At 73.6% G+C, this 57,147-nt stretch carries 50 protein-coding genes and 1 other RNA gene (1 of these 51 only partly in view); 25 read left to right on the plus strand and 26 right to left on the minus strand.

Features of this window, described 5'->3' with window-relative positions; translation table 11 throughout:
* Positions 1–102: 102 nt before the first annotated feature.
* Positions 103–1,287, minus strand: a complete 1,185-nt coding sequence (locus tag I6A60_RS10295) for an amidohydrolase family protein (RefSeq protein ID WP_203021819.1) — start codon at positions 1,285–1,287, stop codon at positions 103–105.
* A gap of 580 nt (positions 1,288–1,867) precedes the next feature.
* On the opposite strand from I6A60_RS10295, the gene I6A60_RS10300 reads away from it, so the two are divergent.
* Positions 1,868–3,847 carry an ATP-binding protein gene (locus tag I6A60_RS10300; RefSeq protein WP_203021818.1) on the plus strand — a complete coding sequence of 660 codons (1,980 nt, stop codon included), beginning with the start codon at positions 1,868–1,870 and terminating at the stop codon, positions 3,845–3,847.
* Positions 3,848–3,914: 67 nt separating this feature from the next.
* Here the strand turns inward: I6A60_RS10300 and shc are convergent, their stop codons facing one another.
* The 3 genes from shc to I6A60_RS10320 all read right to left on the minus strand — a co-directional run bounded on the left by shc (position 3,915) and on the right by I6A60_RS10320 (position 8,866).
* Positions 3,915–6,248, minus strand: coding sequence for a squalene--hopene cyclase (gene shc / locus I6A60_RS43435; RefSeq protein ID WP_307873622.1), 2,334 nt, complete (start codon positions 6,246–6,248; stop codon positions 3,915–3,917).
* A gap of 262 nt (positions 6,249–6,510) precedes the next feature.
* Complete coding sequence (locus tag I6A60_RS10315; RefSeq protein WP_203021817.1) at positions 6,511–7,431, minus strand: TetR/AcrR family transcriptional regulator; 921 nt, start codon at positions 7,429–7,431, stop codon at positions 6,511–6,513.
* 262 nt (positions 7,432–7,693) lie between these two features.
* Positions 7,694–8,866 carry a galactose oxidase gene (locus tag I6A60_RS10320; protein WP_203021816.1) on the minus strand — a complete coding sequence of 391 codons (1,173 nt, stop codon included), beginning with the start codon at positions 8,864–8,866 and terminating at the stop codon, positions 7,694–7,696.
* Positions 8,867–9,173: 307 nt separating this feature from the next.
* Between I6A60_RS10320 and I6A60_RS10325 the strand changes: the two genes are divergently transcribed.
* Complete coding sequence (locus I6A60_RS10325; protein ID WP_203021815.1) at positions 9,174–9,956, plus strand: DUF732 domain-containing protein; 783 nt, start codon at positions 9,174–9,176, stop codon at positions 9,954–9,956.
* 52 nt (positions 9,957–10,008) lie between these two features.
* On the opposite strand, the gene I6A60_RS10330 is transcribed toward I6A60_RS10325, so the two are convergent.
* A complete protein-coding gene (locus I6A60_RS10330; RefSeq protein ID WP_203021814.1) occupies positions 10,009–10,944 on the minus strand; it encodes a hypothetical protein in 936 nt (311 codons plus the stop codon).
* Positions 10,945–11,387: 443 nt separating this feature from the next.
* Here I6A60_RS10330 and I6A60_RS10335 point away from each other — a divergent pair, with 443 nt between their 5' ends.
* Together I6A60_RS10335 and I6A60_RS10340 are read left to right on the plus strand one after the other, a co-directional pair.
* Positions 11,388–12,695, plus strand: a complete 1,308-nt coding sequence (locus I6A60_RS10335) for a CoA transferase (RefSeq protein ID WP_203055600.1) — start codon at positions 11,388–11,390, stop codon at positions 12,693–12,695.
* Positions 12,692–13,723 carry a MaoC family dehydratase gene (locus tag I6A60_RS10340; protein ID WP_203042239.1) on the plus strand — a complete coding sequence of 344 codons (1,032 nt, stop codon included), beginning with the start codon at positions 12,692–12,694 and terminating at the stop codon, positions 13,721–13,723. Before I6A60_RS10335 ends, I6A60_RS10340 begins: the two co-directional genes overlap by 4 nt.
* A gap of 45 nt (positions 13,724–13,768) precedes the next feature.
* On the opposite strand, the gene I6A60_RS10345 is transcribed toward I6A60_RS10340, so the two are convergent.
* Entirely contained in the window at positions 13,769–14,344 is a 576-nt protein-coding gene (locus I6A60_RS10345) for a MarR family winged helix-turn-helix transcriptional regulator (protein ID WP_203013449.1), read from the minus strand.
* 484 nt (positions 14,345–14,828) lie between these two features.
* Here I6A60_RS10345 and I6A60_RS10350 point away from each other — a divergent pair, with 484 nt between their 5' ends.
* Positions 14,829–15,725 carry an undecaprenyl-diphosphate phosphatase gene (locus I6A60_RS10350; protein WP_203013435.1) on the plus strand — a complete coding sequence of 299 codons (897 nt, stop codon included), beginning with the start codon at positions 14,829–14,831 and terminating at the stop codon, positions 15,723–15,725.
* 158 nt (positions 15,726–15,883) lie between these two features.
* On the opposite strand, the gene I6A60_RS10355 is transcribed toward I6A60_RS10350, so the two are convergent.
* Both I6A60_RS10355 and I6A60_RS10360 read right to left on the minus strand, forming a co-directional pair.
* A complete protein-coding gene (locus I6A60_RS10355) occupies positions 15,884–16,021 on the minus strand; it encodes a hypothetical protein (protein WP_203013432.1) in 138 nt (45 codons plus the stop codon).
* A 120-nt stretch (positions 16,022–16,141) separates the two neighbouring features.
* The gene (locus I6A60_RS10360) at positions 16,142–17,365 is read right to left on the minus strand and encodes a serine/threonine-protein kinase (protein ID WP_203055601.1); all 1,224 of its coding nucleotides are present in this window, start codon (positions 17,363–17,365) and stop codon (positions 16,142–16,144) included.
* A 421-nt stretch (positions 17,366–17,786) separates the two neighbouring features.
* Here I6A60_RS10360 and I6A60_RS10365 point away from each other — a divergent pair, with 421 nt between their 5' ends.
* Positions 17,787–18,827: a YafY family protein gene (locus I6A60_RS10365; RefSeq protein ID WP_238435177.1), complete on the plus strand. Its 1,041-nt coding sequence runs from the start codon at positions 17,787–17,789 to the stop codon at positions 18,825–18,827.
* Here the strand turns inward: I6A60_RS10365 and I6A60_RS10370 are convergent.
* Positions 18,796–19,464 carry a helix-turn-helix domain-containing protein gene (locus tag I6A60_RS10370; RefSeq protein WP_307873623.1) on the minus strand — a complete coding sequence of 223 codons (669 nt, stop codon included), beginning with the start codon at positions 19,462–19,464 and terminating at the stop codon, positions 18,796–18,798. The two genes, I6A60_RS10365 and I6A60_RS10370, sit on opposite strands and share 32 nt — an antisense overlap.
* A 53-nt stretch (positions 19,465–19,517) precedes the next feature.
* Entirely contained in the window at positions 19,518–20,294 is a 777-nt protein-coding gene (locus tag I6A60_RS10375; protein WP_203023537.1) for a pirin-like bicupin family protein, read from the minus strand.
* A 106-nt stretch (positions 20,295–20,400) separates the two neighbouring features.
* Here I6A60_RS10375 and I6A60_RS10380 point away from each other — a divergent pair, with 106 nt between their 5' ends.
* The 3 genes from I6A60_RS10380 to I6A60_RS43960 all read left to right on the plus strand — a co-directional run bounded on the left by I6A60_RS10380 (position 20,401) and on the right by I6A60_RS43960 (position 24,962).
* A complete protein-coding gene (locus tag I6A60_RS10380; RefSeq protein ID WP_238435158.1) occupies positions 20,401–23,148 on the plus strand; it encodes a carbamoyltransferase HypF in 2,748 nt (915 codons plus the stop codon).
* Between the two features lie 124 nt (positions 23,149–23,272).
* On the plus strand, positions 23,273–23,668 hold the full coding sequence (locus I6A60_RS10385) for a toll/interleukin-1 receptor domain-containing protein (protein WP_203023536.1): 396 nt from the start codon (positions 23,273–23,275) through the stop codon (positions 23,666–23,668).
* Between the two features lie 172 nt (positions 23,669–23,840).
* Entirely contained in the window at positions 23,841–24,962 is a 1,122-nt protein-coding gene (locus I6A60_RS43960; RefSeq protein WP_374486941.1) for a HEAT repeat domain-containing protein, read from the plus strand.
* A gap of 17 nt (positions 24,963–24,979) precedes the next feature.
* Here the strand turns inward: I6A60_RS43960 and I6A60_RS10400 are convergent, their stop codons facing one another.
* From I6A60_RS10400 to I6A60_RS10460, 14 genes are all read right to left on the minus strand, one after another.
* Positions 24,980–25,363 (minus strand): hydrogenase maturation nickel metallochaperone HypA, encoded by a 384-nt coding sequence (locus I6A60_RS10400; protein WP_203023533.1) that lies wholly within the window; start codon positions 25,361–25,363, stop codon positions 24,980–24,982.
* 71 nt (positions 25,364–25,434) lie between these two features.
* Positions 25,435–26,664 carry a hydrogenase expression/formation protein HypE gene (locus I6A60_RS10405; RefSeq protein WP_238435159.1) on the minus strand — a complete coding sequence of 410 codons (1,230 nt, stop codon included), beginning with the start codon at positions 26,662–26,664 and terminating at the stop codon, positions 25,435–25,437.
* On the minus strand, positions 26,661–27,803 hold the full coding sequence (hypD, locus tag I6A60_RS10410; RefSeq protein WP_203023532.1) for a hydrogenase formation protein HypD: 1,143 nt from the start codon (positions 27,801–27,803) through the stop codon (positions 26,661–26,663). The genes I6A60_RS10405 and hypD overlap by 4 nt, the downstream gene beginning before the upstream one ends.
* A gap of 116 nt (positions 27,804–27,919) precedes the next feature.
* A complete protein-coding gene (locus I6A60_RS10415; RefSeq protein WP_203023531.1) occupies positions 27,920–28,192 on the minus strand; it encodes a HypC/HybG/HupF family hydrogenase formation chaperone in 273 nt (90 codons plus the stop codon).
* 33 nt (positions 28,193–28,225) lie between these two features.
* Positions 28,226–28,330: a hypothetical protein gene (locus I6A60_RS43965; RefSeq protein WP_374113346.1), complete on the minus strand. Its 105-nt coding sequence runs from the start codon at positions 28,328–28,330 to the stop codon at positions 28,226–28,228.
* Positions 28,330–28,968 (minus strand): hydrogenase maturation protease, encoded by a 639-nt coding sequence (locus I6A60_RS10420; RefSeq protein WP_203042235.1) that lies wholly within the window; start codon positions 28,966–28,968, stop codon positions 28,330–28,332. The genes I6A60_RS43965 and I6A60_RS10420 overlap by 1 nt, the downstream gene beginning before the upstream one ends.
* Positions 28,969–28,994: 26 nt before the next feature.
* On the minus strand, positions 28,995–30,581 hold the full coding sequence (locus tag I6A60_RS10425; RefSeq protein ID WP_203015092.1) for a hypothetical protein: 1,587 nt from the start codon (positions 30,579–30,581) through the stop codon (positions 28,995–28,997).
* The gene (locus I6A60_RS10430; RefSeq protein ID WP_203015094.1) at positions 30,578–31,285 is read right to left on the minus strand and encodes a DUF6084 family protein; all 708 of its coding nucleotides are present in this window, start codon (positions 31,283–31,285) and stop codon (positions 30,578–30,580) included. Before I6A60_RS10430 ends, I6A60_RS10425 begins: the two co-directional genes overlap by 4 nt.
* A 1-nt stretch (position 31,286) precedes the next feature.
* Entirely contained in the window at positions 31,287–32,039 is a 753-nt protein-coding gene (locus tag I6A60_RS10435; protein WP_203015096.1) for a DUF5947 family protein, read from the minus strand.
* The gene (locus I6A60_RS10440) at positions 32,036–32,455 is read right to left on the minus strand and encodes a hypothetical protein (protein WP_203015099.1); all 420 of its coding nucleotides are present in this window, start codon (positions 32,453–32,455) and stop codon (positions 32,036–32,038) included. The genes I6A60_RS10435 and I6A60_RS10440 overlap by 4 nt, the downstream gene beginning before the upstream one ends.
* A 29-nt stretch (positions 32,456–32,484) precedes the next feature.
* A complete protein-coding gene (locus I6A60_RS10445) occupies positions 32,485–34,275 on the minus strand; it encodes a nickel-dependent hydrogenase large subunit (protein WP_203015102.1) in 1,791 nt (596 codons plus the stop codon).
* A complete protein-coding gene (locus tag I6A60_RS10450) occupies positions 34,272–35,336 on the minus strand; it encodes a hydrogenase expression protein HypE (protein WP_307873627.1) in 1,065 nt (354 codons plus the stop codon). Before I6A60_RS10450 ends, I6A60_RS10445 begins: the two co-directional genes overlap by 4 nt.
* Before the next feature lie 266 nt (positions 35,337–35,602).
* Entirely contained in the window at positions 35,603–35,851 is a 249-nt protein-coding gene (locus tag I6A60_RS10455; protein ID WP_203015106.1) for a HypC/HybG/HupF family hydrogenase formation chaperone, read from the minus strand.
* 70 nt (positions 35,852–35,921) lie between these two features.
* The gene (locus tag I6A60_RS10460; protein ID WP_203015108.1) at positions 35,922–38,540 is read right to left on the minus strand and encodes a cation-translocating P-type ATPase; all 2,619 of its coding nucleotides are present in this window, start codon (positions 38,538–38,540) and stop codon (positions 35,922–35,924) included.
* Positions 38,541–38,800: 260 nt separating this feature from the next.
* On the opposite strand from I6A60_RS10460, the gene I6A60_RS10465 reads away from it, so the two are divergent.
* The 5 genes from I6A60_RS10465 to I6A60_RS10485 all read left to right on the plus strand — a co-directional run bounded on the left by I6A60_RS10465 (position 38,801) and on the right by I6A60_RS10485 (position 42,931).
* Positions 38,801–39,880: a Sir2 family NAD-dependent protein deacetylase gene (locus I6A60_RS10465; RefSeq protein WP_203042233.1), complete on the plus strand. Its 1,080-nt coding sequence runs from the start codon at positions 38,801–38,803 to the stop codon at positions 39,878–39,880.
* Positions 39,881–39,974: 94 nt separating this feature from the next.
* A complete protein-coding gene (locus I6A60_RS10470; protein ID WP_203015112.1) occupies positions 39,975–40,571 on the plus strand; it encodes a GNAT family N-acetyltransferase in 597 nt (198 codons plus the stop codon).
* Positions 40,572–40,688: 117 nt separating this feature from the next.
* Entirely contained in the window at positions 40,689–41,042 is a 354-nt protein-coding gene (locus I6A60_RS10475) for a hypothetical protein (protein WP_203015113.1), read from the plus strand.
* A gap of 353 nt (positions 41,043–41,395) precedes the next feature.
* Positions 41,396–41,821 (plus strand): hypothetical protein, encoded by a 426-nt coding sequence (locus tag I6A60_RS10480; RefSeq protein WP_374113349.1) that lies wholly within the window; start codon positions 41,396–41,398, stop codon positions 41,819–41,821.
* Between the two features lie 228 nt (positions 41,822–42,049).
* Positions 42,050–42,931, plus strand: a complete 882-nt coding sequence (locus tag I6A60_RS10485; protein ID WP_203015117.1) for a fumarylacetoacetate hydrolase family protein — start codon at positions 42,050–42,052, stop codon at positions 42,929–42,931.
* Positions 42,932–42,959: 28 nt separating this feature from the next.
* Here I6A60_RS10485 and I6A60_RS10490 read toward each other — a convergent pair whose 3' ends face one another.
* The gene (locus I6A60_RS10490) at positions 42,960–43,994 is read right to left on the minus strand and encodes a hypothetical protein (RefSeq protein ID WP_203015120.1); all 1,035 of its coding nucleotides are present in this window, start codon (positions 43,992–43,994) and stop codon (positions 42,960–42,962) included.
* A gap of 789 nt (positions 43,995–44,783) precedes the next feature.
* Here I6A60_RS10490 and I6A60_RS10495 point away from each other — a divergent pair.
* The 5 genes from I6A60_RS10495 to I6A60_RS10515 all read left to right on the plus strand — a co-directional run bounded on the left by I6A60_RS10495 (position 44,784) and on the right by I6A60_RS10515 (position 51,616).
* A complete protein-coding gene (locus I6A60_RS10495; RefSeq protein ID WP_203015123.1) occupies positions 44,784–45,077 on the plus strand; it encodes a hypothetical protein in 294 nt (97 codons plus the stop codon).
* A gap of 1,162 nt (positions 45,078–46,239) precedes the next feature.
* Positions 46,240–47,562, plus strand: a complete 1,323-nt coding sequence (locus I6A60_RS10500) for a thiamine pyrophosphate-dependent enzyme (protein WP_238435160.1) — start codon at positions 46,240–46,242, stop codon at positions 47,560–47,562.
* Complete coding sequence (locus I6A60_RS10505; protein WP_203015126.1) at positions 47,559–48,716, plus strand: alpha-ketoacid dehydrogenase subunit beta; 1,158 nt, start codon at positions 47,559–47,561, stop codon at positions 48,714–48,716. Before I6A60_RS10500 ends, I6A60_RS10505 begins: the two co-directional genes overlap by 4 nt.
* Positions 48,713–50,164, plus strand: a complete 1,452-nt coding sequence (locus I6A60_RS10510) for a dihydrolipoamide acetyltransferase family protein (RefSeq protein ID WP_203015128.1) — start codon at positions 48,713–48,715, stop codon at positions 50,162–50,164. Before I6A60_RS10505 ends, I6A60_RS10510 begins: the two co-directional genes overlap by 4 nt.
* 510 nt (positions 50,165–50,674) lie before the next feature.
* The gene (locus I6A60_RS10515; RefSeq protein WP_203015130.1) at positions 50,675–51,616 is read left to right on the plus strand and encodes a hypothetical protein; all 942 of its coding nucleotides are present in this window, start codon (positions 50,675–50,677) and stop codon (positions 51,614–51,616) included.
* Positions 51,617–51,687: 71 nt separating this feature from the next.
* On the opposite strand, the gene I6A60_RS10520 is transcribed toward I6A60_RS10515, so the two are convergent.
* Complete coding sequence (locus I6A60_RS10520; protein ID WP_203015132.1) at positions 51,688–52,125, minus strand: hypothetical protein; 438 nt, start codon at positions 52,123–52,125, stop codon at positions 51,688–51,690.
* 85 nt (positions 52,126–52,210) lie between these two features.
* Here I6A60_RS10520 and I6A60_RS10525 point away from each other — a divergent pair, with 85 nt between their 5' ends.
* The 6 genes from I6A60_RS10525 to I6A60_RS10545 form a co-directional block, all read left to right on the plus strand.
* The gene (locus tag I6A60_RS10525) at positions 52,211–52,795 is read left to right on the plus strand and encodes a TetR/AcrR family transcriptional regulator (RefSeq protein ID WP_203015134.1); all 585 of its coding nucleotides are present in this window, start codon (positions 52,211–52,213) and stop codon (positions 52,793–52,795) included.
* Positions 52,796–52,851: 56 nt separating this feature from the next.
* An RNA gene (rnpB, locus tag I6A60_RS10530) (RNase P RNA component class A) lies at positions 52,852–53,272 on the plus strand.
* 204 nt (positions 53,273–53,476) lie between these two features.
* Entirely contained in the window at positions 53,477–53,656 is a 180-nt protein-coding gene (locus tag I6A60_RS10535) for a hypothetical protein (RefSeq protein ID WP_203042751.1), read from the plus strand.
* Positions 53,657–54,554: 898 nt separating this feature from the next.
* Positions 54,555–54,809 carry a hypothetical protein gene (locus I6A60_RS10540; RefSeq protein ID WP_203015137.1) on the plus strand — a complete coding sequence of 85 codons (255 nt, stop codon included), beginning with the start codon at positions 54,555–54,557 and terminating at the stop codon, positions 54,807–54,809.
* A gap of 725 nt (positions 54,810–55,534) precedes the next feature.
* Positions 55,535–55,687: a hypothetical protein gene (locus I6A60_RS41475; RefSeq protein ID WP_238435161.1), complete on the plus strand. Its 153-nt coding sequence runs from the start codon at positions 55,535–55,537 to the stop codon at positions 55,685–55,687.
* Position 55,688: 1 nt separating this feature from the next.
* Positions 55,689–57,147, plus strand: partial view of an RHS repeat-associated core domain-containing protein gene (locus tag I6A60_RS10545; protein WP_307873624.1) — the 5' portion only. 857 nt of this gene lie beyond the right edge of the window; only the first 1,459 of its 2,316 coding nucleotides appear in the window; the start codon lies at positions 55,689–55,691; the stop codon falls past the right edge of the window.

A 57,147-nucleotide genomic window follows, 5' to 3' on the forward strand; every position in this document is an offset into this window, starting at 1 on the left:
CCGGGGGGGGGGGGGCCAGAAAACCCACCCCCCCGCCCGGGCCCCCCCCCCGGGGGGGCCCCCCCCCCCCCCCCGGGCCTGGGCCGCGGCGGGCGGGCGAGGTCACGCGGCGGCCTGGGAAGCGCCGAGCAGGTCGACGCAGTTGTCGCGCATGATCTTGCGAACGTCGCCCTCGGAGAACGCGCCGAGCTCCTTGCGGAAGTCCAGTGGCTGGGCGACGCCCTCGCCGTGCGGCCAGTCGGAGCCGAACAGGATCCGGTCGACGCCGATCAGCTCGGCGAGCGCCGAGAGGTCCTCTTCGAGGTAGGGCGTGACCCACAGGTGGTTGCGCAGGGTGTCGAGCGGGTCCTCGGCGAACGCCCACGGCCGCTGGTTGGCCTGCTTGCGCAGCCGCTTGACCAGCAGCTCGATCCAGTCGGAGCCGTTCTCGATGCTGGCGACCCGCAGCGACGGATGACGCGTGAAGACGCCGTCGACGAGCAGCGAGGCCACGGTGTCGTGGATGGCCCGGTCGGAGACCAGGACCCGGGTGAGGACGCTGATGTTGCCGTAGCCCTCGAACCGGGCGGTGCCGCCCCACGCGGTGGTCGACGCCTCGTAGCCCGAGTCGCCCAGGTGGAAGGCGACCGGCACCGACGCCTCCGCGAGCCGCGCCCACACCGGGTCGTAGCGCTTGTCGCCGAGCGAGCGGGACGTGCCGTGCTCGGCCGGCACCGGAGCCGGGCGGACGTGCACCATCCGCGCCCCCTGCGCGAGCAGCCACTCGATCTCGGCGACGGCGGCCACCGGGTCGGCGAGCGACAGCATCGGCACCCCGATCAGGCCGCGGTAGTCGAAGCCCCAGTCCTCGGCCAGCCAGCGGTTGAAGGCCGACAGGCTCGCCATCGTCGCGTCGATGTCGTCCTTGAGCCCCTGCTCGACGCCCACGCCCAGCGTCGGGAAGAGCAGCACCGAGTCCAGTCCCTGTGCCGGAAGCAGGTCGGCGCGTACCTCACGGTCGCGGTACTCGGGCCGCAGCGGCTCGACCTGCATCAGCGTCCGCGGGTCGACGCCCGCCGGGATCTGGCCGCGGAAGAGCGGGTCCAGGCAGCCCGCGACGACGATCGGGTCGAAGGTCGGGTTCGGAATGAAGCGGTTCACCTCACCGCCGACGAGCATCTTCACCCGGCGGCCCTGCTGGACCACCTGGACTCCGCGTTCGGTGAACTTCTTGGCCAGATGCCGGGTGAAGGCGTCCAGCGGCTCGTAGTAGTGGTTGTCGGCGTCGATGGAGCCGTAGTCGGCCATGAGATCCTCCTGCTGCCGGGCGGGCCGTGGGGCGGCCGGTGACGTCAGGACGCGCGAGCGGCGCCGGAGGCGGCAGCCGTCGGCCGCGCCCGTCAGCCGGGCCGGCCCGTGTGCCGACGCTACCCCATCGGTGTGAAGATATCTAGATATATTGCCGCCGCGAGCCGCCGCCCGCACTCGAGCCCACCCGAGCCGGCCGGGCCGGCCGAGCGTCCGCGCGCCGGTCCGACCCGCGGCGTCGACCCGTCAGGCGCTGGCCGTCGCGGCCGAAGGAATGCGGAGCTGTTCGTCTTTGTCCTGGTCCGGGTCACCCGGGCGGCCGGCCGCGAACAATGGTGACCGATACCTTCGCCGACGCCGCCGCGGTATTCCGGCGCGGCCTCATTTCGCGATTTGGCGCGTGTTACGGTGCTCGTCGCGCCGCCGTCCAGCTGGTCGCCTTCCGGGGGCCCGGCGGCGGACCTGCGGCTCGGCCGCGACGAGCACCCGCGTAAGCGCGGCGCCGCGGTTCCGTAAGTCGTTTTCCCCCCAAAATGACTGATGGAACGGAACGGGTTGCCATGCCGACAGAGCTCCCACGATGACGAACGTGGTCGCCAGCGTGGCGAACAGCGTCGTCGTCCTGACCTACCTGGCGATCTCGTTGACCATCGCGCGGGGGCTGTGGACCTCCGGCCAGTGGCGGACCAACAAGCTCGGCATGGCGACGTCGGCGATCTTCTTCACCTGCGCGCTCGGGCACGCGGCGCACGCGGTGGCCGCCATCGGGGCGCAGCTGCGCGGGCAGCCCGAGCACGACCATCTGGACGCGCCGGGGCTCGGCCCGGCGGGAGCGTTCTGGGACCTGGTCACCGCGGTCGTCGCCATCTGGTACTGGTCGCTGCGCAGCCGGTTCCCCGCCCTGGTCCGCGGCGCCGCGGTTTTCGAGGACCTGCGGCTGCGCCAGACCGCGGAGCGCCGGCTGCGGCTGTCCGAGCGCCGGTACCGCGGGATCGTCGAGACCACCAGCGAGGGCGTCGTGCTCATCGACGACGCAGGCCTGGTGGAGTACGCGAACGCGCAGTTCGCCGCCCTGGTCGGCTGCACGCCCCGTGAGGCCAGAGGGCGGGCCTTCACCGACCTGGTGGCGCCCCAGTACCGCGACCAGCTCGCCCAGGCGCTCGTCGGGGTCCGGGCGCAGGGCACCCAGCGGCTCGAGGCCGAGCTCGTGCCCGGCGGCGGCCGGACGGCGGACCGGTCCCCTGGCCAGCGGGTGCACGCGCAGATCGCGCTGACGGCCCGGGCCGAGTACGACGCGGCCTGGGCGGACGAGCCACCCCCTGGCGCCCACGCCGCCAGCGGCGGCGCGCTCGCGATGGTCGCGGACGTGACCGAGCGGCGCAACGCCGAGGCGCAGCTGCGCCAGTCGCAGCGCCTCGACGCGATCGGGCAGCTGGCCGGCGGCGTGGCCCACGACTTCAACAACCTGCTGACGGTGATCGACGGGTACGCGGCGATGCTGCTGGGCGAGGTCGAGGGCCCGGCGCGCCGGGACGTCACGGCCATCCAGGAGGCGGCGGCGCGGGCGTCGGCGCTGACCCGCCAGCTGCTGGCGTTCGCGCGGACCCAGCCGGTGCGGCCGGAGGCTGTCGACGTGGATGAGCTGGTGACCGGCATCGAGGACATGCTGCGGCGGCTGATCCGCGAGGACATCCAGATCACCGTCCGGGCGGCGGCCCGGGCGACCGTGTGGGCCGACCGGGGCCAGCTGGAGCAGGTGCTGATGAACCTGGCCGTCAACAGCCGGGACGCGATGCCCGACGGCGGCCGGCTCACCATCAGCACCGCGCGCACCCCGGCCGGAGGCGCCGACGGCGACCAGGTGACGATCACCGTGGCCGACACCGGCCACGGCATCCCCGAGGACATCCAGCCGATGATCTTCGAACCGTTCTTCACGACGAAGGAGCCGGGGCAGGGCACCGGCCTGGGCCTGTCCACGGTCTACGGCATCGTGCGGCAGGCCGGCGGCGACGTCGCCGTCGACTCCACCCCGGACCTCGGCACCGAGATCCAGGTCCGGCTGCCGGCGACGGCGACCGCCGCGGCGCCGCGCCAGGCCGGCCGGCGGCTCGTCGCCGACCGGCTCGCCGGCGGCCGGGGCACGATCCTGCTCGTCGAGGACGACGCCGAGATCCGCCGGCTGTCCGAGCGGATCCTGCTCGCCGCGGGCTATGACGTGCTCACGGCCGCCGACGGGCGCAGCGCGCTCGACGTCGCGGCGTCCGCCCGCGCGCTCGACCTGCTGGTCACCGACGTGATCATGCCGCGGATGAACGGGCGCCAGCTCGCCGACTGGCTGCGCGCCAGCCGGCCCGACCTGCCGGTCCTGTACGTCTCCGCCTACCCGCGTGGCCTGGTCAGCTCGAACCGGCCGGCCGGGCCCGACGGCGCCTACCTGGAGAAGCCGTACACGCCGTCGCTGCTCACCGCGAAGGTCAGCCTGCTGCTCGCCGCGGCCCGGACCGCCGGGTCCCGGCCGGGGGGTGGGTCCCCGACGGGCACCCCCGTCGGGGGCTGACCCCGCGCGGCCGGTCGGCCCGGAACGGACCGGCCGGCCACGGCGGGCTCGGCCGCGGCGGGCGGGCTCAGTGCCCCTTGCCCGCCAGGGCCGCCTGGTAGCGGCCGAGGGCCATGACCGGCCAGACCAGCCGGTACAGGTGGTAGTTGATGTAGAAGTAGCCGGCGAAGCCGGTCCCGGTGAAGTAGTCCTCGTCCCAGCTGCCCTCGGCCGTCTGGGTCTCGGCGAGCCAGGCGACGCCGCGGGCCGCCGCCTCGCCCTTCACGCCGTCGCCCACCCGGCCGGCCCCAATCAGCGCGAGCAGCGCCCACGCGGTCTGCGAGGCCGTGGAGACGCCGACTCCCGCGGTCGACATCTCGTCGTAGGAGTAGCAGGACTCGCCCCAGCCGCCGTCCGGGTTCTGCTTGGCGACCAGCCAGTCCGCGGCCCGCTGGATCGCCGGGTGCGACGCGGGCAGGCCCGCGGCGCGCAGCGCCGGGACGACCCCGCCGGTGCCGTACAGGTGGTTGACCCCCCAGCGGCCGTACCAGGAGCCGTCGGCCTCCTGCGAGTGCAGCAGCCACTCGACGCCCCGCTTCGTGCGCGGGTCGTCGCCCAGGCCCAGCTCGCCGAGCAGCTCGACGACGTGCGCGGTGACGTCCGCCGACGGCGGGTCGGTCAGCATCCCGAAGTCAGCGAACGGGATCTTGTAGACGAGCTCGCCGGCGTTGTCGACGTCGAACGCGCCCCAGCCGCCGTCGGCGCACTGCATGCCGAAGACCCACTGCAGGCCGCGGTAGGTGGCGGCGACGACCTTCTCGGGCCGCGGGTGGGCGACCCGCATGAGGGCCAGCATCACCTCGGCGGAGTCGTCGACGTCCGGGTAGGTGTCGTTGTCGAACTCGAACGACCAGCCGCCGGTCGGCACGTCCGGGATCGGCACCGACCAGTCACCGCGCCGCTCCCTGACCTCCTCGGCGAGCATCCAGTCGGCGGCCCTGACCAGGCTCGGGTCGTCGCGCGGGACGCCGGCGTCAGCGAGCGCGATCGTCGCCAGGCAGGTGTCCCAGACCGGGGACTGGCAGGCCTCCTGCATCCGGGCGCCGTCCGGGAGGGTCACGCTGTACTCGTCGAGTGAGCGCAGCGCGGCGGTCATCACCGGGTGGTCCACCGGGTAGCCGAGCACCCGCAACGCCATGATCGAGTAGACGGTCGGCGGCTGGATGCCGCCGAAGCAGCCGTCCGCCTCCTGGCGCACCACGATCCAGCGCTCCGCCAGACCCAGCGCGAGGGAGCGCACCGGCCTGATCGGGTGCCGGTGGTAGACGTGCAGGAAGCGGTCGATACCGCCGAACAGCAGGGCCCAGTTGACGTGGTCCAGGGCGGCCTGCCGCAGCACGCGGCGGGTCCGGAAGCCCACCCGGGCGACCAGGCGCGTGGGCAGCGGCAGGCCAGGGCCGCCGCCGTCCTTGGCCCGGCCCATGACGTCGGGCGCCGCGGGCCGGCCCTTGGCCTTGCGGCCGCCCTTCGCCGGCGCCGGCCTGGCGGGCCCGATGGCGAGCGCGGCCGGCTGCCGGAGGGTCTCGGTCCCGGGGGCCGGCTCGGAGAACATGTCGTCGATGGAGGCGTCGCGCCACGCGGTCGGCCCGTCGGCGGGGCCGGCCTTGCGCGCCTGCTTCCGCGCCGCGGCCGCCCGCTTCTTCTTGGTGGCCGGCGGGGGGAACAGCTCGGTGATCGGGAACGGCGGTGTCCCGGCCGGGCGGTGCGCCATCAGCACCATGATGGCCACGATGGTCTGCCGGCCCCAGGACGCGAACTTGTAGATCGACAGGGGCATCTTGGCCGGGACGAAGATCAGCTCCGGCGGCAGCACGGGAAGGTCCTCCCAGCGCCACCAGCCGAACAGCGCCAGCCAGATCCGGGTGAAGATCCGGGTCGCCGGCACGCCGCCGCGGGCCCGGGCCCAGGCGGCCGCCGCGCGCATGTGCGGGTCCTGCGGGCTGTCGCCGACCATCCGCAGCGCGACGTAGGACTCCACGGTGGCGTTCAGGTCGCCCGGACCGGCGTGGTAGATCGGCCACGAGCCGTCGGCGTACTGCTTGGACCGGATGAAACGCGCGGTGCGTTCGGCCTGCTCGGGGTTCCAGATGCCGAGCCAGTGGCGCAGCATCAGGTCCTCGGAGTCCATCGTCGTGTTGGTCTCGAGGTCGCCCTTCCACCAGCCGGCCTCGTCCTGCAGCGACTTCAGGTGGGCTACCGCCCGCCCGAGGGTGTCGTCGGAGGCCGGCGACGGCGCCGGGCTCGGCTGGACCTCGACCGCGACGGTGCGCGCGACGAGGTCGTCTGCGGCGCCGCGCGGCGCGGGGGCGAAGGCCGCTTTCGGAGTCCCGGCGGCGAGTGCCGTCTCGTCAGTGGTGGTCACGGGAATGCCCTTTCTCCGCGTGCGCGGCGTTGCGTACGGCGATGACGTGACATAGCGCGAAATAACGGGCGAGCAACGGCCGTCGGGTACCACGGGCCGGGTCGGGACGGGGACCAGCCGGGCTGTCCGCGCTGGAACGGCGGGGCGGGACGACGGTCGCGGGGACGCGGCGCCGCTGGGACTGCCAGCCGCTGGGCTGACACGTGGAATCTGGTGACGGCCGCGGGCCTGGGGCGTGCGGGCCCCGGCCGGACCGGGCGGCTCAGCCGCCAGCGGGGAGTGGTGGACCGGTTGGCTGGCCGGAGCGCGGCGCCGCCGGCGGCGGGCCCACCGTGCGGGCCGGTGCCGGGCTCGGGGCCGGACTCGGCACGCCGGGAGGACTGTCGGCGGGGACGAGCTGGTCGACGCAGTACTCGACGATCGCGAGCATCTCGTCAAGATCGTGGTCGCCGCGGGCGAACCAGGCCCGGATGCCCACCTGTACCGCGGCGAGGAAGGCGGCGGCGGTCAGCTGCGGGCGCAGGTCGACGCCACCGGGCGTCGGCCCGGCCGGCGCCGGGAAGCGGGGCCGGATGGCCGTGGCGAGCCGGTCACCGAGGCGCATCATCCGGGCCAGCATCGCGGCGCTGACCGCGGGCGCCGCGTCCTGGCTCAGCAGGTGCTCGACGTAGCCGCGGAACGCCGCCGGCCTGGGCGCCATGGCGACCCAGGCGTCGAGTGTGGCGGCGCGCAGCGCGGCGAGCGGTGGCTCGTCGCCCGGCCGGCGGCCGAGCGCGGCCAGCGCCAGCTCGCCGACCTCGTCGAGCGGGGCGAGCGCGACCTCCTCCTTGGTCGCGAAGTACCGGAAGAAGGTGCGCACCGACACGTCCGCGCCGGCGGCGATCGCCTCGATGGTGGTCGTGTCGTAGCCGTGCTCGGTGAACAGCGCGTGCGCCGTCTCGACGATCGTCTGCCGGGTGCGCAGCTTCTTGCGCTCCCGCAGCCCGCCGCCGGCGGCGTCGGCCTCGTCGGTCGGGTCGCCGCCGTCGGAAGTGGTGAGACCGGCGTCGTCCGCGGGCTGGAGGCGCTCGGTGCCGCCGTGCCGGCCGAGCGGCCGCAGCACCGGCGCGCCGACGGCCGCGGTGGCGCTCAGGCCGGCCAGCAGGCGGCGCGCGGCCGTTCCCTTCGCCGTGCCGGTCGTCATGGTCCCTCCCCGGGCGCGGGCGGTCGGGCCGTCCACGCGATCCGAGGAGATCGTATGACAAGGAATGGCAGATGGCACTAGCTGCCACTTTTTTGACAGTCGTGGTGGGCCGGGCGAATCGGACCGCTACCTGTGGTAACGCCCAGAGCCCGGGTGTGCCGAGCGCGCCGTCGCAGGGGCGTGCCGATCAGGCATGTGCCTGCCGCGCAGGAGTCGGCCCCCTTCCGCGCCAGTGCGGAAGGGGGCCGAGAGGCGTCGCCGGCTACTGCGGTGTGAGCTCGGTAACGCCGTCGGAGACCTTCTTCGAGACCTCGCCGCCCAGCAGATAGGCGTTGTTGCCCGTCGCCGCCGAGGCGGCGTTCTCCACGCCCTCCGGCAGGTCGCCGGCGTCGCTGACGCTGTTGGTGGCCGGGTCGAACTTGTAGATCTTCGGCTGAGCCTGGCCGCCGGACTGGCCGCCGGCCAGGTAGGTGGTGCCGCCGACGGTGAACGCCGAGGCGTCCTTCAGGGCCGCGGGCAGCTTGCCGACCGTCTGGGTCTTGCCGGTGGCCGGGTCGAACTGCTGGATCGCGTCCGTCGGGCCGTCGGACGCCTCGCCTCCGAAGATGGTGACCTTCTGGTCGCTGCCGGTGCCGGTCGTGGCGACGGCCGGGTTGCGCACCGGCTTGTCGAGCTTGCCGGCGGTCTGGAAGGTCTTGCCGTCCTCGGTGGACCAGATGTCGCCCTGCGTGGACTTGCCGTCGTCGCCGCCGACCAGGTACGTCTTGCCGTTCGCCGTGGTGGCGTTGAGGTTCTCCCGGGGCGCCGGCAGCTTGCCGACGTCCTGGCTGGTCCCGCCCGAGTAGGTCTGGACGGTGTCGGTCACGCCGCTGGCGTCGTCGGAGCCCTTGGTGTTGCCGCCGTAGACGGTCGCGGTGCCGTTGACGACCGAGCTCGCGGCGTTCGCGACCGGTGTGTGCAGGGTGCCGGCCGAGGTGGCCGTCTTCGCGATCGGGTCGATCGAGGTGACCTGGTCGGTCGCCTTGCCGCCCGAGTCCTGACCGCCCAGGGCGAGCACCTTGCCGTTGTCGGCGACCGCCGTGGCGCCGGTCACGCCGTTCGGCAGCTTGTACGGCGCGGCGACGGCGGTCAGGTTCTTGCCGGCGGCACCCGGGCTCGCGGACCCGGTCGCGCTGCCCGTCGCGCTGGGCGAGCCGCTGCCCTCGGTGCCGGTCGCGGTCGAGCCCGGCGAAGCTGTGCCACTCTCGGTCGCCAGCGTCGTCGTCGGGACGGTCGGGCCGGTCGTCAGGACCGTCTGGGCCGACGCGGGCGACTGGTCGCTGGAGCAGCCGGTCACCAGCGCGGCCGTCAGCAGGCAGCTGGCGGCGGCGGACGTCGCAAGGGCCGCCGGCCCGCGTCGGGGCCGCCGGGACGATGATCCATTGCGTGTGTTCACGTCAGCATACTCACTCAGCGTGACGACCGCGACGAGTCGACCATGGGATCGCCCGGCGTGGCGGCGTGACTTCGGGCCGCCACGTACCCGGACCACACCGGGAACCCCGTCCAACCGTCCCTCGGCGTTGTCCACCGTGTTGACGAGCCGCGGGCGAGGCGGATGATCAACTGACTTCGTCCGGCAGGCGACACCGCTGGCGGCGCCCGTGTGAACCGGGACGATGATGGCCAAATCCCATTCGTTCGTGGGCGGTGTGGGCGCGAGCCCGCATCCTCGCCGCCCGGAGTGCTCTGGAGGGGCGGCCATGCGGCCATGGAGGCTGGCGGCTCGGGCCGCCGTGGGGATGCTCGCCGGAGCGCTCGCGCTGGTCGTCGCCGGCTGCGGCCCGAACATCGAGAACGATCTGCCGCCCGCGACCGCCTCGCCGACCGGCACGACCAGCCCGGCCACCGTGACGCCGAGCGCGAGCCCGTCCTTGCCGCCTGGTGACCGGGCCTACCTGGCGCAGCTGGCCGCCACCCTGCCCGGCCTGAGCGCCGACGACGACTGGAAGATCGAGCAGGCGAGCTGGACCTGCCTGGAACTCGACGCGGGAATGACGCTGCGGGGCGCGGCGACCACCACCGCGCTGGTGTCGGACGACAAGCTCACCGTCGCCACCGCGACGACGCTGGCCCGCGCCGCGGTGCCCAACTACTGCCCGCGCCACGCCGCCGAGCTGGCCTTCGACGGCAACGCCCCGCTCGACCGCACCCTCGACGCGAACGGCCAGGGCGCCTGCTTCTGGCTCGACTACGCCCAGGAGCTGTCCAGCGGCGGGAAGCGGGTCGGCGACATAGACCTCGCCTACGCGGTGTTCGCCGCGGGCGCGAGCGCCAAGCGGGCGTTGCCCCCGGACTTCCGGGCCGCCTGGCTGGCCATGACCAGCGACATCAGCACCCCCCAGGGCATAGCCGACCGCGAGGCCCTGTGCGGGCAGCACGGCTGGCCGAGCGGGCTCGCCGGCACCGTCGGTGGCGGCGGCGGGAGCGGCGGCTCCGGCGGTGGGGGCACCGGCTCCACCGGCGGCGTCGGGCAGCCCGCCTGACGAGGCCCGCGCCCGGCCGGCCCGGGAGAACAGGACCCTGGAAGAGGGGTCCTCAGTCCAGCGGGGACGTCGAGAGGTCCTGCGACGTCGCCTGGAAGATCGGTGTCCCCACCGGGCCGCGCCGGCCGGTCGGCCCGGTGGCGACCGTCGCGTGGCCGGGGTCGAAGGTCGCGTACACCCGCGGCCAGCCGGCGGAGGTGAGCTCGATCAGCAGCCGCCGGGTCGCCGGCCGGTTCCACAGCGCCGCGATCCCGTCGCCGAGCTCGTCGAAGCTGTCCCGCTGCCAGGTCGCGTCCAGCAGCACGGAGAACGACGAGTAGAGCATCGCCTGCCGGGTCTCGGCCGCGGCGATCTCGGGTGGCACGCCGTCATGACCGCGGACGCCGCTGCTCGCCGTGGTCTGCTGGGCGTTGGCCGGGTCGAGCAGGGCGAGCCGGCGGGCCTCGTCGACGTAGGTCGGGACGGCGCCCAGCGACGTGCTCATCCAGCGGTAGCGCCCGATCGTCGCCCAGGTCAGCCCGCTGGTGAGGTCGTAGTCCGGCGACCGGGCCAGCCAGCCGCGGATCAGGTCCGCCCGGCGCGAGAACGAGCGGTTGAGGTTGTCGTGCTGGCTGTACTCGCGCAGCTGGCGGGTGACCCCGAGGAGCTCGTGGAACAGGGCGGCGTCCGTCGGCGCGGTCTCGGTGAGGTAGCGCAGCCGCCCCATCAGCGTCAGCAGCGTCTCGGCGTCGGCGCTGTCGGTCGAGCCGCGGCGGGCCTCCCGCCAGGCCTCGGTCACCCGGCGGTGCATCGCCTGGACGAGGCCGACGCTGGCGACCGGCGGCATGCCGACCCGCAGCTCGCTGTCGCGGCGACGCCAGGTGTCGAGGTCGATGCGGCCGTCGTACGCGGCGCGCTGCAGGCCGCCGATCTCGTCGAGCAGTGGGACGGGCCATCCGAACAAATAGGCCGGCGGGGCCTTGACGAGTTCGCGAATGTCGTCGTCCACGCGTCACAGGATGAACCTGACCGCTGGCAGGCGCGACGGGTGGTACCCGGCCGTAACAGCCTGCCAACACGAAGGTTCACCGCCGTCAGCGCGGCGGGGTCCTGATCCGGTTCGGGGCCGGTACCGGCGACCGTTGGTGACGGTAGGGCGCACCCGGCCGGCGGGACCGACGGCCACCGGGCAGCGTCGGGTGAACACGGGCGGCGTCGGGTGGGTCTCGGTCGGTCCTGAGCGGTCGGGCCGCCGACGGCGGCGCATACATTCGTCGCGGTAGCTGTTCCAGGAGGAGGTGGCGGGGCCGGCCGGCGCGGACCCGCGGCGGCCTCGACCTGACCTCGCGAAGGAGTTCACGTGCCCGCCCCCGCTCGCCGTCCGCACTGTCCGATGAGCCCGCTGCCGAGCCTCCCGCCTGGCCGTGCGGCCGGCGCGCCGGGACGGGCGGCATGACGCCGGCCGCGGCCGCCCGGCCGCTCGACGGGCTGCGCGTCATCGAGTGCGCGAGCTTCGTCGCCGGGCCGACCGGTGGCATGACGCTCGCCCAGCTCGGCGCCGACGTCGTCCGGATCGACCCGGTCGGCGGTGGCAGCGACTACCGGCGCTGGCCGGTAGCCCCCACCGGCGAGAGCTACTACTGGCACTCGCTCAACAAGGGCAAGCGCTCGATCGCGGTCGACATGCGTTCGACCGAGGGCCGTGAGCTGATCACCGCGCTGATCGCCGCCCCGGGGGATGACCGCGGCATCCTCATCGACAACGTCGTCGGCCGCCGCTGGATGGCGAACGACGTCCTCACCGCCCGCCGGCCCGACCTGATCCATGTCCGGGTCCAGGGCTACCCGGACGGCAAGCCGGCCGTCGACTACACCGTGAACGCGGAGGTCGGCCTGCCGGGCATCACCGGCACCGAGGAGGGCGGCGCCCCGGTCAACCACGTGCTGCCCGCCTGGGACCTGGTGACCGGCCTGTCGGTGTCCACCGCCGTGCTCGCCGCGCTGCACGCCCGCGGCCGCACCGGCAGGGGCGCCTACATCGAGATGGCGCTGTCCGACGTGGCGCTGGCCGGCGTCGCGAACATGGGCTGGCTGTCGGAGGCCGCCGCGAGCGGGCACGAGCGGCCCCGGCACGGCAACCACGTCTACGGCAGCTTCGGCGTCGACTTCGCCTGCCGCGACGGCCAGCGAGTCATGGTCGTGGCGCTGACCGAGGGCCAGTGGGCCGCGCTGTGCTCGGTCACCGGGACCGGCCCGGTCTTCGCCGCGCTGGAGACGGCGCTGGACGCCGACCTCACCCAGGAGGACGCGCGATACCGGCTGCGCGAGACGATCGCCGCCGTGCTGCGGCCCTGGTTCGCCGGCCGCGACTCCAAGCAGGTCGCGGACGAGCTGGACGCGGCCCGGGTGCTGTGGGGCCGCTACCGGGGGATGACGGACGTCGTCGCCGCGCACGCCCGCGGGGTGCACCCGGTGCTCGCGCACGTCCTGGTCCCGGCCGACGACGCGCCGCGCCGCGAGGTGCCGTCACAGGGCCTGCCGGCGATCACGGCCCGCTCCCCGCTGCGCTGGGACGGCGCGTACGGCGCGCCCGGCGAGGCGCCCCGGCTCGGCGCCGACACCGCCGCGGTCCTCGCCGAGGCCCTCGGCCTGTCCGACGCGGAGATCGGCAGGCTGGCCGGCGCGGGCGTCATCGCCGCCACCGACGGACCGTCCGCCACGGCCGCCCAGTCCGCTGCGGCCGGGCGGGGGACGCCGTGACGACGACCGGAACCGAGACCGAGGCCGTGGTCGCCGAGGGGCCGTACTTCGACGAGCTGGCCGTGGGCCAGGTCTTCCGCTCGGCCCCGGGCCTGACGCTGTCCAGCGGCCTCGCCGACGCGCACCGCGCCATCGTCGGCGGGCGCCTCCCGCTGGCCCTCGACGCGGCGCTCGCCGCGCGGGTGACCGGCGCTGACCGGCCGGTCGCGGCGCCGAACGTGGTCTGGGACGTGGCGATCGGCCAGTCGACCGTGGTCACCCACCATGTGAAGGCCAACCTGTTCTACCGGGGGCTGGTGTTCCGTCGCGCCCCGCTGATCGGCGACACGCTGCGCACCAGCACCGAGGTCGTCGCGCTGCGGCAGAACAAGGCCCGGCCGGGCCGGCGGCCGACCGGCCTGGCCGTCCTGCGGATCACCACCGTCGACCAGCAGGCCCGCCCGGTGCTCGACTTCTGGCGGTGCGCCATGCTGCCGCTGCGCGACCCGGACCGGGCCACCGGCCACGGCGACGACACCGACGCGGTCGGGGTGGCCCCGGCGCCGGCCCAGCTCGCCGCCGCGGTCGACGGCTGGGACCTGACGCCCGTCGCCGAGCTCGGCGCGGGCCCCCGGTTCGCCGACCTGGCGGTCGGCCAGCGCTGGGTCGTCGGCGGCGGTGACGTCGTCTCCAGCGCCCCCGAGCTGGCCCGGCTGACGCTGAACGTCGCCCAGGTCCACCATGACGCGGCCGCGGCGGGCGGGCGGCGCCTCGTCTACGGCGGCCACACCATCGGCCTCGCGTTCGCCCAGGTGACCCGGGCCCTGCCGTCGCTGGTCACCGTCGCCGGCTGGGCGGGCTGCGACCACACCGGGCCCGTCCACGAGGGCGACACGCTGCGCGGCGAGATCGTGGTCGAGGAGCTGTCGCCGCTGCCGGCGGGTGGCGGCCTCGCGCGGCTGCGCACGCTGGTGCGCGCCGATGCCGAGACGCCGGGTGGCCCGGCCCGCGACGTGCTCGACTGGCGTTTCTTCGCCGTCTTCCCCTGACCGGCGAACCGCGGGGGCCGAGGGATGCCTTGGCCCCCCGCGGTGTCAGGGGGTGGGGCCGGTCGCCTCGGTGAGGCCGGTGACGAGGCGGTGCAAGGCCGGCAGGGCGGCGCGGATGCGGCCCTGGTCGACGTCGGTAAGCCGGCCGAGGACGTCGACGACGGCGTCGTGCAGGCCGCGCTCGACGCCCTCGACCTCCTTGCGGGCCTCGTCGGAGAGATAGAGGCGGGCGATCCTGCGGTCGCGGGGGTCGCCGTGCCGCTCGACGAGGCCGGCGCCGACCAGGTCGGTCAGCAGGGTGGACAGGTTGTGCGGGCGCATCGAGAGGGCCTCGGCGGCGACCCGCACCGAGATCCCCGGCTGGCTCGCCAGCAGCCGCAGCACCTGGATGTGACGCGGGCGCAGCTTCTCGAACGCCGCCGGGGTGGCCGCCGGCTGTTGGGCTCCGACGGCCTGCCACAGTAGCCGGGCGGCGTCGACGACCTCGTCGGCGAGCCGCTCGGTGCGCCCGCCGCGGGTCGAGACGACGGTGGCGAGGTCGTTCGCGAGCCGCTCCGGGAAGACGGCCGCGCCGGTCGCCTGGCGGCGGGTGCCCGGCGCTGTCGGCGCGGGCGCGGTCATCTCGCCGGCCCGGCCGGCTGGCTGCGGGCGATGGCTCTGGTGGTGGCGACGGGCGGAGAGGTGGACCGCTCGCCCGGGAGAGTTTCCCTGAGTTGTCCGCACATCACACAGCCTGTTCTATCGGAGTTTCCTCCGCATTCGCCTGAGGTTTCCCGAACGTACCGGGAGTCAAGGCCCTCGCGCGCGGGGTGGACCGCGTGAGAAGGGTCTCCTGGCAGAGTCACTCTCGCGGGCGAGTAGCTTCCGGATTGGGCGGCTAGATCCCGGTTCACGCTTGATGGCCCCGATTCGCCCCCGCCGCCGCGGGATGGGCGCCGATGGCCTGCTTGCCGGCGCCGGGACGGCGTCGGCTAATCTCAGGCGCCGTGACCAGGTACGGAACGCGCTCCGGCGACTCGCCGCGTGAGCCCGCGGGCCGGCGCAGCCCAGCCAGCGCCGCCGCCGATGGCCCGGCGGTCCCTCTCACCAGCCCGGCTGCCGCCGCGTGAACTGGTTCCAGGGTGGTGCCCTCGGTCTGGTCCAGGGGCTGACCGAGTTCCTTCCCGTCTCCTCCAGCGCGCACCTGCGGATCGTGGCCGCGCTCGCCGGCTGGGAGGACCCTGGCGCGGCGTTCACCGCCGTGAGCCAGATCGGCACCGAGACGGCGGTCCTGCTCTACTTCCGCAAGGACATCGCCCGGATCGTGTCGGCCTGGGCCCGGTCGCTGCGGGACCCGAAGATGCGCCAGACGCTGGACGCCCGGATGGGCTGGCTCATCATCATCGGCTCGATCCCGGTCTGTCTGCTCGGCGTGACGCTGAAGAACACCATCGAGGGGCCGTTCCGGGACCTTCGGCTCATCGCGATGACGCTGATCGTGCTCGGCCTGATCCTCGGCGCCGCCGACCTCTACGCCTCCCAGGCCGGCCGGCGTGGTCGGCACGCGTTCCCACGCCCGCGCAAGACGGTCGAGGACCTGACCGTCCGCGACGGGCTGATCTACGGCCTGTGCCAGTCGCTGGCGCTGGTCCCGGGGGTGTCCCGCTCCGGCGCGACCGTCAGCGGTGGGCTTTTCCTCGGCTACACCCGCGAGGCCGCGGCGCGGTACTCGTTCCTGCTCGCGATCCCGGCCGTGCTCGCCTCCGGCCTGTTCGAGCTGAAGGACGTCCCGGGCAGCAACGTCGCCTGGGGGCCCACGGTGCTCGCCACGGCGATCGCGTTCGTGGTCGGCTACTCGGCGATCGCCTGGTTCCTGCGTTACATCTCCACCAGGAGCTTCGCGCCGTTCGTCATCTACCGGGTCGCGCTCGGCATCCTGCTGCTGGTCCTGATCGCCAGCGGCCACCTCGACGCCCACGCCGCCGACACGCCGACCGCCGCGCCCCCGCCGACGGCCGGGTAGGCGCCGCGTCCGACAAGGTTCGCCTCGTCCGAGGGCAGCAAGATCGCTGTCTTCGCCCTCGCATGGCTGTAACTGCGGCGTTTTTGTGACCATGCGAGGGCCGAAACGGCGATCAAGTCAGCGGGCGGACCTGGCCGGATACGGCACTGGGTCGCGTCCTATTCGGAGACGACGTCCTGGACGTTCGTCGCGGTGAGGGAGCGATGGAACCAGGTGTCGAGCTGGTCGAGCTCTCCACAGCCGAGGACCTTCTCGCGCAGCTCGTCGGGCACCTCGATGCCGCGGGCGGCGAGCACCGCCAGCAGCGCCTCCCGCTTGGCTTCGGCCAGGCCCTCGGCGCGAGCGGCGTTCCTGGCTGGCGCTCTGAGCGGCAGGGTTGGGCGGGGACCTCCTGGCGCCGCGTCAGGCCGTTGCGGTCAGGAGCGGTGGCGGCGCAGGTCGGGCAGTTTGCGCACCCAGGGACGGGCCCGGTCCGCCAGGTCGGCCAGGCGGGCGGCGGTCGACCTCGGGTCCTGAGGCTGCTGAGCCTGAAGCGGGGGCTCGGGGGTTGCCCAGGGCGCTGGGGGTGCTGGGGGCGCTAAAGGCGTCGGGGGCGCCGGGGGTGTCTGGGGCGCTAAGGGCGTAGGGGGTGCCGGTGGGGCCGGGGGTGGCGACGGGGCCGGCCGCCGGCCGGCGCCGGGTGGCGCGAGCGGGAGGAGCGCGGCGGTGCCGATGGGGAGCCGCTGGGTCGCCTCGCCGTCGAACTCGGCGGCCTCGGCCGTCGCGTTGGCCTCGGCGGCCACGTCCATGAGACCGAGCAGCAGCTCGCGGGCCGGGGGCCGGCGGGCGGGGTCCTTCGCGAACGCGCGGGCGACGACGGGGCGCAGCGCGGCGGGCAGGCCGGTCAGGTCGGGCGGGTCGTGCATCACCCGGCGCAGCAGCTCCATCAGGGACGGCTCGCCGAACGGGGGCCGGCCCGTCGCGGCGAAGGCGACGATGGCGCCCCAGGCGTGCACGTCGGTCGCGGTCGTCGCGGGCAGGTCGCGGGCCTGCTCGGGGGCCATGAAGACCGGGGTGCCGAGCCGGCCGATGGTGATGTTGGTGGCGTCGTCGAGCGGGCGGCAGATCCCGAAGTCGATCACCCGCCAGCCGGATCGGGACAGCATGATGTTGCCGGGCTTCAGGTCCCGGTGGATGACGCCGGCCGCGTGGATCGCCGTCAGCGCCGAGGCGACCGAGACCGCGAGCCGCTCCAGCTCGGCCGGCGGCAGCGGTCCGCTTTGCTCGACGGCGGTGCCCAGCGTCGGGCCGTCGATGAACTCCGTCACCAGGTACGGCCGGCGCGCGGCGACGTCGACGTCGAGGACCTCGGCGGTGCAGAACCGGGCCACTCGCCGGGCCGCCCGCGCCTCGCGGCGGAACCGCTCCCGGAACGCCGGCAGCTGGGCCAGGTCCTCGTCGATCACCTTGACCGCGACCAGCGGACCGGTCTCGGTGCGCCCGGGCCGGCTGGTGGCGTCCGGGTCGGTGTTCTCGGCGAGGCGGCGGGCGAGGTAGACCGAGCTCATCCCGCCCTTCCCGAGCAGCCCCAGCACCCGGTACGGGCCGATCCGGCGCGGGTCACCCGGCCCGAGGGGGATCACGTCCGGCAGCCCGACCACCCCGTCCCAGCGACGCGACGCCAGGCGTCGCCTCGCGCGCCGGCTCCTTGCACGGATCTTCCTCCCCGGAGGCTATCTTCCCGGTCCTCGGTGACGTAGGCCCGCTGGCCCCCGGACCGGCTTCGGTCCCGCTCCTCGACCGGGCTATTGCGGCCAGCTTCTGGCCCTGTTCGACGGCATGCTGGAGGCGTGCCGGACCCGGATCGCCGCGTCTTCCGAGGAGACAGCCGTGCCTGACGAGCCCGCGGTGCCCAACGAGCCAGGCCGGCCCATCGAGCCGGACCCGCTCAGGAAACCGGTCGCGATCGAGGAGCACGACGCCTTCGACGAGACCGGCGAGCCGGACGAGACAAGCGGGCCGGACGAGACGGACGACGGGACCGGTCACGCAGGGTCGCCGGGCACGTCGCCGAGCGCGCGGATGCTCCGGCTGCTGGCACTGCTGCAGACCCACCGGTACTGGGCCGGGGCGGAGCTGGCCGAGCGGCTGGCCGTGAGCGCGCGGACGCTGCGTCGCGACGTCGAGCGGCTGCGCGAGCTGGGCTACCCCGTCCGGGCCAGCCGGGGCGTGGCCGGCGGGTACCAGCTGAAGGCCGGCGCGGCCGTGCCGCCGCTGCTGCTGGACGACGACGAGGCAGTGGCGATCATCGTCGGGCTGCGCGCGGCCGTCACCGGCTCGGTGGCCGGGATCGAGGAGGCGTCGGTCCGGGCGCTGGCGAAGGTCATCCAGGTGATCCCGCGCCGGCTGCGGCACCGCGCCGACGCGCTCGGCGCCTACACCGTGCCGGTGGCGGTCGCCGGCCCGCCCGTCGACGCGGCGCTGCTGACCGCGCTGGCGCTGGCGGCGCGGGCGGACGAGCAGGCGCGGTTCGACTACACCGACCGGGAGGGCAACGCCAGCCGCCGCCGGGTAGAGCCACACCGGCTGGTGTCACTGGGCGGTCGCTGGTACCTCGTCGGGTTCGACGTGAACCGGGACGACTGGCGCACGTTCCGGCTGGACCGGATCGCCGGGCCGCTGACGACCGGGCCGCGGTTTCGGCCCCGCGAGCTGCCGGGTGGCGACGCCGCCGCGTTCGTGCGCGCGGCCGTGCGGACCGGGCCGTCCCGGGAGAGTCACCAGGTGGAGGTGCTCGTCGACGCGCCGGTGGAGGCGGTCGCCCGGGTCGTCGGCCGCTGGGGGACCGCCGAGCCTGCCGGGGACGCCGAACCGGCTGGGGACGGGGGGCCGGCCGGCGACGCGGAGCCGGGCCGCTGCCGGCTGCGGATGGCCGCCGACGACCTGGCCTGGCCCGCGCTCGTGCTCACCCGGGTCGGCGCGCCGTTCACGGTCGTCGGGCCGCCGGCCTTCGCCGAGCACGTCCGTGCCGTCGGGCGCCTGTTCGCCGCGGCGGCCGGGTCCTCGCCGGCCATTTCCTCGGCGGTCGAGGTCAGCGGCCCTGCGGGCGGTAGCAGGCCATGATCTGGGTGACCTGGGCCGGGTCGAGCGCCGAGGCCGGCAGCGGGCTCGGAGCGTCGCGGCTGGTCCGCAGGCCGTCGAGCATGATCGCCAGGAAGCGCCGCCAGGACTCGGGGGCCACGTCGCGGGTGAAGTCGGCGACGGCGGTCAGCATCAGCTGGACCAGCCCGAGGTCGGTGCCGGCGACGTCGGGCCGCAGCTGGCCGGCCAGCGGGGCCCGCTCGACCAGGGCGAAGAACAGCGGCCCGATCCGGTCCCGGTCGGCGGAGATCCGGGCCCGCCCGTGCGCCGTCGAGAAGACCAGCTCCTTGAGGCCGCGGTCGGCGACCTGGCGGGCGGTCGCCTGGTCGAGGAAGGACACCAGCCCGCTCCACGGGTCCTCGTCGCGCAGGCACTCCTCGGCGAGCTCCACCAGCTTGCCGATCCGGTCCTCGAACAGGGCCTCGATCAGCAGCTCCTTGGTCGGGAACCGCCGGTAGAACGTGCCGATGCCCACCCCGGACCGCCGGGCGATCTCATCGGTCGTGACGTCGAGGCCCTGCTCGGCGAACGCCGCCGCCGCGCCTTCCAGAATTCGCCGGCGGTTGCGTTCGGCGTCCCGCCGCAGCGGCCGGTGCGCCATGGCCGTCTGCTCCGTCACATCGCTGATCGTAGCCGCCGGCCTCGTCAGCCACCTTCGGTCGAGCGAGCCGCCTAGCCGCGGACGGTGGCGTGCATCTCCCAGACCAGGATCTCGCTCGGCTCGGTCGCGGTGACGGTGTTGCCGCCGGTCGCGGTGAAGCGGACGGCGTCGCCCTGGCTCAGCGCGCCCTCGCCCTCCAGCGTCACCGCGCCGTTCGGGACGAACAGGTGCAGGAACGGCGCGTCGGGCAGGGTCACGGTCCGGCCCGGCTCCAGGCGGGCGGCGTGCAGGGCGGCGTACTTGTTCGAGATGCGGATGGCCGCCTGGTCGGCGTCCCGCTCCAGGCCGGACGCGACCGTCACCAGGCCGCCCGCGAGCAGCTCGCCGTCGATCTCCAGCTGCTCGTAGCCGGGCTCGACGCCGGCCGCGTCCGGGACGACCCACATCTGGACGAAGTGCACGGGCTCGGTGTGCTCGTCGGCGCCGGTCAGCCGCCAGGCGTCGTTCTTCTCGGAGTGCAGGATGCCGGTGCCGGCGCTCATCCGCTGGGCCAGGCCCGGGTAGATGACGCCCGAGGTCCCGATCGAGTCCTGGTGGACGAGGGCGCCCGACAGCACCCAGGTGACGATCTCCATGTCCCGGTGTGGGTGCGTATCGAAGCCGGTGCCCGGCGCGACGATGTCGTCGTTGTTGACCAGCAGCAGGCCGTGGTGGGTGTTGGTCGGGTCGTAGTGGTGCCCGAACGAGAACGAGTGCTTGGAGTCGAGCCAGCCGATCCGGGTCGCGGACCGGTCGTCCGCGCGCCGGATGTCGACGCTGGCCTCGCGGTTCGTGGTCGCTGCAGCCATGGTGGCTGTCCTTCTCTCTGGTGCGGTGTATCTGGTCTGCTAGGTAGTTGCTGACGCAACTATCTAAAGCGACGAGGGTCCGGGGTCATTCCCCGGTCCACAAGGTATGACTGCGAGCCGGACCTCGGCGGCGGCTGACACCGGCGACAAGATCGCTGTCTCGGCCCGCGGATGGCTGCGCCGGGGTCCCGGCTACGACCGCCTGAGGGCCGAAGGGGCGATCTTCGCGCTGTCGCCGGTCGTGGTGGCGCGGGCTGGTTGGCGGGTGGCCGGGAACACTGCGGCCATGGTGAGCCGGACCGGGCGAGACAACGTGGGCGGACCTGCCACGTCGGATGCCGATGGCCAGGGCGGGGTCGAGCGGATCGCCGTCGACGTGGACGGGATCGTGCAGGGAGTGGGGTTCCGCCCCTTCGTCTACGCACTGGCCAGCCGTCAGCACCTCGTCGGTGAGGTCGCCAACAGCCCGACCGGCGTCCACATCGAGGCGTCGGGCAGCAGGTCGGCGATCAAGGCGTTCCTGGCCGCGCTGCGCGACGAGGCGCCGCCCCTCGCCGTCGTCGAGGAGATCGTGGTCCGTGAGCGGTCCACGGATGAGCAGCCGACCCGCGGGTACCAGCCAACGGTCGGGCGGGCGGGGGTGCCGGTGGGCGAGCCGGCAGACACCGACCGGGCCGAGACCCGCGTCGGCTTGGCGGCGCGACCAGGCCGGGCCGGCCTCCCGGCGGGCGGCGGGTTCCGGATCGCCGCGAGCGAGGCCGCGGGCGCGCGCACCACCCTGGTGTCGGCGGACTGCGCGACCTGCGCGGACTGTCTGGCCGAGCTCGCCGACCCGGCCGACCGCCGGTACCGCTACCCGTTCATCAACTGCACGAACTGTGGCCCCCGGTTCACGATCATCCGGGATGTCCCGTACGACCGGCCCGCGACGACGATGGCCGGGTTCGCGATGTGCCTGGCCTGCGCGGCCGAGTACCACGACCCCGCTGACCGGCGGTTCCACGCCCAGCCGGTGTGCTGCTCCGACTGCGGCCCTCGGCTGCGCCTGCTCGACCGGGCCGGCCGGCCGCTCGACGTGGACCCGATCGAGCGGTCCGCCGAGCTGCTGCGGGCGGGCGCGGTGCTCGCGATGAAGGGGCTCGGTGGTTACCACCTGGCCGTCGACGCGCGCTCCGAGGCCGCGGCGGCCCGGCTGCGCGGCCGCAAGCACCGCGCGGACAAGCCGTTCGCGGTGATGGTCGCCGACGTGTCCGCCGCCCGGGAGCTGTGCGCCGTCGGGCCGGTGGCCGAACGGCTGCTCACCGGCCGGCGCCGGCCGATCGTGTTGCTGGACGCGCTGGGTGGCAACCGCGGCGTCGCCCCGTCCGTCGCGCCGGGGACCCGCCAGCTCGGGGTGATGACGCCGTACACGCCGGCGCACCACCTGCTGCTCGCCGCGTTCGGCGGCCCGCTGGTGCTGACCAGCGGGAACGTGTCCGACGAGCCGATCGTGTACCGCGACGACGAGGCCTTCGACCGCCTCGGCCCGATCGCGGACTACTTCCTCGTCCACGACCGCCCGATCCACATCCGTGCCGACGACTCGGTCGTCCGCGTCCTCCCGGCCCTGCCGAGCGGGCCGGAGCGGGAACGGGGCCTGGCGGGCGAGTCGGCCCGGCGGTCCACGGGAGAGCCGGACTCACGGTCAGTGGTGGAGCGGGAGCAACTGGTCCGCCGGGCCCGGGGGTACGCGCCGGAACCGCTCGGTATGGCCCGGGAGACGCCGCGCCCGGTCCTCGCCTGCGGAGCGGAGCTGAAGAGCACGTTCTGCCTGACGCGCAGCCGGTACGCCTTCGTCTCCCAGCACGTCGGCGACCTGGAGAACTACGAGACCTTCAGCGCTTTCACCGCCGGCATCGCCCACTACGAGCGGCTCTTCGACGTCCGTCCCGAGGTCATCGCCCACGACCTGCATCCGGAGTACCTGTCGACGAAGTACGCGCTGGACCGCTCCGAGGACGACGGCCTGGCCGTGGTCGGGGTTCAGCATCATCACGCGCACATCGCGTCCTGCCTCGCGGACAACCGGCACTCCGGCCCCGTGCTCGGCGTGGCCTTCGACGGCCTGGGATACGGCATCGACGGCACCCTGTGGGGCGGTGAGGTTCTGCTCGCCGACCTGACCGGCTTCACGCGACTTGCCCACCTGGATCCCGTCGCGATGCCCGGCGGCGCCGCAGCGATCCGTGCCCCGTGGCGGATGGCCGCGGCCTACCTGACCGCGGCCGGGGTGGACGCCGCCGGGCTGTCCGTCCGCGAGCGGAACGCCGCCGACTGGGAGTCGATTGTCGCGATGGCCGATCGGGGTGTCGCCGCGCCGCTGACGAGCAGCGCGGGCCGGCTGTTCGACGCCGTGGCCGCGATCCTCGACGTGCGCGACACCGTGAACTACGAGGGCCAGGCCGCGATCGAGCTCGAACAGCTCGCCGACCCGGCGGAACGGGAGTCCTACCCGCCGCCGAGGATCGTTCGGCCGCCCCGACCTGCCCTGGACCCGTGGCGGATCCAGGGCATCGACCTGGTGGCCGCCGTCGTAGAGGACCTGCGTGCCGGCACCGACCACGCCCGCGTCGCCGCCCGGTTTCACGCGACACTCGCCCGGACCATCGTCACCGTCTGTGAACGTCTCGCCGAGCAGACCGGCGTCCGCACGGCCGCCCTGTCCGGCGGCGTCTTCGCCAACCAGCGCCTGCTCGACGAGGTGAGCGTCGGGCTCCGCGCCGCCGGCCTGACCGTCCTGACGCACTCCCGCGTCCCGACCAACGACGGCGGCATCAGCCTTGGCCAGGCAGCGGTCGCCGGCGCCCAGCGCTGAGCAGGCAGGACGCCTCCGGCGAGGTGCAGGCTGGACGCCTCCGGCGACGTCCCGGCACGAACCCTTCTGGTGCGCTACGTGCTGCTGAAGTCACCGCCAGTTCGAGGCGGATCCGGGGGGCCAGGTGGCAAAGGTCTTCGTGTCTCATCGGGGCGTCGACGCGGTCCCCGCCGAGCGGCTGGCCCGGGACCTCCAGGCCGCGGGCCACGAGGTCTGGCTGGACCTGTGGGAGATCGAGATCGGGGACTCGATCGTCGAGAAGATGAACGAGGGGCTTGCCGGAGCCCAGTACGTCGTGCTCTGCCTGTCGGTCGCCGGGGTGACCGCGCCCTGGATAACCCGAGAGTGGGCGCCGGCCGTGGCGCGGCAGCTGGAGAACAGCGGCACCCGGCTGCTGCCGGCGGTGCTGACCGGCCACGAGGCGCCGGCGCTGCTCGCGGACCTCAAGGCCGCCGATCTGACGGCCGACTGGCGGGCCGGTGTCGACGCCCTGCTGCGGGCGATGGACCGGGCCCGGTGACCTGGACGGTCGTGCTCGCCACGGCGCCGGGCGAGGGAGCGCTGGCCGAGGCGGTCGCCGGGCCGCTGCGGGGTGCGGGCTACGCCGTCTGGCACGAGGGCGAGGTGCTGGTCGGCGAGAGCCTCGTCGAGGAGGCCGCCCGGGCGCTCATGGCCGGCGGGCCGGTGGTGCTGTGCGGGACGGTCCGGGCGGTGGGCACCAGGTTCGCCCGCCGGCTGGTCCGCGCGGCCCAGGCGAGGAGCGACCGGGTCCGGGTCTTCCCACTGCTGATGGACTCCGAGGCGGACGTCGAGAGCCTCACGTTCGCCGAACGAGTCGCGGACTACTGGCGCGACCCGGCGGCCGCGATGGACGAGCTGCTCGCCGCGCTCGCAGCGCCGTCCAGGACGAGGACGACAGTGTCCGACAGGCGGCGGTACGCGCGCTCGCCGAGGGCTTTCCTGACCATCCCGACACGTTGCCGCTGCTGTACGAGCGCGCGACCGAGGACTCCGACACGTACGTCCGAGGCGGCGCCCTGCACGCCCTCGGCACATACACGCGCGACAGTCACCGCGCCCGGGCCTTCCTGCTGGGCCGGCTCGGCGCGGACCCGGACGGGTTCGTCAGAGGCATGGCCGTATGGGCTGTCGCCAGCGGCTGGCCCGACCATCCGGACACTCGGCCGTGCCTGGTCACGCTCGTACGCGAGGAAGCCGTCCCCGTCGTCCGGTCGGAGGCCGTGAAGACGGTCGCGCGGGTGTGGAAGGACGATCCCGCCACCCTGTCCCTGGTGCGCGACCGGGCCGTCCACGACGACGACCCGGTCGTGCGGGCCGACTCGTTGAAGGTTCTCGCCGCGAGATGGCCGGGCGTCCCCGATCTCGCTCCACTGCTGCTGGACCGCGCTGCGCGCGACGAGGCCGTGGACGTCCGGGAGGCGGCGATCCGGGCGGTCACGGTCGGCTGGTACGACGACCCCGCCACGCTGGCGGTCCTGTGCGACCGGGCTGTGCGGGACCCCCACTGGCAGGTCCGGCGGACGGCGCTGGAGGCGATCGTGACCGGCTGGCTCGACGACGCCGGCACGCTGGGACTCGTGCGTGATCGCGCCACCCGCGACGACGGTCCCGAGGTGCGGGCGCGAGCGCTCCAGGCGATCGCCGCGGACTGGCACGACCATCCGGAGACGCCGCCGCTGCTGCGCGACCGGGCGACCGGCGACCCCGACAGGCTGGTCCGGACAGCGGCGGCGGAGGCGATCGAGGCCGGCTGGCCGGGCGAGGGCGAGGCCCGCGGCCTTCCACAACCCTGAGCCCTGAGACGCCTGCCTCAGCCGGAGCCCGCCTGGTTGGCGGCCGGAGCGTCGGGCGCGAGCTCGACGCCCAGCACCCGCAGCTGCTGGCCGTCCTGGACCATGAGGTCGGTGCCGCCGCAGCTCGGGCAGGTGGCGAGCGGGTCGGCGACGTCGACGGTATGTCCGCAGCTCCGGCAGGTCCCGTGGCCGGCCGGCTCGGTGACGTCGAGGCGGGCGCCCTCCAGGGGCGTCCCGGCGGCGGCGAACTCGAAGCAGCCCCGCACGGACTCGGCTGTGTACCCGGACAGCCGCCCGATCTCCAGGCGGACCGCCGCGACCTTCGCTCCCGGCGGCGCCGCGCTGGCCAGCCGGTCGGTGACCCGTTCGACGATCTCCGTGGTCACACCCATCTCGTGCATCGACATGCCTCCTCGTCGGTGGGGCCGTCGCCGCGACGCGGCCGGTGAGCCCGGCCCCGGTCAGGCCCCGGTCAGCAGATGCGAGGGAGTGGGTCGCCGACGAGCATGTCGACGATGCGGGTGCCGCCGAAGGCCGTGTTGAGCAGGACCAGGCCGGGCGGGTCGTCCACCACGCGGCCGATGACGGTCGCGCCGGCACCCAGCGGGTCGGCCAGCAGGGCGGCCAGCGCGGCGTCGGCGGCCTCGGGGGCGACCACGGCGACGAGCCGGCCCTCGCAGGCGACGTAGAGCGGGTCGATCCCGAGCAGCTCCGCGGCGCCGCGGACGGCCTCGCGGACCGGCACGGCGTCCTCGTCGATGACGACGCCGACGCCGGCCGCCATCGCCAGCTCGTTCAGGACCGTCGCCACGCCGCCGCGGGTCGCGTCGCGCATTGTCCGCACCCCACCGCCGTGCTCTGGGCCTGAGGTGGCGGTCAGCAGCCGTTCGACCAGGCCGGACAGGGGTGCGGTGTCCGACCGCAGGTCCGCCTCCAGGTCGAGCTCGCCGCGGGCGAGCATGATCGTGATGCCGTGGTCGCCGATCGGGCCGGAGACGAGCACGAGGTCGCCGGGCCGCGCGTGCGCCATCCCGAGGCGGTCGACGCGGTCGGGATCCGTGGGCCGGTGACCGGGCGGGGTGTAGCCGACGGGCCACGGACCGACCGGGTCGTCGGCGGCGACCACCCCGTCCATCGGCAACTCGTCGTCGAAGGCGCCGCCGCCCGGGTGGAACACGCCGAGGCCGGTCGTGTTGACGTAGCAGCCGTCGGCCCGGCCGCGGGGGACGACCTTGGTGTCGCCGGTGACCAGGCTGACGCCGGCCGCGCGGGCGGCCTCGGCCATCGCGGCGACGACCCGGCGCAGGTCGGCGACCGCGAAGCCCTCCTCCAGCACGAACCCGCAGGTCAGGTACAGCGGCTTGGCGCCGCAGACCGCCAGGTCGTTGACGGTGCCGTTGACGGCCAGGTCGCCGATGCAGCCGCCGGGGAAGAACAGCGGCGTCACGACGTAGGAGTCGGTGGTCAGGACGAGGCGCGCCCCGCCGGCCTCGACGTGGGCGCCGTCGTCGAGCGCCTCCAGCGCCGGGTTGCGGAACGCCTCCAGGAACACGGCGTCGACGAGCGCGGCCGTCGCCTTGCCGCCGGCGCCGTGCGCCATCGTGATGTGCTCATCGCGCAGCTTCGGGCGCCGCCGCCGCGCTGTCTCGATCCGGTCCAGCACCCGGCGCTCCCGGGTCGCGTCGTCGACCTGCGTCGTCATGCCCCGGTCACCTCCAGGCCGGCGGCCGCGCGGACGCGGGCGCGGGTGAAGCGGCCGAAGTTGTAGTACGCGGCGCAGGCGCCCTCCGCGGAGACCATGCAGGTCCCGATCGGGGTCTCCGGGGTGCACGCGGTGCCGAAGACCTTGCACTCCCAGGGCTTGATCACACCCTTGAGGACCTCACCGCACTGGCAGGCCTTCGGGTCGGCGACCCGGATCCCCGGCACCTCGAAACGGCGCTCCGCGTCGAACGCGGCGTACTCGTCGCGCACCCGCATCGCCGAGGCCGGGATCGTGCCCAGGCCGCGCCACTCGAACGTCGGGCGGACCGTCATCACCTCGTCGATCGCGGCGATGGCCCGCGGGTTGCCGTACCAGGGGACGACCCGGGTGTACTGGTTCTCCACCTCGCACCGCCCGTCGGCCAGCTGGCGCAGCAGCAGGTGGATCGAGCGCAGGATGTCCAGCGGCTCGAAGCCCGACACGACGATCGGCCGGTGGTAGTCCTCGGCGACGAACCGGTACGGCTCGCAGCCGATCACGCAGGAGACGTGGCCGGGCCCGATGAACCCGTCGAGGCGCTGGTCGGGGTCGTCGAGGATCGCCCTGATCGCCGGGTTCACCAGGACGTGGTTGCAGAACACCGAGAAGTTCTCGATCCCCTCGGCGGCGGCCCGCTTGACCGTCAGCGCCGTGGACGGGGTCGTCGTCTCGAAGCCGATCGCCATGAAGACGACCTGGCGGTCCGGGTTGGCCTTCGCGATCCGCAGCGAGTCCAGCGGGGAGTAGACCATCCGGATGTCGGTTCCCTCGGCGTTCGCGTCCAGGAACGAGCCGTGGCTGCCGGGGACCCGCATCAGGTCGCCGAACGTCGTCATGATCACGTCTGGCTGCCGGGCGATGTGCATCGCGTCGTCGACGCGGCCCATCGGGATCACGCACACCGGGCAGCCCGGGCCGTGGACCAGCGTCACCGTCTCCGGCAGGTAGTCCTCCAGACCGTGCTTGTAGATCGTGTGCGTGTGACCGCCGCATACCTCCATCAGCCGGTACTGCCGGTCGGGCGCGACGCTGCCGGCGATCTCGCCCGCCAGTGCCCGCGCCGCGTCGGCGTCCCGGTACTCGTCCACGAACCGCACGGCCCGGCCCCCCTTCCTGGTCGTCGTCGGCTGCCGCCGTCGTGTCGCGGCCAGCCTGCGCCCGGTCGTCCAGACGCCCGGTCTGTGCAGGCGCTGGTCGTCCAGGCGCTGGTCGTCTAGGCGATCGACGAGGCGCGCAGGGCGTCGAGCTCGTCGTCGTAGGCGCGCCCGATGCCCTCGAGGAACTCCATCGCGGCCGCGGCCTCCCGTTCGTCGATCTTCGAGAGCGCGAACCCGACGTGGATGAGGACCCAGTCGCCGGGGCGCGGTGGGTCCTGCGTGAGCAGGCCGATGTTGACCGCCCGCCGAACCCCGCTGACCGCCACGGTCGCGATGTCCGGCCTTTCGGTCGACAGGCTGACGACCTCCCCGGGAATCCCGAGACACATGAGCGAACCCCCTTCACTTCACATCCGGCCACGTCACATTCGGCGCATCTCCAGGTAGCGGTGCAGGTCCGGGTACACGGACTTCGCGGCGACCGTCGCGCCGGCGGCCACCAGGCTCGCGACCAGCAGCTTGTGCATCACGTCGGGCTCCTTCCCCGCGCGGGCCGCCCCGGTGGCGCCTGCGCTCGCTGTCCGGTCTCGCCGGTGAGGACCGCGCGCACGAGGCGGGCCGCGGGCTCGACGGCGGCGACGACCGGTGGGCTCAGGCCCAGGCCCTCCTCGACCCGGGCCGGCACGCAGCCGACCAGCAGCACCCGCTCGGGACCGCCGCCGAGCAGCGCCAGCAGCCGCAGCACCGCGTCGGGCGTCATCGCGTGCCCGTCCCCGGGCGTGCTGGCGGGCGGGGGCACGGCCTCGGTCTCGGTCGTCGCGGGGCCGTGGCCCGGGGTAGCGGTCCAGGCCGCCGCCGCCGGAGCGGGCAGCTCCAGCAGCCGTAGGTCCCCGGGCTGGGCCAGCTCGGCGCGTCCGCCGGACGGTCCGGTGACGGGACCGTCCGGCGGGCTTACCGGCCAGGGCGGCACCGCGTCGATGAGCAGCAGCTCGTCGCAGCCGCCGGCCGCGTCGAACGCCAGGTGCGTCCCGGCGATCCCGTAGTCGGCCACGGTGACCCCGGGCGGCAGTTGCGGCCCGGCGGCGAGCCGGCCGACGACCGCGACCCCGAAGCCATCGTCCCCGAGCAGCACGTTGCCCACACCGGCGACCAGGGTCCGCGTCATGGCAGTCCGTGTCCTGGCTGTCCGTGTCATGGCCGGGCCTCGCCGGGCTCGGCGCGGTCCAGCGGGACGAGCTCGCCGGGGGCGAAGTAGCGGTAACGGCCGACGGCGGCGGCGAGGTCGGCGCCCGGGTCGTCGTCGAGCGTGACGGCGACGTGGGTCGCGCCGTCGAGGTCGCGCAGCACGGCGGCGACGGTGGCGACCCGGCCGGCGAGGAACATGTCCTGCGCGTCCGCCGACGTGGCGGCCGGCTTCAGTCGCACCTTGCTGCCCACCGAGACGGCGACGCCGTCGATCAGGACCGGCTCGTCGGTGGCCGCGGCGCGATCGTCGGCCCGCGGATCCCAGGGCGCCAGATCGACGAGATCGTCGGCCCCGCCTTCCGGTTCGTCCGACGTCCGCGCGTCCCGGGCCGGACCGGTGACGCGGACCTCGCGGACGGCGCCGTGCAGGCGTTCGAGCAGCTCGGGTGCCAGGTGGTCGGCCCGGTCGAGCAGGTCGGCGGCGCGCGGGTCGGTCGACCGGGCGAGGGCCTTCTCCTCGTCGGTCAGGGTCTGCGTGCGCAGCGTCAGCATCTCGTCGATCTCGGTGGCGTCGAAGAACGGCGCGATGCTCTCCTCGGCGACCCGCGGGTTGTCCGGCAGGATGATCGGCGCTGCCAGCACCGTGTCGGCGCAGCCCGTGCCGCCGCCGACGAGGACGGGCCAGGCCCGCTCGTTGCGGCAGTCCGCGGCGTAGGTGGCGGCCCACTCGGGCGGCTCGGTCAGCGACAGGAACCGCCAGCCCGGGGCCGAGAGGACCAGGTGCGCGGCGATCAGCGACCGGCCCAGCGCCGCGTCGCGGGCCGCGGCCCGGTCGCCCGGCGCCTGCTCGGCCGAGGCCGGCGGGGGCGACCAGGCCGAGACGTTGCGCAGCTCGGCGGTCAGCCGGGCCACCCGGTAGGGCCCGGGCAGCCAGCGGGCGGTCAGGCGCAGCTCGGCGTCGAGCCGGTGCCAGGCCCGGACGACCCGGCCCGTCGGCTCCCGCCCGGCCGCAGGCGGGCTGAAGACCCGTGGGCCGGCCGGGTCGGTGTGGGCGTCGGCCGGCTCGACGTCCCGGCCGGCCGGCGCCGTCAGCGGGACGATCCAGGCCTCCGGCTCGGCGGGCGAGGCGGGTTCGGCGGGGGAGCGGCCGAGCAGGCCGGCGAGCGGGACGAGCGTGTCCTCCTCGCGGGGCGTCGCCTCCTGGCCGGCGCGCAGGTCACCGCGCGCCGTGGCGACCAGCTCCGCGGGGACGAAGGTGGCGCCCTGGCGGGCCCACACGGTCCGTTCGACGGCGTGCAGGAACCGGGTGCGCACGTGGACCGTGCCCAGCTCGGTCGCCCAGTGCGGCGAGCCCGCCTCGCTGTGGCAGGCGAGCCCGGCTCCCGCGCTCGGCAGGTGCTCCAGCAGGCACTCGGTGCGCGACGACGCGTGCTCGCCGCCGGCGGCCGCGACGGCCGGGGGAACGAGGACGCCGAACTGCCAGCGGACCTGGTTCTTCAGGGCGCCCGAGTGATACGGGTACAGCAGGTAGCCCTCGTACAGCACCGCGTCCGCGACCTCGCGGGCGGCGTCGAAACCGGTGGGCGCGGTCATGAGGTGACCTCTCGGCGACTGCGGCCCTCGGCGCGGGCCGGGCTCGGATCCCCGGCACCGGCCGGGGTCGGGTCGGGTTCGGCACCGGCGAGCAGCTCGCTGATCGCGTCGTCCCAGGTCGGGATCGCGTGGGCGACCTTGTAGCGGCCGACGGCGTCGATGGTCTCGCGGCGCAGCCGGACCCAGGCCTCGCCGGGGAAGTAGGCGTCCATCAGCCGCTGCCAGACCGTGACCGGCAGCCGGTAGCTCGCCTCCAGGTGCCAGGGCACCGGCTCGACCTGCATCCCGTCGAGCGTCGCGCCGAAGACGGTGCCGCTGAACAGCAGCGACAGCGGGATCACCCCGGTCCGCAGGGCGTGGAAGTACTTGCCGGCCGCGACCTCCAGGTCGTAGCTGACCGGGATCCGCAGCGGTACCTCGGTGGAGCCGACGAACGACCCGACCAGCGCCGACACGGTCGCGAACGGGAACGCCCGCATCGTGCGGCCCCAGCGGGCCGGTTCGCCGAACAGGTAGCGCAGCAACTCCCGCTCGTCGTCGCGGTAGCCGCGGGTCGCCGGCTCGATCCGGATCTGGCAGCGCAGCGCGATCGCCTGGACCGAGAACCCGGTCGTCTCGGCGACCCGCAGCCGGGCCGTGAGCGTCGGGCTCGCCGCGTAGGGCTCCGGCTGGATGTCCAGGCAGTCGAACGCGAACTCGGCCACGTCAGCTCACCTCCTGCGGCACGCGGCCGGCCCGGGCCGTGTCGCCAGCCGCGACGGTCCGGCTGGCCGCGCCGGCGCGGCGGCGGGCGTCGGCCAGGAAGTCGGCGATCTCGCTTGTCACCGCCGGACCGCCGGCGAACCCGGTCCAGGCGCGTCGAATCCGCCCGATCAGGGCGTAGCAGGCGTCCACCGGCAGGAGGAACGCCTCGCAGCCGTCCGCCGGGGCGTCGTCCGGCCGGTAGAGCAGCACCGCCTCGACGTCGGACGCGGGCGCCGGGAACCCGGGGTCGGCGGCGAGCGCGGCCCGCCAGGTCGCGGCGATCCGGTCCGGCGCCACGGTCGACTCGGTGGCGCCCGCCGGGCTCGGGTAGAACAGCGCGAGCCGCCCGGCGTGCGAGTCCTGCACGAGGAACGCGAGCTCGACCGGGATCTCCAGCGCGGCCCAGCGCGGGCCGTCCAGCGGGAACCGCGGGTGGTGGGCCCGGCCGTCACCGACCGCGCGCAGCCGCCCGCCGCCCGCGCCGGCGGAGGCGAACAGCAGCCGGCAGGCCTGGCAGGCGCACCGGATCGACCGGTCCACGACGTCGACCACGTGCCCATGGCCGATGCCACCGGGCCCGGCGGCGCCGGGCTGCTCGGGCGGGAGCGGCTCGCCGCAGAACTCGCACCGGCAGCCGGCCGGATCGCCGCCGCCGGCCGGTTCGAGCAGCGCGCGCCGCAGCGACACCAGCCAGCGGTCGGGCTGGCCGGTCATCGCCCGGCTCCCGCCCGCGCGACGGCCGGCGCGACCGTCAGCGGCAGGATCCGTCGCCCGTCAGGTTGCGGCGGGCCCGGCGGGGCCTCGTCGTGGGGGTTCGGCGTGACCCCGTCGGGGTGCAGGTCGTGCAGCGCGAGCAGGTCGCCGACGAGGTCGTCGTCGGCCAGCCGGCGCAGCGTCGCCGGGGGCACCAGCGCGGCCACCCGGTCGAGCCCGGCGCCGTAGAAGCGCATCAGCGTGCGGACCAGCTCGTGGGCGAGCGCGCGCAGCCGTGGGTCGGCGCAGCCGTCGACGTCGGCCAGCAGCGCGTCGAGGCGCGCGGCGGTCCGGGCACCGGACTCGTCGTCTGGTTCCTCTGGTTGCTCAACGGCGGCCCGCACGGGACCGGGACCGGCGGCCAGGTCGAACGCCATCGGCGACACCTCCTCGGGCCTGGCGCGGCTCACCCGGCCGGGGTGAACGCGTGCGGGGAGTGGGTGACGTCGACGGTGCGGCCGGCGCCGGTGTACATGTGGACGCCGCACGGCAGGCACGGGTCGAAGCTGCGGACCGCCCGCATGATGTCGATACCCTTGAACCGCTCCGGCGGGTTCTCCTCGAAGATCGGGGTGCCCATCACGGCGTCCTCGTAGGGTCCGGCGGTGCCGTAGACGTCGCGGACGCTGCCGTTCCACGGGGTCGGCGGGTACGGGTGGTAGTTCGCGATCTTCCCGCCGCGGATGACCATGTGGTGCGACAGGACGCCGCGGACCGCCTCGGTGAAGCCGCAGCTGGCCGCCTCGTCGGGCACCTCGAACGGCTCCCAGGTCTTCGTGTTGCCGGCGCGCACCTCGTCCAGCGCCCGCTGGACGAACGTCAGGGCCGCCGCGGCCGCATAGGCCTGGAAGTAGGTCCTGGCCCGGTTGCGCTCCAGCGCGTTGCTCCAGCGCGGGATCGTCCACTCGAACGTCCGCTCGGGCTTCGTCGCCGTGCGCGGCAGGTTGATCAGCACGCTGTGGCCCGTCGCCTTGATGTGGTCGAGGTCGACGAGGCCCGACAACGCGGTGCTCCACAGCCGGGCGATCGGGCCGCCGCCGGTGTCCAGCGGCAGATGGTCGGTGCCGTCGAACCAGCGCGGCGACATCACCCAGGAGTAGCGCTTGTCGAAGTCCCGCTTCTCCGGCCGCGGAATCGTGTGCTGGTTCCACGGGTGCCGACGGTCGACCGGGTTTCCCAGCGCGTCCTCGGTGACGAACATCGGCTGGTCTTCCCAGTCCTCGTAGAACGAGCTGCCGAGCAGGATGCGGATACCGAGGTTGATGTCGACCAGGTTGTTGGTGAGCAGCTTCCCGTCCACGATGACGCCCGGGGTGACGAACATGCGCCGGCCCCAGTCGGCCATGTTCTCGTACCTGAAGTCGCAGTGCGCCGGGTCGTTGAACGAGCCCCAACAACCGAGCATCACCCGGCGGCGGCCGACCTCCTCGTAACCCGGCATCGCCTGGTAGACGAAGTCGAAGAGGTCGTCGTGCATCGGCACGACCCGCTTGAGGAACTCGATGTAGCGCATCAGGCGTGACAGGTAGTCGGTGAACAGCTGCACCGACGCGACCGTCCCCACCCCGCCCGGATATAGCGTCGACGGGTGGACGTGCCGGCCCTCCATCAGGCAGAACATCTCCCGGGTGGATCGGCTCTGCGCCAGCGCCTCCCGGTAGAACTCCCCGGAGATCGGGTTGAGGCCGCGCATGATGTCGCCGATCGTGCGGAACCCGTGCTCGTCCGCGTGCGGGCACTCGGTGGCGTTCGCGAGCGCCAGGACGCCGGGATTCGTCTCGGCGACCATCTTCTCGCAGTAGTCCACCCCGACCAGGTTCTCCTGGTAGATGTTGTGGTCGAACATGTACTCGGCTGCCTCACCGAGATTCACGATCCACTCGCCGAGCGCCGGCGGCCGTACCCCGTAGGCCATGTTCTGGCAGTAGCAGGAGCAGGTGGCGTGGTTGTCGCCGCAGATCCCGCAGATCCGGGACGTGATGAAATGCGCGTCGCGCGGGTCCTTGCCCTTCATGAAGATGCTGTAGCCGCGGAAGATCGACGACGTGCTGTGGCATTCCGCCACCCGCTTGGCCGCCCAGTCGATCTTCGTGTAGATGCCGAGGCTGCCGACGATCCGGGTGATCGGGTCGAAGTTCATCTCGATGAGGTTGCTCTGTTCGGCGCCGGTCTGCGGGCGCATCGCCGTCGTGGTCATCGCGCGCCCTCCCTGACGCGGCCGGCGGGTGTGCCGGCGGCTGTGTCGGCGCCGGCGCGGTAGCCGGTCAGCAGCTCGTCACCGGGCCGACGCCACTTCGGCTCCCGGTCCGCGGTGTGCATGGTGATCTTGCGAAGGTTGGTGATGACCTTCCCGTACACCGTGCTCAGGCCGCTGGAGACCTTCGCGCCCGGCGGGGTGTCCATGAACGGCATGAACCGGTCCGGGAAGCCGGGCATCGTGCAGGCGATGCAGATCCCACCGACGTTCGGGCAGCCACCCACCCCGTTCATCCAGCCGCGCTTGGGGACGTTGCACTTCACCACCGGCCCCCAGCAGCCGAGCTTGACCAGGCATTCCGGCTCGCCGTACGCGTGGGCGAAGCGGCCCTCCTCGTAGTAGCCGGCCCGGTCGCAGCCGTCGTGGACGGTTGCGCCGAACAGCCAGCGTGGCCGCAGCTGGTCGTCCAGCGGGATCATCGGTGCCTGGCCGGAGGCCTGGTAGAGCAGGTAGACGATCGTCTCGGACAGGTTGTCCGGCTGGATCGGGCAGCCCGGCACGCACACGACCGGGATGCCGGCCGACGACTTCCAGTCCCAGCCGAGGTAGTCGGGCACGCCCATCGCGCCGGTCGGGTTGCCGGCCATCGCGTGGATGCCGCCGTAGGTCGCGCAGGTCCCGACGGCGAGCACCGCGAGCGCCTTGGGCGCGAGCCGGTCGAGCCACGCGTTGACGGTGATCGGCTGGCCGGTGCTCAGGTCGGAGCCGAACCCGGTCCAGTAGCCGTCGCCGTTGATCCGCTCGTTCGGGATCGAGCCCTCGACGACCAGCACGAACGGGTCCAGCTCGCCGCGGTCGGCCTTGCGGAACCACTCGAGGAACGCGTCCGCGCCCTGCTCGGGCCCGGAGTCGAAGTCGATCAGCGGCCAGTGCACGGCGACCTTCGGCAGCCCGGGCAGCGCGCCCAGCGCGATCTCCTCGATGCTCGGCTGGGTCGCCGCCGTCAGCGCCACCGAGTCGCCGTCGCAGCTGAGCCCCGCGTTGATCCACAGCAGGTGGATCGGGTCCTGGTCCTCCCAGCTGGGGGCTCGCGCCGGCGCTACCTGGCCGGCTGGCCGCTCCCGCGTGGCCGCTCCCACGCCCAGCTTTCCCAGTTGTTCGCCGTTGCCCGTCGGCGGCGCGCTCGCCGCGCCGGCCGCCGGGTCGGTCGTCGGGTCCAAGGTCGGTGTCGACACGCCTGCTCACCCCCACCTGCCGCGTGCGGGTGGTCGGCCCCGTCTGGACGCGCCTCGGGCCGGCGGCCGTGCCAGCCTGGTCGAGGTGTGATCTAGGGCCAGGAGTCGGCCGGTGGCCCGGGGAGGACGGCGATCGCCTCACCCGCGTGTACTAGAACCCAGTCCCCAGGCTGGGCCGCCACAAGCGTTATCCCGACCTCAAGCTCGCCATCGCCTGCGGCACAGGCGGATTCCAGCCGGACGACGGCCTGGTCGGCCGCGACCCGGATCACTTGGCCCGGCAGTGCCTCGTCGGAGCACGTCACGCAGTGGGTCGTCGCGGCTTGCATTCGATCCGTCATGTCCAGTAACGGTAGGTTGCCGCGGGTGGTCCCACCAGCGGCCGGCCCGCTTCGTCCCGTTCCGCCTGCGTCAGGCCCCCGCGCGCTCGCCGTCGCCTGCGTGGGCAGCGCCAAGTTCGACCGGGTGGGGGGTGCCGTTCGGCGGGCGGACCAGCCTCCAGATGATCTCCATGAGGATCGCGGCCACGGCCGAGATCGCGAGGGCGGTCAGCGGGCCGCTGGTGCCGACCAGGGACAGCTCGAAGAACGTCTGCAGGAACGGGACGACCAGGACGAGCGCGAACAGGCCCGCCATGGCGGCGACCAACAGGACCCGCCACCACGTGTACGGCCGGGCGATCATCGCGAGGGCCCACAGCGAGACGCAGAACAGCGTGAGCGTCGCCAGCGACGTCTCGGCGCGCAGGTCGTTGTCGTAGAAGACGTTGCGGGCCAGGAAGTAGACGAGGACTGTCGCGATCCCCGCCAGCGCGCCGGCCGGGACCGCGAACCGCAGCACCCGGCCGACGAACCCGGGCCGGGCCCGGTCGTGGCTGGGCGCCAGCGCCAGGAAGAACGACGGGATGCCGATGGTCAGCGAGCTGATCAGGGTCAGGTGGCGTGGCAGGAACGGGTAGGGCACCTGGGCGGCGACCACCACGATCGCCAGCAGCACCGAGTAGACCGTCTTGGTCAGGAAGATGTTCGCGACCCGCTCGATGTTGCCGATCACCCGGCGGCCCTCGGCGACGACCGAGGGCAGCGCGGCGAAGCTGTTGTCCAGCAGGACGATCTGGGCGACGGCCCGGGTGGCGGGGCTGCCGGAGCCCATCGCGACGCCGATGTCGGCGTCCTTGAGGGCGAGCACGTCGTTGACGCCGTCGCCGGTCATCGCGACCGTCTCACCGCGGGCCTGCAGCGCCCCGACGATCTCCCGTTTCTGGTGCGGGGTCACCCTGCCGAAGATCGTGTGGGTCTCCAGCTGCTCGCCGAGCTCGGCGCGGTCCGCCGGCAGCGAGCGGGCGTCGACGGGGTCGTCGGCTCCGGACAGGCCCAGCTCGCGGGCGACGGCGCCGACCGACAGCGCGTTGTCACCGGAGATGACCTTGGTGGCGATGCGCTGGTCGGCGAAGTAGCGCAGCGTGTCGGAGGCGTCGGCGCGCAGCCGTTGCGCGATCACGACGAGCGCGACCGGCTCGACCGCACCGGCGAGGCCGCCGGCCGCGGAACCGGTGCCGCCGCCGTTCGCGGTGAGCGCTTCCGCCAGCGGGCGGTCCGAGCGGGCGAGCAGCAGCACGCGAAGGCCCCGCTCGCCGTACCCGTCGACCGTCGCGAGCGCAGGGTGGCCGGTGGCCAGCAGCACGTCCGGCGCGCCCAGCAGCCAGGTCGACTCGGTGCCGTCCGGCTCGATGAAGGCAGCGCCGGACCACTTGCGGGCCGAGGAGAACGGCGCCGCGTCGACCGGGCGCCAGCCGTCCGGCGCCGGGTACGCGTCGATGATCGCCTGCAGGCTGGCGTTCGGGCGCCGGTCCGCCGCGCCGAGCGCCCCGAGCACCGCGGCCACCCGGCCGTCCGGCGCGGTCGGCTCGTCGCCGGTCGCTGGGCTTGTACCGGCCGCCGCGTCGTGGTCGGCGGCCTGGTCCAGCGCTCGGACCTCCAGGACGTCCATGGCCGGCTCGGTGAGCGTGCCGGTCTTGTCCAGGCAGACGACGCTGACCCGGGCCAGGCCCTCGATCGCCGGCAGCTCCTGGACCAGGCAGTTGCGCGCGCCGAGGCGCACCACCCCGGCCGCGAATGCCAGCGAGGTCAGCAGCACCAGGCCCTCGGGCACCATGCTGACCAGCCCGGCGACCATCCGCCGGATCGCCTCCGGCAGGTCGTTCTGGTCGACCACCAGCTGGCTGATCACCAGCGCGATCCCGGCCGGGATGATCAGGTAGGTGACGATCCGCAGGATCCGGTTGACGCCGTTGCGCAGCTCCGAGTTCACCAGGGTGAACCTGGTCGCCTCGGCCGCGAGCCGGGCGGCGTAGGCGTCGGCACCGACCTTCGTCGCGACGAACGCCCCGGAGCCGGCGACGACGAAGCTGCCGGACATGACCTCCTCGCCCGGCTGCTTGAGCACCGGGTCGGCCTCGCCGGTGAGCAGCGACTCGTCGACCTCCAGCCCGTCGGCCTCGGTGACCGTCCCGTCGACGACGATCTTCTCGCCGGGACCGGTCTCGATGACGTCGTGCAGCACGATCTCGCCCGGGCGCACGGCCACCGCGACGCCGTCCCGGCGCACGGTCGGCTCGGCCTCGCCGATGACGGCGAGCCGGTCCAGCGTCTGCTTGGCCCGCAGCTCCTGGATGATGCCGATCACCGAGTTCGCCACGATCACCGCGCCGAACAGTCCGTCCTGGATCGGCCCGACCACGCAGATCAGCGCGAACAGCACCCCGATGATCAGGTTGATCCGGGTGAAGACGTTGGCCGCGAGGATCTCCCGGACGGTGCGGCTCGTCCGCGCCGGCACGTCGTTGACCTGGCCGGCCGCCACCCGGCTCGCCACCTCGGCCGCCGTGAGGCCGCGCGCGGGGTCCGCCGGCCAGCCGGTCGCGCCGACGATCGTGAGGCTCACGCCGTCGCCGGGCTGGACGCTGGAGCGCTCGGGGCCGTCAGGTTCCGTCGGGCCGGTGGACGGGTCAGGGTCGACCCGCTGCTCCATGTGTCCCCCTCGGGGCTCAGGCTTTCGCCGCGCGGTGCGGTCACGATCCGTGATCCGCCCGCCTGCCCGCCGGCCGATCCGGGCGTTCTCCCGTGGCGGCCCGGGGAACCCGTCCTCATGCCGGCGCCGGTGCCGACGTCACCAACCGTATGCGAGCAGTTCGACCGGTTGGCAACGCGTGGCTGTCGGCTGGGCGCAGGATCATCACGCGAGCGCCTCTCACGACCTCGACCGGCCCGGCGGGGAGGCACGATGGGTCTATGCATCCCGAGGCACCGGCGCTGACCTACCGCGTCAAGCCGTTCGGGCGCTCGGCGCCGCTGTCCCGGCCGCCGGACGTCGCGGTGGTCAGCGACCCGGCCGCCGGGGTCGCGGCACTGCGCGCGGCCGTCGCCGCCGGCCGGGTGGCGGTCCTCACGGGCGCCGGGATCTCCACCGAGTCAGGCATCCCGGACTACCGGGGCCCGAGCGGGGCACCGCGACGCAACCACACCCCGATGACCTACCAGCAGTTCACCGGCGACCCGGAGTTCCGCCGGCGGTACTGGGCCCGCAGCCACGCCGGCTGGCGGCACATCGCGGCCGCCCCGCCGAACGCCGGGCACCGGGCCGTCGCCGCGCTCGAACGGGCCGGGCTGCTCGCCGGGATCGTCACGCAGAACGTCGACGGCCTGCACCAGGCCGGCGGCGCGCGCGACGTCATCGAGCTGCACGGCAACCTCGCCCGGGTGCTGTGCTCCGACTGCGGCGACGTCACCGCCCGCGTCGAGCTGGCGGCCCGGCTGGCGGCGGCGAACCCGACCTTCCGCGCGGACGTCGTCGACTCCGGTGTCTCCGGCGCGGAGGAGCCGGCCACGGCCGACGAGCCGGTGCTGGCCGACGAGCCGGTGCCGTTCGGCGAGTCGGTGCCTGACGGCCGGTCTGACCCTGACGTCCGGGTCAATCCGGACGGCCGGGTCAACCCGGGCGGCCGGGTGAACCCTGACGGCGACGCCGTGCTGGCCGAGGCGCAGATCAGCCGGTTCGTCATGGTCGGCTGCCTACGCTGCGGTGGCCGGCTGGAGCCCGACGTCGTCTTCTTCGGCGCGACCGTGCCCCGTGGCCGGGTCGACGCGGCGATGGACGTCGTGGCGGACTCCCGCCTGCTGCTCGTCCTCGGGTCCTCGCTGACCGTGATGTCGGGCTATCGGTTCGTCCTGCGCGCCGGCCAGCTCGGCGTCCCGGTCGCGATCGTCAACCAGGGCCCGACCCGGGCCGATGCCCGCGCCGACCTGATCGTCGACGCGCCGCTCGGCGAGATCCTGCCGGCGTTGGCCGCCCGCCTGGCCCCGGAAGCCTGACGAGCCCGGCTCTGCCTGCCTGGCCCGGCCCTGACTGGCCCGGGTCGCCCAGTCCTGACTGGCCCGGCCGGCCGCCCGGCGGCGCTCTGCCAGGATGGGGACCGTGGGCAGCCAGGAACCGGTGACGAAGCGGGCCGACGTGACGTTCCGCGCCGCGACCCTTGACGACATCCCGGAGCTGCTGGCCCTGGTGACGTCGGCCTACCGCGGCGAGTCGAGCCGGGCCGGGTGGACGACCGAGGCGGACCTGCTGGACGGCCAGCGCACCGACCCCGACGCGATCGCGGACATCGTCACCGGCACGGGCGGACTCATTCTGGTCGCCACGCGGACCGACGACGGCGCGAGCGCCGCCGACGCCGGGCCGGCGGGCCGGATTCTCGCCTGCTGCCAGCTGGAGCGGCACGGGACGGCCGGCTACTTCGGCATGTTCGCCGTGGTCCCCACCCTGCAGGCCGCCGGCCTGGGCTCGGCGGTGCTCGCCGAGGCCGAGCGGTACGCCCGGGAGGTGTGGGGCGCCGACCGGATGGAGATGCAGGTCATCGCCCAGCGGGCCGACCTGATCGCCTGGTACGTCCGCCGCGGCTACCGGCCGACCGGGGACGCCAAGCCCTTCCCGTACGGCGACGAGCGCTTCGGCCTGCCCAGGCGCCCCGACCTCGCCTTCACCGTGCTGGCCAAGCCGCTGTAGCTCACGGGGGTTCGGGTCAGCTCACGAGGTGCGGGTCGCCCGCGTAGACGTGCTGACCGGAGCTGGCCCTCACGGGCTAAGATCTGGTTCTACGTGACGTAGTAGGGCAGGGGCGGCATGGTCAGGATCATTGCGATCGCGGTGGCGGTGGTAACGCTGCTGCTCGCCGCCTGGGTGTTCTTCCTCGCCTGGCGGAACCGGCCGATCGGGCGGCGGGTGCTCTACGGTGTCGCCGTCGCGGAGGCGCTGCTGCTCGCGCAGGTGGTCGGGGCGATCGTGCTGGTCGCGCGCGGTGAGCACGCGGCCGAGCCGTTGACCTTCACGATGTACCTGATCGCGTCGACCGTGGCGCTGCCGGCCGGCACCTGGTGGGCGCTGGGGGAGCGGTCCCGGTCCGGGACGTCGGTGCTCGGGGTCGCGGCCGTGGTCGCGGCGGTGCTGGTGCAACGCCTGCACCAGACCTGGTCGTGACGCCCGGGAACGCCGGCGAGGCCCCACGCACCGAGCCTGCCGGATCGGACGCTGTGCTGACTGGGTCGGACGCTGTGCTGGCTGGACGTGACAACGTGCCGGCTCGACGTGACAACGAGCGGGTCGCCGGCGAGCGGGCCGCCCGACCTGCGGGAAGGACGACCGCGATGACGACCGAGACGGCGCCGCCCGAGTCCGAGTCGGCGCCAGCCGAGGCCGAGACGGCGCCAGCCGAGACCGAGGCGGCGGCCACGGCCGGGCCACGTGACGACGATGCCCGCGACCGCCCGGCCGGTGCCGGAGCGCGGCCCGCCGGGGTCGCGGGGCCGGAGGGGGACGCCGGGCCGGCCGCCGTGGCCGAGCCTGTCGCCACGGCGCCTCGGGTCCGGGGCCCCGGGCGGACGCTGGTCGCGGTCTACGCGGTGTTCGCGGTCGCGGCGACGTCGCGGGCGGTGGTGCAGATCATCACGAAGTTCCACGAGGCGCCGGTCGCGTACCTGCTGTCGGCGCTCGCGGGCGTGATCTACATCCTGGCGACGGTCGGGCTCAGCCGGCCGTCGGCGCTCGGCCGCCGGGTCGCGACGGGTGCCTGCGCCGCGGAGCTCACCGGCGTGCTCACCGTCGGCACGCTCAGCGTCGTAGACCGAGGCCTGTTCCCGGACGCGGCGGTCTGGTCCGGTTACGGCGCGGGCTACGTCTTCCTGCCGCTGGTCCTGCCGGTGCTGGGCCTGTGGTGGCTGCGCCGCTCGGCCCGCGGGAGCGCCGAGCCGGTCGCCTAGCGCCGCCTCCGACAACGTCTGCCCGCTCCGAACCGCGGACATGATCGCCGTTCTGGCCCTCGAATGGTTGCGAGAAGACCCGAATCACGGCCACTTGAGGCGAAGACGGCGCTCGCTCCGCAGGGTCGACCTGCGCGGTCGCGGCACCGACGGTTCGGCCACCTGGAACGCATAGGCTCCCCGATCGGCGCCGGGACCGAGCGAACTAGCGAGGACTGAGAGGTCGCGATGCGGATCGTGGGGTTCAGGGACGGCAAGCGGACAATCGTCGGACCGCTGGTCGACGGAACCGACGGCCCGGCCGTGGTGCCGCTCGCCCCGGTCGAGGACTTCTACGCCGACCTGCCGGCCTGGAAGGCCCGCGCCGGGCAGACGCTGGGCGACCAGGCGGACGCCAGGCCGGTGGCCGCGCTGACGCTCGCGCCACCGATCCCGCCGGCCGCGCGGGTGCTGTGCGTCGGGCTGAACTACCGGGCGCACGCCGCCGAGACCGGCATCGAGCCGCCCAGGTATCCGAACCTGTTCGGTCGGTGGACCGTGTCGCTCACGGTCGACGGCACCCCGGCACCGGTGCCGGCGGGTGAGCGCGGGCTCGACTGGGAGGGTGAGCTCGGCGTGGTCGTCGGCGTCAGCCTCGCCGACGTCGACGAGGTCGAGGCGCTCGCCGGCGTGTTCGGCTACGCCGCGTTCAACGACCTGTCGGCCCGGCGCTCCCAGGGCCGGTCCCCGCTGTGGACGGTTGGCAAGAACGCGGACTACTCGGGCCCGCTCGGCCCCGTCGTCACCGCCGACGAGGTCGGCGACCCGGCGGACGGTCTGCGGGTGCGGACCACGATCCGCACCCGCGCGGACGACGGCTCGACGGTCGAGGAGGTCGTCCAGGACGGCGACACCCGCGACATGATCTTCACGGTCGGCCAGGTGCTGGCCTACCTCAGCAGGACGCTCACGCTGCACCCCGGCGACCTGTTGGTGACCGGCACACCGGCGGGGGTCGGCTACAGCCGCACGCCGCCGCGCTACCTGGTGCCCGGCGACTGGGTGCGGGTCGACATCGACCGCGTGGGCAGCGTCGCCACCCCGATCGTCGACGCGGCCGGCCGCGGCTGACAGGTCGCGGCCCGGGCCAGCGGGCCGGTCACCGGCGGCGACGTTCGGTGACCAGGCGACGCTGGTCTGCCGCCGCGATCAGGCCGAGCATGGCGAGGCCGCCGATGAAGGCGGCGACCCCGACATCGGACCCGATCCAGCCGGTCGCGCCCGTGCCGTCGGCCGGCCTGGTCGACGGGTCGAGTCGCGCGTCGGCGCCGCCTCCGGGTCCTGTCCCGAGCGTGCCCTTGGGGACCGCTGCCGCCACGACGGTGGTCCCGGTGCCGAGCGCGCCGCCGCCGGCGTCGACCCCGCCCCGCGGCACCGGGGTCAGCCGGACGCAGGCCGCCGGGTCGGTCGCCTCCTCGGGTAGGGCCGGGTCGAGGTCGCTGCGGGCCGCGCCGTCGTACCGGCCGTCGTGGTTGTAGTCGACGCCGTGCAGCTCCAGCACGCCCTCGCCGGCCCGCAGATCGTCGGCGACGTGCTGGCTGACGGAGAGCGTGCGCTGGTAGCGGGCGTGACCGACGGGGAACCGGTTCAGCGCCAGCTCGCTGGCCGGGCTGGTGTCGCCGGTGGTCGTCAGCGCGACGGCCGCCGGCCCGTGGTAGGGCAGCGCGTCCGTGGTGCGCAGGTGGCCGTCGACGCCTCGACCGGCCAGGCCGGCCGGCGGGCAGGTGAAGCGCCCACCGATGTGCAGGTGGGCCGGGTGCGGAAGGCCGGGAGCCAGGCCGCTCGGCGTGATCGTGATCGCCAGCTGGGTGCCGCGCAGCACGGCACGGGCCGAGCCGGAGACGCCGGAGCCGTTCTGTGGGCCGAGCTCCCCGATGAGCGTCACCTCCTCGACGGCCGTCGGGGTCGAAGGCGTGGCGGCGCGAGCCCCGGGGGCGCCGACGGCTGGGTTCGAGGGCATGGCGGTCCGGGTGGCCGGGGTGCGGTCCCCGGCTGCCGTGGCGGTGGTGGCCGTCGTCATGGCCAGCCCGAGACCCAGCCCGAGGCCGGCCGCCAGGCCGACGCCGACGGTGCGGGTCGCTGTCGCCGGCCGCGAGCCGGCCCGTCGGCCACGGATGGGCGTCGGCGCGCGCATCGGTTCCCCTCTCCGCTTTTGGTACCGCGGCCGTATTGGCGTGGTCGCGGAAGGTAAGTAGCCGCATCGAACGGCTGGCGCCGGGGGAGCGTCAACCGGGGGCGCGGCGCTCACCCGGGCGGGGTGGCGGGGCTCAGGCAGCGGACTGGCGCGTGGAGGACCGGGCAAATGGGGCTCCGCGCGAGGGCCGCTGGCGTGCGGCGGCGGCCGTGCTGCCAGTTCGGTCGCTCGGTCGTTCGGCGGCTGCGTGGCTGGGTCGGCGGCTCGCCAGTTGGGTCGTTCGGCGGCTGTGTGGCTGGGTCGGCCTGCTCTGTTGTCCACGGTGTTGATGGCCTCGCGCCGACATAGGTGATCGTTGCTGATTCGGTGGCCTACCGACGGGGGAGGACGCCCCAGCGGGCTGAGCGCCGGCCGTCGGGCCACTGGCCTCAAAAGGCAGGCCCTTGTTCCCAAGAATGCTTGTCAGGCATCCGGAACGGCCGAAACCAGGAACCTGGAGACGGGCCTCCCACAGAAGTCTCTGGAGTTCTGGGCGGGCGCACATGGACGGACATATGGACCCGTTGACGTGCCTGATTGTGGCGCGTTGCCGAGTGTGCTGGGAAAATGGCCGCGGGGCTCTTCATGCCCGGATGTCCGGACGCTCCCTGATCGTTTTTTCGCTGAGCCGCGCCGCGGGTTAGTCTGCGTCTCGCAGTCATTCCGAAGTCGTATTCCGCGCTGGTGGCCGAAGGTCTGTGGGGGAAGCCCACACCGACCGGCGGGCAACGAGCGGATGAGGGGGATCGAATGAAGAAGTCGATGGGCCGCCGGGTCGCCGCTGTCGCCGTCACCGGAGCTATCGCCGTCGCGGTTGGCATCGGCCCGGCGGCAGCCGCGCAGGCCTGCGACTGGGGCGACAAGGGCAAGGACAGCGGCTGGAACTGGGGTGACAAGGACCGTAAGGACGGCTGGGGCAAGGACGGGTGGGGCAAGGACCGTAAGGACGGCTGGGGCAAGGACGGGTGGGGCAAGGACGGCAAGGACGGCTGGGGCAAGGACGGGTGGGGCAAGGACGGTAAGGACGGCGGCTGGAACTGGTAGTCACCGCATGACCTGAGGGTTCGGCCCGTCCTCCAAAGAACGGGCCGGCCCGGACGGCTTAGGCCACCCCATGGGCCGGGGCGGCGCACCCATTCAGGGCGCGCCGCCCTTTTGCGTGCCGGGCGCTATTCGCCGGCCCGACGGAAATCCGGCGGCTGGTCGTCGTGAACAACTGCTCGTCGTGAACGCCGATGCCGGCCTCGGTACCCCGGGCTCGGGAATTCGCCCGGCACTGGTCGCCCGGCGGCTCTGGACGCGCGTCACGCGGTCGGGGAGGTGGATTTCCGCTGGGCGGATGCGCCGGTTGCGAAGCCCAGCTGCCACCCGGCATGTCGGTTCCTGAAAATTCACGGTTCCTGAAAATTCACGGCGTCCCGGTTCACTTCCTGAAGATTCACGGCGCCCCCGGTTCATTTGGGACGGGCCCCCGGCGTTTCCGCCGGTTGATCTCCGGGCGGCCCCACCGCGGGCTCGGTGGCAGGGCGGCGGGCTCCGCGTACGCGACCTGCGCCCGAAGCCGGCCTGGGACGCGGTGATCGTCGACCACTCCGCTCGGGGTCACCGCGCCCGCAGCTGCGGTCTGTCCCAGACCGCAGCGGTACTACGCCCAGCCCGACCGGCACCTTCGTGCTGGTGATCGCCGTTTCGGCCCTCCAGTGGTCGTGACCGCCCACCGAATCGCAACCACGGGAGGGCCGAAACGGCGATCAGTGGCGGGTAGACGACGCCGGGCGCGGCGGCGGTCATCGGATGGATGGCTGGCGCGGCCCGGCGCGACCGCCATGGCGGCTTCGCGCGTCGGCTTCCCCCACCAGGCCGACGCCAGGACCGCGTCGGCTTCGCGTGGCGGGTCGGCCCCGGCTTCGCGGGACCGCGTCGGCTTCGCGTGGCGGGTCGGCCCCGGCTTCGCGGGTCGACCCGCATCGGCTTCGTATGGCGGTTTCGTGTGGCGGACCGGGGCGGGTTCGGCGTCGCCGTGCGGCTCGCGGAAGGGTCCCACTGTCCGCCCCCTCTGGGCAATAACGTACCGCATCCAGCCAGATTCCCACCGTGGTGATCTGACATACGATCCGGGCTGGATATCGATTGCCGAAAGGAAACCAAATAAGGTGGCTTGGAGGCTTCGGGTGAGCCTGTCCGGCCCGGCCGAATCGGAGGGAGAATGCGCCTCGTGGGCGCTGGAGATCTGTCTGACGACGAGTGCGGGGTACGGCTGCTGGGACCTGACGGGGTGATGCGGGAACATCCCCGTTTCGCCTCGCTGCTCAGCGCCGAGGACCTCCGGAGCTGCTATGGCGCGATGCTGCGCGCCCGTCATCTCGACGACCAGGCGACCGCCCTGCAGCGGCAGGGGGAGCTGGCGCTGTGGATCCCGCTGCGGGGCCAGGAGGCGGCGCAGGTCGGATCGGTGCGCGCCGCGCTGACCAGCGACTTCGTCTTCCCCAGCTACCGCGAGCACGCCGTGGCCTGGGAGCGCGGACTGCCTGCGGTGGAGGTGCTCCGGCTGCTGCGGGGCAGCACCCACGGGGGCTGGAACCCGGCCGACCACAACCTGGCGAACTACGCCCTGGTGCTCGCCACCCAGACGCTGCATGCCGTTGGTTATGCCCTCGGTGTTCAGCTTGATGCGCAGCGTGCCCGCGCGGATGCGGCCTCCGGTGGCCCGGAGGCTGCCGGAAATTCGATTGTCGGACGTCCGAGAATCTTGGGAGATGACGCGGCGAATGCCGGCGGGGGAGAACTCCTAGGACGTCCGACAATCGAGGAGGAAAGGAGGGCTGCCGGGCACCCCGACGAATTGGTCGGACGTCCTACCAATATCCGTGAACGGGCAACCGTCGGACGTCCTACTAACACGGAGGATGACCCCGGCGCGGCCGTGCTCGTGTATCTGGGCGACGGCGCGATGAGCCAGGGCGACGCCAACGAGGCGTTCGTCTGGGCCGCCAGCTTCGCCGCCCCCGTGGTCTTCTTCTGCACCAACAACCAGTGGGCGATCTCGACGCCGGCGTCCCGGCAGTCGCGGGTGCCGCTGGCCGACCGGGCGAGTGGCTTCGGCTTCCCCGGCGTGCGGGTCGACGGCAACGACGTCGTCGCCGTGCACAGCGTCACCTCGTGGGCGCTGGAGCGGGCCCGCCGCGGCGACGGTCCGACCCTCATCGAGGCCTACACCTACCGGATGGGCCCGCACACCACCTCCGACGACCCGGCCCGGTACCGCCCGGCCGAGCAGGAGGCCGTCTGGCGCGCCCGCGACCCGATCGACCGGGTCGCCCGCCTGCTCGCGTCCGACCGCGACGACGCCTGGTTCGCCGCCCAGCGGGCCGAGGCCGAGCAGGCCGCGGCCCGGCTGCGGGAGGCGGTCCTCGCGCTGCCGGAGCCGCGGCCGGACGCGTTCTTCGACGACGTCCTCGTTACCGAGACCGACGAGGCCCGCGCCGAGCGGGCCCGCTTCCGGGCCTACCAGGAGTCCTTTCAGGCATGAGCACGCGGACGCTGCCCTCCTCCGACCTTCCGGCCGCCGGCCCGACGGCGCCCGCGCCGCGGCGGCCCGTGGTGCCGTCCCCGGGCGGCCCCGCCGATCCCGTCACCCAGCCTCAGGACGACACCCAGACCCGGGCGGAGAACCAGCCAGCACCGGACGCCGAGCCGCGCACCCTTCCGCTGGCCAGGGCGCTCGGCGCGGCGCTGCGCGACGCGATGGCGGCCGACGACCGGGTCGTCCTGCTCGGGGAGGACGTCGGCCGGCTCGGCGGCGTGTTCCGGATCACCGACGGCCTCCAGGACGCGTTCGGTGAGCACCGGGTGGTCGACACCCCGCTCGGCGAGGCCGGCATCGTCGGCGCCGCCGTCGGCCTGGCCATGCGCGGCTACAGGCCGGTCTGCGAGATCCAGTTCGACGGGTTCGTCTACCCGGCCTTCGACCAGATCGTCACCCAGCTCGCCCGCCTGCACCAGCGCTCCGGCGGCCACCTGCGGATGCCGGTGACCATCCGCATCCCATACGGCGGTGGGATCGGCGCCGTGGAGCACCACAGCGAGTCCCCGGAGGCCTACTTCGCGCACACCCCTGGGCTGCGGCTGCTGACGCCCTCGACCGCCGCGGACGGCTACCAGCTGTTGCGCGAGGCGGTTGCCTGCGACGACCCGGTGATCTTCTTCGAGCCCAAGCGGCGGTACTGGGAACGAGGCCCGCTGGCCGCGGCCGAGGACCCGCCGCTGCCGATGGACCGAGCGAGGGTCGCCCGCCCCGGCACCGACGTGACGGTGATCGCCTACGGGCCGACGGTGCGCACCTGCCTGGACGCCGCTACCGCCGCCGAGGCCGACGGGCGCGCGGTCGAGGTCGTCGACCTGCGCTCGCTGGCGCCCGTCGACTGGCCGACGCTGACCGCCTCGGTACGCCGCACCGGCCGCGCCGTGGTCGTCCACGAGGCGACGGTCACCGGCGGGCTCGGCGCGGAGATCGCCGCCCGGCTCACCGAGGAGTGCTTCTACCACCTGGAGGCGCCGATCGGCCGGGTCGGCGGTTACCACACCCCGTACCCGCCGGCCCGGCTGGAGAAGGACTACCTGCCGGACCTGGACCGGATCCTCGACGCCGTCGACCGGACGTTCTCCTATGGGACGACGTCATGACGCGGCGGGACTTCCTGTTGCCCGACCTGGGCGAGGGCCTCGCGGAGGCCGAGATCGTCCAGTGGCTGGTACGCCCCGGCGACCCGGTGGCGCTCAACCAGCCACTCGTGGAGGTCGAGACCGCGAAGGCGGCCGTCGAGATCCCGTCGCCCTACGCCGGCGTGGTGGCGGCCCTGCACTGCGCGGAGGGTGAGCTCGTCCCCGTCGGGACGGCCCTGCTGACCGTCGCCGCCGAGTCGGTCGCGGTCGCGGTGGCCGGGACCGAGGAGGAGGCGCCGCCGTCCCCGGTCGTCGGCCGGACCCCGGTCGAGCCGGCGGCCGGCGAGGTGCCCCGCCGCCGGCCCCGCCGGCCCGCCCACGCGGGGCTCGTGGCCGCCGCGCCGGCCGCCCCGGTCCAGCTCGCTGGTCCGGTCGCCCGGGTGGAACGCCTCGCGCCGCTCGCCCGGGTGGCGGACACCCCACAGCGCCCCCCGGCCCCGCTGGTTCCGCCGCGGCCGAACGGCCTGCCCGGGGCCAAGGTGCTCGCCGCACCACCGGTGCGCAGGCTCGCCCGCGACCTCGGCGTCGACCTGGGTACGGTCCACCCCACCGGCCCGAACGGCACCATCGCCCGGGCCGACGTCACGGCGGCCGCCACGCTGGCCCCGGAGGTCACGCCGGCCCCGGACGCCGGGCCGGCGCGGCCAGCACGGTCCGGCGTCCGGCCGGGCGAGCGCATCCCGGTGCGCGGCGTCGCGCGCCAGATGGCGTTGGCGATGGAGCACAGCGCGTTCCAGGTTCCACAGGCCACCGTCCAGCGGACCGTCGACGTCACCGGCCTGCTGGACCTGCTCGCCCGCTGGAGGGCGGACCCGGCGGCCGGCCAGGCCACAGCAGACGAGGCCACGGGCGGCGACCGGCCGGTCAGGATCACGTCGCTGGCCTTCATCAGCCGCGCCGTGGTCGCCGCGGTGGCCCGCCACCCGCTGGCGAACGCCCGCTGGCTGACGGCCGCCGACGGCTCCAACGAGATCGAGGTCTACCCCGCGGTCAACCTCGGCGTGGCGGTGGCCAGTGAGCGCGGGCTCGTCGTCCCGGTGATCCCGGCCGCCGACCGGCTCGGGCTGCCCGCCCTGGCCGGCGAGCTGGCGAGCCTGGTCGAGGCCGCGCGCGCCGGTCGCACCCCGCCGGCGCGGATGCGCGGCTCGACGATCACCGTGTCCAACGTCGGCGTCTTCGGGGTGGACTCGGCCGCCGGGCTGGTCCGCGAGGGCGAGGCGGCCCTGGTCGTGCTCGGCGCGATCCGGGACGCGGCCGCCGTCTGGCAGGGCCAGATCCAGGTCCGCCGGGTGATGACGGTCTCGGTGTCCTTCGACCACCGGATCCTGCACGGCGAGGCTGCGTCGAGGTTCCTGGGCGAGATCGCCGCCGTGCTCGCCGACCCGGTCAGCCTGCTGCTGCACGGCTGACCGTCGCCCGGCCCGGCCCGGCCGATTCGCCCCGGGCCGGCGCGACTACCCGAAACGGTGATGAATCGCACGTCGGGACCACCGACGGGCAACCTTCTCCCGCGCCGGAGCGTCAGACCTCCCGGCTGCGCGGGCGCAGACCCGTCCCTTGCTGGGCCGGAACACGGATCCGGTGGCGGGTGGGAAGTTCGGGAGGCGACCGTCGCGCGCGGTCCGGAGCACGGTGGTGGGACCGGTCACGCCCAGGTGGGTTCGTAGTGGGTTGCCATGGTGAACCCGATGGATCTGCCCGGATTGGGTCCCCCTAGGATTTCCCCGGGCGACTTGTCCCGGGTCGCCCGGCGGCGAACTGCCCACGGTCCGCCATCCGGGCCAGGGGCCGGCTGGACCGTCGGGCCCGGTGCGCGCGGCGGCGCCTACCGGTGCGAGGTCCCGACCCGGCGCCCCCGGGTGGCCAGGCCTGCCGCGCCGCGCGCGGCCACGACATCCGAACAGACGGAGGACCACCCAGTGAGCGTGTTGCCGGACATCCTGCTCACCGTAGCGATCTCGCTGTCGGCGGGCGCTCTCGGCGCGCTGGCCATCCGGTTGTGGGAGCGCCCCGGCGGCGCACCCATGTCGCGACCACGCCAGTCGACCCTGTTCAGCCTGGCCGCCGACGACGAGATCCTCATCGCCGTCGCCTCGCTCGCTCCGTCCGGGACGATCGCCCGTGACGACGTGCTCGCCGTCGCCGAACTCGCCTCGATCATCTACAGCTCGGACGCCCGGCCACGGGTGACGCCCGGCGGCGCGGTGCAGGACAGCATCGGGCGGCGCACCGAGTTCTGCCTCGGCGACCCACGGTCCAACCCCCGGATGGCCGCGCACCTGTCCCGCTACCTGCCCGGCGTGACCTTCTCCCCGCCGTCTCCGCCGGCGCCGCCGTCGGCCGCCCGCAACTCCAACTCCCTCGCCGCCGTGGGCGCCACGGCCGCGTCGTCGTCCGGCTCCGCCACCGGCCCGGCCGACAGCGACGGGACGGGCGCCCCGGACAACACCAGCGTCCAGTCGATCATCCCGCCCAGGCCGCCCCGGGAGAGCCGGGTGATCGCGGTCAGCCTGCCCGGCGGGCGCGAGGGCCGGCGGCTGCGCGGCGAGAAGGGCGACGGCGCCGACAAGGGAAACCGCGAGTTCGCCGGCCGCCCCGGCGAGCACGAGTTCGCGCTGCTGGCCCGGATCGCCGCCGGGCCCAACCGCCGGCCGCTGTTCATCCTCGCCGGGCAGACCGCGACCGCCAACCTCGCGGCGGCCTACTACCTGCGCAGCCGGGCCGAGGAGCTCGACCTCGAGTTCTCCAACAAGCCGTCGTTCTGCCTGATCCTGAGGGTGGAGGCCGCCACCGTCTACGGCCACGAGCTGGTCGAGCGCGAGGCCGACATCTCGGCCGCGGTCGTCCCGCCGTCCCACTAGGGCGTTTCTCGTCGCCGTGTGCCGGCGCCAGGACTCCAACGCGTCCAGACGCCGGCACGCCGGGCCAGGGCCTACGAGACGTCGGCGAGCCGCGCGGACGCGCCGACCGCGGCGATGAGCCCCTCGCCGGTGTAGGCGACGCCGCCGATGCCCCAGCCGCCGTCGGGCGCGTTGAGGATGTTGACCCAGGTGTTCTCGCGGTCGTGGCCCTCGACGGTGCAGGCGTCGACGATGTCCGTCGCCGCGGCGATGAACGCGGCCCGGCCGGCGGCGTCGGGCAGGCCGATGTTCGGCAGCTTGAGCTCCACCATCACGACCGGGCGGTTCACCCCGCCGGCGTAGATGGCCGACGGGTCCAGCACGTGGACGGTGCCGCCGACGACGCTGGTGAAGAACGCGTTGCCGGTCGCGCCGCTGGCCGCGATCAGAGCCTCGGTGAGCGCCGGGAGGATCGCGCGCTCGCCGGCCTCGGTGAGCTCGCCGCGCGGGGTGGTCACGGTGATGGGCATGGGTCCGTCCATTCGCTAGTACGTACGTCCTAGCGAGACCATGCAATAGGATGGCCGTACTAGTCAAGGCACCTGGAGGCACGCCGTGGCCGACACCCGAAGCCGCATGGTCGACGCGACGATCCACGCGTTGCAGCGCCGCGGGGTCGCCGGAATGTCGTTCACCGACGTGCTGCAGGACAGCGGCGCCGCCCGCGGCGCCATCTACCACCACTTCCCCGGCGGCAAGGCGCAGCTCGTCGCCGAGGCGGCCGCCCGCAACGGCGAGGACGTGCGCGCCAGCCTCGCGACCCTGCCCGCGGGCGACCCGCTCGTCGTGGTCACGGCCTTCCTCGACGCCGTCCGGCCCGTGCTGGTCGCCTCGACGGCCGGGGGCGGCTGCGCGATCGCCGCGATCACGGTCACGGCCGGCGAGGAGGGCCGTGGCGACGCCGACCTCCAGCGCGCCGCCGCCGACATCTTCGCCTCGTGGGCCCGAATACTGGCCGAACGCCTGCAACCAGCTGGGCTCCCGCCCGACGAAGCCCTTGGCCTCGCGACCACGCTGATCATGCTTCTCCAAGGGGCGCACATCCTCTGCCGCGCCACCGGCACGCTCGAACCCTTCGAACAGGCCGCGCGCACCGCGACCGACCTCACCCGCGCCCGCTACGAGGCCACCCCGGCCTGACCAGCCGCTGGTCCTGGCGCGGCGGCGCGGGCCGGCGGTCGTATGATCGAGGCGGACGAGTCGGCCGGGCGGTCGCGTCGGGGCCGGCGTGAGCCGGCACCCGCCGAGGAAAGTCCGGACTCCGCACGGCAGGGTGGTGGGTAACGCCCACCCGGGGTGACCCGCGGGAAAGTGCCACAGAGAACAGACCGCCGGTTCCGGAGCCGCGAGGCGCCGGATCGGTAAGGGTGAAACGGTGCGGTAAGAGCGCACCAGCGCCCGGGGTGACCCGGGCGGCTCGGTAAACCCCACCCGGAGCAAGGTCAAAAGGCGTCCGGCCGCGAGGCCGGCCGCCGCGCGGGCGATCGAGGGCTGCCCGCCCGAGTCCGCGGGTAGACCGCACGAGGCCGTCGGCAACGGCGGCCCTAGAGAGATGACCGCCGCCGGCGGCCGCGAGGCCGCCGGGCACAGAATCCGGCTTACAGGCCGACTCGTCCCCCAAACGCCTGTGGCACAGGCACTTCTCTCTCCCGATCATGGCTCTGGGCCGTTTCTGGGCCGTTTTGTGGTGGATCATGGGGCCGTTTCACATACTGTCCGCGACTTGGTCGACAGGAGCTCCGTGACGGTACGTAGCTAGACCCGGGGGAGAGGCTCCTGCCTCGGAGGTGGCCTGACAGGTGCGGGCGGCCTGGCCTCGCCGTGCTGCGCGCGATGGTCGCGCAGGCCGACCTGGCAACGCCGATCGGACTGTGCGCCCGGCTGCCGCTCGCGCTCGGGTTCGGGTTCGGGTTCGCGATGATGGCGCGGCGCTCGGAACTCGTCGCCGTCCGGCTGATCGACGTCACCGACCTTGATGAAGGCCTGCTCGTGCGGATCTGAACGTCGAAGACCGACCCGGACGCCCAGGCGCAGCGGTCCGATCCTCTACGCCTCCGGCGCTGGAGGCCTGGCTTAAGGCGCCGCGGGGTCGCCCGGTCGGCCACGGCCTGGTCGGGGGCCGGGGTGCCTCCCGGCCGGCGAGTTCGCGGATGCCGGGCCCGCGTGGCAGCACCTTTACGGCCGGTTGCGGATGGTTATCGCGGATGAAGAGCTGACGCCTCGGGTCGTTGGGCCGAGATCAACGATCGCGACCATGGTCTGCTGCGTTGCCGGTCCCACGAACTGACCGCCGCGCTCCGCCACACCGACCAGGACCTACGCGCGATGCTGGACGACACAGGCTGCGTGACCCTGACCGGCAGGGAGCCGCTGGTGACGCTCGCCGCCCTGGTCACCAACCATCTGCCCTACGACGGTTACGCCGTACTGCCAGCGCATCACGCCGTCCCAGGTGAACCCGCGGACTTCGACCCGACCTCGGACTGTGACGGGCGAGTCCGCGTCGGGCCACGGGAACACCCCGTGACGGCTGAGCACGGACGACGACTATCGATGGCACATCGCGAGGAGGACCGGAACGCATCGCATCTGCATCGTCGGCCTCGCAGTCGGCGATCACTGCCACACTCGGCGGCACGAAATGGGCGGCGAGGTCCTTGAAGCTTGCGCGTCAGCGCAAGCTTCAAATTTCCCATGGAGAGCGGCGGCGCGCTCGGGTTTCGCTTCTCCGACCGTTCGTCATTCGTGATAGGGCTACCGAAGAACCTCGAGTGACCTCATCAACGAAGCACGCGCCAATGGCCAGGACTCAAATGCTGTCGGCCTCGGTCGCGAGCAGCGTGTCGCAGATATCGTGGGCGGCAGAGTAGCGAAGGGACCCAACGGTCAGGACATTCGTTTGAAGGTTGACGGACTCGGATCGACGGGGCTCGACGTGGTCGGGCCGAACGGTGAGTACATCTTCGTCGGCGGGCCGGCGAAGGCTCGTGACCCGGCGGACTTCGGCCACCGGCTGCAAATCTCGCGTGCCGCAGCGGACAAGGCGGGCGTACGTGCGATCTACTACCTAGAGGAAGGGACGCCGGAATCGGCAATCTCCCAGGCAAAGGGCCGATTTGGCGACGAGAATGTATTCGTCTTTCCGAAAGGTTGATTCGTAGTGTCAGATGCATATGTGAGTTGGTACTCTGTCAATGCGGACCCGGTCTCGGTGGTCGAGCGACTCCGAGCCTCAGGCGTGGGACTGTTTCGCCCGGACCAGCCGGGGATCGTGAGCGTGCTTGACTCTGAGGGTGACGAGATCCGAACCGGCCTGCGGGACTTTGAAATCCTTCTCCGGGCGACGCACTCCCCTGTGACATTTCAAATGTGGTTCACGAACTCGGAAGATCTTGGACTGCATTATGACCATCCCCTGCCAAGCTCCGGAGGCGCCTCAATCGTTCGAATTGTCGCCTACCTAGATGGTCTGGACGTGGCTCAAAATGATCTCATTGTGGCGGTTTTCGCGTCCATTGTCGCCGAGTCTCCTGAGGTGACTCAGGCTCTGATCGTTGATCGATCTGGGCGTTCGGCGGAATTCGATTGGACTCCGCTTGTGTCTGGGCTCATTACGCGCGTTCCGGAGGTCGATGTGCTAGTCGCACGTCCTGGGGCGGGGGTACGCGGCGGCGCTGAGGTCGATTCCGGGTGGGATATTGATATTCCTGCGCCAGGACTGATCTCGCGTGGATGGCCCACTTGACCACGACGCTCCAGTGGGTGTCTATTCGCGGCTTCCTTCCCTGCCCGCCTTGGATGAGACTCCCGCTGGCTGCGGCTTGGCTACGGGGGTGGGATCGGAGATCCCTGTGTTCGCAGAACTACACCTACGACGGTTTGGACCGGCTCGCGACCCGTAACAGCGGCGCGTTCACCTACGCGGGTCTGGAGAAGGAACCGGCGACCGACTATTCGTCGTCGGTCTCCCGCGACCCGGACGGCGACTTGGTCGCGGCCGGTTCGTCGGCTGGGAACCTGCCTACCATCTAGCGTGTCGATCACGACCAGCGCCGGGTATGACGCCGCTGGTAACCGGACGCGGCTGACCGACGGGAACGGCAACGCGACGGTCTACACGTTCAACTCCCTCAGCCTGCCCGAGCAGACGATCGAACCGTCGACCGCCGCCTATCCGAACCTGGCCGACCGGACCTGGCAGGTCGCCTACGACTCCGGCGGGCTGCCGGTCGCCCTGGCCGAACCGGGCGGTGTCACGCGTACGGCCAGCTACGACGCGCTCGGGCGGCTGACCGCCGAGACCGGCAGTGGTACTGGTGTGACCGGTGCGGCCCGTTCCCAGGACTACGACCTGGCCGGCAACCTCACCAAGATCAGCTCTCCGGTCGGGGACATCGGGTTCACGTACAACGACCGGGGCCTGCTGACGGCGACGACCGCCGGCGGGCAGACGACGTCGACGGTGAGCTACGACGTCGATGGCCGTCTCGCCAGCCGGACTGACGCCGACGGGTCGACGAGCTACACCTACGACGCGCGCAGCAACCTCGCGACCGTTGCCGGCGCCGCCACCGGGGGCACCCGCGCCTACACCTACGACAACGCCGGCCAGCTGACCGGCGTCGACTACCACGGCGGAACGGGGGCCAAGCGCCAGCTTGTCTACGACCAGCTCGGCCGCGTCACCTCCGACACGCTCACCGGCGCGTCCAGCAGCACTCTGCGCGCCCAGACCTACGCCTACGACTCCGACAACAACCTGACCTCGACCACGATCAGCGGGACCGGGGTCGCCGGCGCCGGGACGCAGAGCTACACCTACGACTGGGCGAACCGGGTCACGTCCTGGACGAACCAGGCGAGCACCACGACCAGCTACGGCTGGGACGCGGCAGGGAACCGGACCTCCGCGGGCGGCAGCACGGCGACCTACGACGCCCGCAACCGGCTGACCTCCAACGGCTCGACCTCCTACACCTACAGCGCCCGCGGCACCCGAGCCACCGCGACGACCGGGTCGACGGTCACGACGACGGCGTTTGACGCCTTCGACCGTCTCGTCTCGTCGACCACCGGCTCGTCGAGTACCAGCTACACCTACGACGGCCTCGACCGGATCGCCGCACGCACCCACACCGGTTCAGGGTCGTTCAACTTCCTCTACGACGGCGTCCGGAAGGAGCCCGCCAAGGACGGGACCTCCAGTCTCGCCCGCGGCCCGGACGGCACACTGCTCGCCACCGGCACCGGAAGCAGTACCGCGGCGACGTTGGAGAACAGCCACGGTGACGTCGTCGCGACGTTCACCACCGACGGCACGTCGCTGACGTCGACGAAAAGCTACGACCCGTTCGGCACCGTCAACGCCACCGGCGGGACGACCGATCTGAAGGCCGGCTACCAGGGCAGCTGGACCGACTCGGACACCGGTCTGGTCGAGGCCGAAGCCCGCTGGTACGACCCGGCGACAGCGACGTTCCTGTCCCGCGACA

The sequence above is a fragment of the Frankia sp. AgB1.9 genome, assembly GCF_016786355.1.
Taxonomy (GTDB): Bacteria; Actinomycetota; Actinomycetes; order Frankiales; family Frankiaceae; genus Pseudofrankia.

Excerpts from the sequence above, each read along its gene's own strand:
- I6A60_RS10460 (WP_203015108.1), bottom strand. The coding sequence starts at position 38,540 with ATGGAGCAGCGGGTCGACCCTGACCCGTCCACCGGCCCGACGGAACCT.
- I6A60_RS10475 (WP_203015113.1), top strand. The coding sequence starts at position 40,689 with ATGGTCAGGATCATTGCGATCGCGGTGGCGGTGGTAACGCTGCTGCTC.
- I6A60_RS10365 (WP_238435177.1), top strand. The coding sequence starts at position 17,787 with ATGCTCCGGCTGCTGGCACTGCTGCAGACCCACCGGTACTGGGCCGGG.
- I6A60_RS10470 (WP_203015112.1), top strand. The coding sequence starts at position 39,975 with ATGGGGACCGTGGGCAGCCAGGAACCGGTGACGAAGCGGGCCGACGTG.
- I6A60_RS10495 (WP_203015123.1), top strand. The coding sequence starts at position 44,784 with ATGAAGAAGTCGATGGGCCGCCGGGTCGCCGCTGTCGCCGTCACCGGA.
- I6A60_RS10295 (WP_203021819.1), bottom strand. The coding sequence starts at position 1,287 with ATGGCCGACTACGGCTCCATCGACGCCGACAACCACTACTACGAGCCG.
- I6A60_RS10425 (WP_203015092.1), bottom strand. The coding sequence starts at position 30,581 with ATGACCGCGCCCACCGGTTTCGACGCCGCCCGCGAGGTCGCGGACGCG.
- I6A60_RS10375 (WP_203023537.1), bottom strand. The coding sequence starts at position 20,294 with ATGGCTGCAGCGACCACGAACCGCGAGGCCAGCGTCGACATCCGGCGC.
- I6A60_RS10500 (WP_238435160.1), top strand. The coding sequence starts at position 46,240 with ATGCGCCTCGTGGGCGCTGGAGATCTGTCTGACGACGAGTGCGGGGTA.
- I6A60_RS10400 (WP_203023533.1), bottom strand. The coding sequence starts at position 25,363 with ATGCACGAGATGGGTGTGACCACGGAGATCGTCGAACGGGTCACCGAC.
- I6A60_RS10335 (WP_203055600.1), top strand. The coding sequence starts at position 11,388 with ATGACGCCGGCCGCGGCCGCCCGGCCGCTCGACGGGCTGCGCGTCATC.
- I6A60_RS10415 (WP_203023531.1), bottom strand. The coding sequence starts at position 28,192 with ATGTGTCTCGGGATTCCCGGGGAGGTCGTCAGCCTGTCGACCGAAAGG.
- I6A60_RS10465 (WP_203042233.1), top strand. The coding sequence starts at position 38,801 with ATGCATCCCGAGGCACCGGCGCTGACCTACCGCGTCAAGCCGTTCGGG.
- I6A60_RS43965 (WP_374113346.1), bottom strand. The coding sequence starts at position 28,330 with ATGCACAAGCTGCTGGTCGCGAGCCTGGTGGCCGCCGGCGCGACGGTC.
- I6A60_RS10300 (WP_203021818.1), top strand. The coding sequence starts at position 1,868 with ATGACGAACGTGGTCGCCAGCGTGGCGAACAGCGTCGTCGTCCTGACC.
- I6A60_RS10505 (WP_203015126.1), top strand. The coding sequence starts at position 47,559 with ATGAGCACGCGGACGCTGCCCTCCTCCGACCTTCCGGCCGCCGGCCCG.
- I6A60_RS10490 (WP_203015120.1), bottom strand. The coding sequence starts at position 43,994 with ATGCGCGCGCCGACGCCCATCCGTGGCCGACGGGCCGGCTCGCGGCCG.
- I6A60_RS10445 (WP_203015102.1), bottom strand. The coding sequence starts at position 34,275 with ATGACCACGACGGCGATGCGCCCGCAGACCGGCGCCGAACAGAGCAAC.
- I6A60_RS10440 (WP_203015099.1), bottom strand. The coding sequence starts at position 32,455 with ATGGCGTTCGACCTGGCCGCCGGTCCCGGTCCCGTGCGGGCCGCCGTT.
- I6A60_RS10420 (WP_203042235.1), bottom strand. The coding sequence starts at position 28,968 with ATGACGCGGACCCTGGTCGCCGGTGTGGGCAACGTGCTGCTCGGGGAC.
- I6A60_RS10435 (WP_203015096.1), bottom strand. The coding sequence starts at position 32,039 with ATGACCGGCCAGCCCGACCGCTGGCTGGTGTCGCTGCGGCGCGCGCTG.
- I6A60_RS10315 (WP_203021817.1), bottom strand. The coding sequence starts at position 7,431 with ATGACGACCGGCACGGCGAAGGGAACGGCCGCGCGCCGCCTGCTGGCC.
- I6A60_RS10380 (WP_238435158.1), top strand. The coding sequence starts at position 20,401 with ATGACTGCGAGCCGGACCTCGGCGGCGGCTGACACCGGCGACAAGATC.
- I6A60_RS10345 (WP_203013449.1), bottom strand. The coding sequence starts at position 14,344 with ATGACCGCGCCCGCGCCGACAGCGCCGGGCACCCGCCGCCAGGCGACC.
- I6A60_RS10520 (WP_203015132.1), bottom strand. The coding sequence starts at position 52,125 with ATGCCCATCACCGTGACCACCCCGCGCGGCGAGCTCACCGAGGCCGGC.
- I6A60_RS10510 (WP_203015128.1), top strand. The coding sequence starts at position 48,713 with ATGACGCGGCGGGACTTCCTGTTGCCCGACCTGGGCGAGGGCCTCGCG.
- I6A60_RS10485 (WP_203015117.1), top strand. The coding sequence starts at position 42,050 with ATGCGGATCGTGGGGTTCAGGGACGGCAAGCGGACAATCGTCGGACCG.
- I6A60_RS10455 (WP_203015106.1), bottom strand. The coding sequence starts at position 35,851 with ATGACGGATCGAATGCAAGCCGCGACGACCCACTGCGTGACGTGCTCC.
- I6A60_RS10405 (WP_238435159.1), bottom strand. The coding sequence starts at position 26,664 with ATGACGACGCAGGTCGACGACGCGACCCGGGAGCGCCGGGTGCTGGAC.
- I6A60_RS10325 (WP_203021815.1), top strand. The coding sequence starts at position 9,174 with ATGCGGCCATGGAGGCTGGCGGCTCGGGCCGCCGTGGGGATGCTCGCC.